Source organism: Streptomyces sp. NPDC001410 (assembly GCF_042895235.1).
Lineage (GTDB): Bacteria > Actinomycetota > Actinomycetes > Streptomycetales > Streptomycetaceae > Streptomyces.
Genome location: NZ_JBIAWE010000005.1, coordinates 357,493 through 412,888 on the forward strand (window position 1 = coordinate 357,493; position 55,396 = coordinate 412,888).

Annotated in this window: 55 protein-coding genes and 1 pseudogene (1 of these 56 cut by a window edge); 21 read left to right on the plus strand and 35 right to left on the minus strand. The window is 70.8% G+C overall.

Features of this window, described 5'->3' with window-relative positions; genetic code table 11:
- Positions 1-601: pseudogene (locus ACFY3C_RS13245) on the plus strand (ATP-dependent helicase); the annotation flags it as partial.
- A gap of 231 nt (positions 602-832) precedes the next feature.
- Positions 833-1,708 (plus strand): alpha/beta fold hydrolase, encoded by an 876-nt coding sequence (locus ACFY3C_RS13250; RefSeq protein WP_390770790.1) that lies wholly within the window; start codon positions 833-835, stop codon positions 1,706-1,708.
- A gap of 27 nt (positions 1,709-1,735) precedes the next feature.
- Here ACFY3C_RS13250 and ACFY3C_RS13255 read toward each other — a convergent pair whose 3' ends face one another.
- Positions 1,736-2,632: an NYN domain-containing protein gene (locus ACFY3C_RS13255; protein ID WP_386578198.1), complete on the minus strand. Its 897-nt coding sequence runs from the start codon at positions 2,630-2,632 to the stop codon at positions 1,736-1,738.
- Between the two features lie 205 nt (positions 2,633-2,837).
- Between ACFY3C_RS13255 and ACFY3C_RS13260 the strand changes: the two genes are divergently transcribed.
- Positions 2,838-2,990, plus strand: coding sequence for a hypothetical protein (locus tag ACFY3C_RS13260; RefSeq protein WP_186581692.1), 153 nt, complete (start codon positions 2,838-2,840; stop codon positions 2,988-2,990).
- Positions 2,991-3,034: 44 nt separating this feature from the next.
- Here the strand turns inward: ACFY3C_RS13260 and ACFY3C_RS13265 are convergent, their stop codons facing one another.
- From ACFY3C_RS13265 to ACFY3C_RS13280, 4 genes are all read right to left on the minus strand, one after another.
- Positions 3,035-3,640 carry a MarC family protein gene (locus ACFY3C_RS13265; protein WP_386578197.1) on the minus strand — a complete coding sequence of 202 codons (606 nt, stop codon included), beginning with the start codon at positions 3,638-3,640 and terminating at the stop codon, positions 3,035-3,037.
- A gap of 72 nt (positions 3,641-3,712) precedes the next feature.
- Complete coding sequence (locus ACFY3C_RS13270; RefSeq protein ID WP_390770791.1) at positions 3,713-4,570, minus strand: PHP domain-containing protein; 858 nt, start codon at positions 4,568-4,570, stop codon at positions 3,713-3,715.
- Positions 4,571-4,786: 216 nt separating this feature from the next.
- Entirely contained in the window at positions 4,787-5,428 is a 642-nt protein-coding gene (locus tag ACFY3C_RS13275) for a DUF6758 family protein (RefSeq protein WP_386578195.1), read from the minus strand.
- Between the two features lie 219 nt (positions 5,429-5,647).
- On the minus strand, positions 5,648-6,232 hold the full coding sequence (locus ACFY3C_RS13280; protein WP_386578194.1) for a suppressor of fused domain protein: 585 nt from the start codon (positions 6,230-6,232) through the stop codon (positions 5,648-5,650).
- 458 nt (positions 6,233-6,690) lie between these two features.
- Between ACFY3C_RS13280 and ACFY3C_RS13285 the strand changes: the two genes are divergently transcribed.
- Together ACFY3C_RS13285 and ACFY3C_RS13290 are read left to right on the plus strand one after the other, a co-directional pair.
- Positions 6,691-7,821, plus strand: a complete 1,131-nt coding sequence (locus ACFY3C_RS13285) for a magnesium and cobalt transport protein CorA (RefSeq protein ID WP_386578193.1) — start codon at positions 6,691-6,693, stop codon at positions 7,819-7,821.
- A gap of 23 nt (positions 7,822-7,844) precedes the next feature.
- The gene (locus tag ACFY3C_RS13290) at positions 7,845-8,357 is read left to right on the plus strand and encodes a hypothetical protein (RefSeq protein WP_390770792.1); all 513 of its coding nucleotides are present in this window, start codon (positions 7,845-7,847) and stop codon (positions 8,355-8,357) included.
- A 77-nt stretch (positions 8,358-8,434) separates the two neighbouring features.
- Here ACFY3C_RS13290 and ACFY3C_RS13295 read toward each other — a convergent pair whose 3' ends face one another.
- Complete coding sequence (locus ACFY3C_RS13295) at positions 8,435-9,175, minus strand: hypothetical protein (RefSeq protein ID WP_390770793.1); 741 nt, start codon at positions 9,173-9,175, stop codon at positions 8,435-8,437.
- Between the two features lie 190 nt (positions 9,176-9,365).
- Between ACFY3C_RS13295 and ACFY3C_RS13300 the strand changes: the two genes are divergently transcribed.
- From ACFY3C_RS13300 to ACFY3C_RS13310, 3 genes are read left to right on the plus strand one after another with little or no spacing between them, the layout of a single operon-like run.
- Entirely contained in the window at positions 9,366-10,670 is a 1,305-nt protein-coding gene (locus ACFY3C_RS13300; RefSeq protein WP_386578190.1) for a magnesium transporter MgtE N-terminal domain-containing protein, read from the plus strand.
- Entirely contained in the window at positions 10,660-11,262 is a 603-nt protein-coding gene (locus tag ACFY3C_RS13305; protein WP_386578189.1) for a DUF1003 domain-containing protein, read from the plus strand. Before ACFY3C_RS13300 ends, ACFY3C_RS13305 begins: the two co-directional genes overlap by 11 nt.
- A 43-nt stretch (positions 11,263-11,305) precedes the next feature.
- On the plus strand, positions 11,306-12,439 hold the full coding sequence (locus ACFY3C_RS13310) for an Mrp/NBP35 family ATP-binding protein (RefSeq protein ID WP_390770794.1): 1,134 nt from the start codon (positions 11,306-11,308) through the stop codon (positions 12,437-12,439).
- A 62-nt stretch (positions 12,440-12,501) separates the two neighbouring features.
- On the opposite strand, the gene ACFY3C_RS13315 is transcribed toward ACFY3C_RS13310, so the two are convergent.
- A complete protein-coding gene (locus ACFY3C_RS13315; protein ID WP_390770795.1) occupies positions 12,502-12,903 on the minus strand; it encodes a hypothetical protein in 402 nt (133 codons plus the stop codon).
- 248 nt (positions 12,904-13,151) lie between these two features.
- Between ACFY3C_RS13315 and ACFY3C_RS13320 the strand changes: the two genes are divergently transcribed.
- Positions 13,152-15,758: a DUF6185 family protein gene (locus ACFY3C_RS13320; protein WP_390770892.1), complete on the plus strand. Its 2,607-nt coding sequence runs from the start codon at positions 13,152-13,154 to the stop codon at positions 15,756-15,758.
- A gap of 57 nt (positions 15,759-15,815) precedes the next feature.
- Here ACFY3C_RS13320 and ACFY3C_RS13325 read toward each other — a convergent pair whose 3' ends face one another.
- The 5 genes from ACFY3C_RS13325 to sigE form a co-directional block, all read right to left on the minus strand.
- Positions 15,816-16,487 carry a hypothetical protein gene (locus ACFY3C_RS13325; protein ID WP_390770796.1) on the minus strand — a complete coding sequence of 224 codons (672 nt, stop codon included), beginning with the start codon at positions 16,485-16,487 and terminating at the stop codon, positions 15,816-15,818.
- A 222-nt stretch (positions 16,488-16,709) separates the two neighbouring features.
- The gene (locus ACFY3C_RS13330) at positions 16,710-17,159 is read right to left on the minus strand and encodes a sec-independent translocase (protein ID WP_390770797.1); all 450 of its coding nucleotides are present in this window, start codon (positions 17,157-17,159) and stop codon (positions 16,710-16,712) included.
- An 86-nt stretch (positions 17,160-17,245) separates the two neighbouring features.
- Positions 17,246-19,039 (minus strand): S1C family serine protease, encoded by a 1,794-nt coding sequence (locus tag ACFY3C_RS13335; protein ID WP_390770798.1) that lies wholly within the window; start codon positions 19,037-19,039, stop codon positions 17,246-17,248.
- A gap of 793 nt (positions 19,040-19,832) precedes the next feature.
- Positions 19,833-20,789 (minus strand): anti-sigma factor family protein, encoded by a 957-nt coding sequence (locus ACFY3C_RS13340; protein ID WP_390770799.1) that lies wholly within the window; start codon positions 20,787-20,789, stop codon positions 19,833-19,835.
- A complete protein-coding gene (gene sigE / locus ACFY3C_RS13345; RefSeq protein ID WP_390770800.1) occupies positions 20,786-21,502 on the minus strand; it encodes an RNA polymerase sigma factor SigE in 717 nt (238 codons plus the stop codon). Before sigE ends, ACFY3C_RS13340 begins: the two co-directional genes overlap by 4 nt.
- 234 nt (positions 21,503-21,736) lie before the next feature.
- Between sigE and ACFY3C_RS13350 the strand changes: the two genes are divergently transcribed.
- On the plus strand, positions 21,737-22,435 hold the full coding sequence (locus ACFY3C_RS13350; RefSeq protein ID WP_386578307.1) for an O-methyltransferase: 699 nt from the start codon (positions 21,737-21,739) through the stop codon (positions 22,433-22,435).
- Between the two features lie 87 nt (positions 22,436-22,522).
- Here the strand turns inward: ACFY3C_RS13350 and ACFY3C_RS13355 are convergent, their stop codons facing one another.
- Positions 22,523-22,690 carry a DUF3117 domain-containing protein gene (locus tag ACFY3C_RS13355; RefSeq protein ID WP_018544333.1) on the minus strand — a complete coding sequence of 56 codons (168 nt, stop codon included), beginning with the start codon at positions 22,688-22,690 and terminating at the stop codon, positions 22,523-22,525.
- A 372-nt stretch (positions 22,691-23,062) separates the two neighbouring features.
- Here ACFY3C_RS13355 and ACFY3C_RS13360 point away from each other — a divergent pair, with 372 nt between their 5' ends.
- Positions 23,063-23,866: an enoyl-CoA hydratase/isomerase family protein gene (locus ACFY3C_RS13360; protein WP_386578183.1), complete on the plus strand. Its 804-nt coding sequence runs from the start codon at positions 23,063-23,065 to the stop codon at positions 23,864-23,866.
- 13 nt (positions 23,867-23,879) lie between these two features.
- On the opposite strand, the gene ACFY3C_RS13365 is transcribed toward ACFY3C_RS13360, so the two are convergent.
- Positions 23,880-24,476, minus strand: coding sequence for a DNA-3-methyladenine glycosylase I (locus ACFY3C_RS13365; protein WP_386578182.1), 597 nt, complete (start codon positions 24,474-24,476; stop codon positions 23,880-23,882).
- On the minus strand, positions 24,473-24,826 hold the full coding sequence (locus ACFY3C_RS13370) for a DivIVA domain-containing protein (protein WP_386578181.1): 354 nt from the start codon (positions 24,824-24,826) through the stop codon (positions 24,473-24,475). Before ACFY3C_RS13370 ends, ACFY3C_RS13365 begins: the two co-directional genes overlap by 4 nt.
- 138 nt (positions 24,827-24,964) lie before the next feature.
- Between ACFY3C_RS13370 and folP the strand changes: the two genes are divergently transcribed.
- Entirely contained in the window at positions 24,965-25,825 is an 861-nt protein-coding gene (gene folP / locus ACFY3C_RS13375; RefSeq protein WP_390770801.1) for a dihydropteroate synthase, read from the plus strand.
- Positions 25,826-25,854: 29 nt separating this feature from the next.
- Here the strand turns inward: folP and ACFY3C_RS13380 are convergent, their stop codons facing one another.
- Both ACFY3C_RS13380 and dapE read right to left on the minus strand, forming a co-directional pair.
- A complete protein-coding gene (locus ACFY3C_RS13380; RefSeq protein WP_386578179.1) occupies positions 25,855-26,613 on the minus strand; it encodes a TIGR00730 family Rossman fold protein in 759 nt (252 codons plus the stop codon).
- Positions 26,614-26,717: 104 nt separating this feature from the next.
- Positions 26,718-27,797: a succinyl-diaminopimelate desuccinylase gene (gene dapE, locus ACFY3C_RS13385; protein ID WP_390770802.1), complete on the minus strand. Its 1,080-nt coding sequence runs from the start codon at positions 27,795-27,797 to the stop codon at positions 26,718-26,720.
- A gap of 98 nt (positions 27,798-27,895) precedes the next feature.
- On the opposite strand from dapE, the gene ACFY3C_RS13390 reads away from it, so the two are divergent.
- A complete protein-coding gene (locus ACFY3C_RS13390; RefSeq protein WP_390770803.1) occupies positions 27,896-28,888 on the plus strand; it encodes a heavy metal transporter in 993 nt (330 codons plus the stop codon).
- A 277-nt stretch (positions 28,889-29,165) separates the two neighbouring features.
- Entirely contained in the window at positions 29,166-29,633 is a 468-nt protein-coding gene (locus ACFY3C_RS13395) for an ATP-binding protein (RefSeq protein ID WP_390770804.1), read from the plus strand.
- A 643-nt stretch (positions 29,634-30,276) separates the two neighbouring features.
- Here ACFY3C_RS13395 and ACFY3C_RS13400 read toward each other — a convergent pair.
- Positions 30,277-31,374, minus strand: a complete 1,098-nt coding sequence (locus ACFY3C_RS13400; RefSeq protein WP_386578175.1) for a bifunctional succinyldiaminopimelate transaminase/glutamate-prephenate aminotransferase — start codon at positions 31,372-31,374, stop codon at positions 30,277-30,279.
- 135 nt (positions 31,375-31,509) lie between these two features.
- Complete coding sequence (fdxA, locus tag ACFY3C_RS13405; protein WP_004926152.1) at positions 31,510-31,827, minus strand: ferredoxin; 318 nt, start codon at positions 31,825-31,827, stop codon at positions 31,510-31,512.
- Between the two features lie 140 nt (positions 31,828-31,967).
- Between fdxA and ACFY3C_RS13410 the strand changes: the two genes are divergently transcribed.
- Together ACFY3C_RS13410 and ACFY3C_RS13415 are read left to right on the plus strand one after the other, a co-directional pair.
- Positions 31,968-33,074 carry a GNAT family N-acetyltransferase gene (locus tag ACFY3C_RS13410; RefSeq protein ID WP_390770805.1) on the plus strand — a complete coding sequence of 369 codons (1,107 nt, stop codon included), beginning with the start codon at positions 31,968-31,970 and terminating at the stop codon, positions 33,072-33,074.
- A 29-nt stretch (positions 33,075-33,103) separates the two neighbouring features.
- Positions 33,104-33,970, plus strand: a complete 867-nt coding sequence (locus ACFY3C_RS13415; protein WP_386578173.1) for a tetratricopeptide repeat protein — start codon at positions 33,104-33,106, stop codon at positions 33,968-33,970.
- Between the two features lie 27 nt (positions 33,971-33,997).
- Here ACFY3C_RS13415 and ACFY3C_RS13420 read toward each other — a convergent pair whose 3' ends face one another.
- From ACFY3C_RS13420 to ACFY3C_RS13460, 9 genes are all read right to left on the minus strand, one after another.
- Entirely contained in the window at positions 33,998-34,612 is a 615-nt protein-coding gene (locus tag ACFY3C_RS13420) for a response regulator (protein WP_386578172.1), read from the minus strand.
- Between the two features lie 24 nt (positions 34,613-34,636).
- Positions 34,637-35,815 (minus strand): sensor histidine kinase, encoded by a 1,179-nt coding sequence (locus ACFY3C_RS13425; RefSeq protein ID WP_390770893.1) that lies wholly within the window; start codon positions 35,813-35,815, stop codon positions 34,637-34,639.
- Between the two features lie 5 nt (positions 35,816-35,820).
- Complete coding sequence (locus ACFY3C_RS13430) at positions 35,821-36,561, minus strand: ABC transporter permease (protein WP_386578171.1); 741 nt, start codon at positions 36,559-36,561, stop codon at positions 35,821-35,823.
- Complete coding sequence (locus tag ACFY3C_RS13435) at positions 36,558-37,487, minus strand: ABC transporter ATP-binding protein (protein ID WP_390770806.1); 930 nt, start codon at positions 37,485-37,487, stop codon at positions 36,558-36,560. The genes ACFY3C_RS13430 and ACFY3C_RS13435 overlap by 4 nt, the downstream gene beginning before the upstream one ends.
- A gap of 131 nt (positions 37,488-37,618) precedes the next feature.
- Entirely contained in the window at positions 37,619-39,955 is a 2,337-nt protein-coding gene (locus ACFY3C_RS13440; protein ID WP_390770807.1) for a hypothetical protein, read from the minus strand.
- A 155-nt stretch (positions 39,956-40,110) separates the two neighbouring features.
- Positions 40,111-40,527: a DUF6113 family protein gene (locus tag ACFY3C_RS13445; RefSeq protein WP_390770808.1), complete on the minus strand. Its 417-nt coding sequence runs from the start codon at positions 40,525-40,527 to the stop codon at positions 40,111-40,113.
- The gene (gene mshB / locus ACFY3C_RS13450) at positions 40,524-41,402 is read right to left on the minus strand and encodes an N-acetyl-1-D-myo-inositol-2-amino-2-deoxy-alpha-D-glucopyranoside deacetylase (protein ID WP_390770809.1); all 879 of its coding nucleotides are present in this window, start codon (positions 41,400-41,402) and stop codon (positions 40,524-40,526) included. The genes ACFY3C_RS13445 and mshB overlap by 4 nt, the downstream gene beginning before the upstream one ends.
- A gap of 9 nt (positions 41,403-41,411) precedes the next feature.
- On the minus strand, positions 41,412-41,966 hold the full coding sequence (locus tag ACFY3C_RS13455; RefSeq protein WP_390770810.1) for a Uma2 family endonuclease: 555 nt from the start codon (positions 41,964-41,966) through the stop codon (positions 41,412-41,414).
- Positions 41,959-42,900, minus strand: a complete 942-nt coding sequence (locus ACFY3C_RS13460) for a helix-turn-helix domain-containing protein (protein ID WP_390770811.1) — start codon at positions 42,898-42,900, stop codon at positions 41,959-41,961. The genes ACFY3C_RS13455 and ACFY3C_RS13460 overlap by 8 nt, the downstream gene beginning before the upstream one ends.
- 376 nt (positions 42,901-43,276) lie before the next feature.
- Between ACFY3C_RS13460 and ACFY3C_RS13465 the strand changes: the two genes are divergently transcribed.
- Positions 43,277-43,576, plus strand: coding sequence for an NIPSNAP family protein (locus tag ACFY3C_RS13465; protein WP_390770812.1), 300 nt, complete (start codon positions 43,277-43,279; stop codon positions 43,574-43,576).
- A gap of 8 nt (positions 43,577-43,584) precedes the next feature.
- Here the strand turns inward: ACFY3C_RS13465 and ACFY3C_RS13470 are convergent, their stop codons facing one another.
- Together ACFY3C_RS13470 and ACFY3C_RS13475 are read right to left on the minus strand one after the other, a co-directional pair.
- Positions 43,585-47,127 (minus strand): AAA family ATPase, encoded by a 3,543-nt coding sequence (locus tag ACFY3C_RS13470; RefSeq protein WP_390770813.1) that lies wholly within the window; start codon positions 47,125-47,127, stop codon positions 43,585-43,587.
- 296 nt (positions 47,128-47,423) lie between these two features.
- Positions 47,424-47,891, minus strand: coding sequence for an ATP-binding protein (locus ACFY3C_RS13475; protein WP_390770814.1), 468 nt, complete (start codon positions 47,889-47,891; stop codon positions 47,424-47,426).
- 158 nt (positions 47,892-48,049) lie between these two features.
- Here ACFY3C_RS13475 and ACFY3C_RS13480 point away from each other — a divergent pair, with 158 nt between their 5' ends.
- Positions 48,050-48,925, plus strand: a complete 876-nt coding sequence (locus ACFY3C_RS13480; RefSeq protein WP_390770815.1) for a helix-turn-helix domain-containing protein — start codon at positions 48,050-48,052, stop codon at positions 48,923-48,925.
- On the plus strand, positions 48,922-49,131 hold the full coding sequence (locus ACFY3C_RS13485) for a DUF397 domain-containing protein (RefSeq protein WP_390770816.1): 210 nt from the start codon (positions 48,922-48,924) through the stop codon (positions 49,129-49,131). The genes ACFY3C_RS13480 and ACFY3C_RS13485 overlap by 4 nt, the downstream gene beginning before the upstream one ends.
- 39 nt (positions 49,132-49,170) lie before the next feature.
- Here the strand turns inward: ACFY3C_RS13485 and ACFY3C_RS13490 are convergent, their stop codons facing one another.
- Both ACFY3C_RS13490 and ACFY3C_RS13495 read right to left on the minus strand, forming a co-directional pair.
- Positions 49,171-49,461, minus strand: a complete 291-nt coding sequence (locus tag ACFY3C_RS13490) for a hypothetical protein (protein ID WP_390770817.1) — start codon at positions 49,459-49,461, stop codon at positions 49,171-49,173.
- Entirely contained in the window at positions 49,458-49,823 is a 366-nt protein-coding gene (locus ACFY3C_RS13495) for a DUF6247 family protein (RefSeq protein WP_390770818.1), read from the minus strand. Before ACFY3C_RS13495 ends, ACFY3C_RS13490 begins: the two co-directional genes overlap by 4 nt.
- A 129-nt stretch (positions 49,824-49,952) precedes the next feature.
- Here ACFY3C_RS13495 and ACFY3C_RS13500 point away from each other — a divergent pair, with 129 nt between their 5' ends.
- On the plus strand, positions 49,953-50,108 hold the full coding sequence (locus ACFY3C_RS13500; protein ID WP_390770819.1) for a DUF397 domain-containing protein: 156 nt from the start codon (positions 49,953-49,955) through the stop codon (positions 50,106-50,108).
- On the opposite strand, the gene ACFY3C_RS13505 is transcribed toward ACFY3C_RS13500, so the two are convergent.
- Positions 50,059-52,578 (minus strand): MDR family MFS transporter, encoded by a 2,520-nt coding sequence (locus tag ACFY3C_RS13505; protein WP_390770820.1) that lies wholly within the window; start codon positions 52,576-52,578, stop codon positions 50,059-50,061. The two genes, ACFY3C_RS13500 and ACFY3C_RS13505, sit on opposite strands and share 50 nt — an antisense overlap.
- Positions 52,579-52,621: 43 nt before the next feature.
- Positions 52,622-52,816 (minus strand): hypothetical protein, encoded by a 195-nt coding sequence (locus ACFY3C_RS13510; RefSeq protein WP_067128709.1) that lies wholly within the window; start codon positions 52,814-52,816, stop codon positions 52,622-52,624.
- Between the two features lie 202 nt (positions 52,817-53,018).
- On the opposite strand from ACFY3C_RS13510, the gene ACFY3C_RS13515 reads away from it, so the two are divergent.
- Positions 53,019-55,148 carry an alpha/beta fold hydrolase gene (locus tag ACFY3C_RS13515; RefSeq protein ID WP_390770821.1) on the plus strand — a complete coding sequence of 710 codons (2,130 nt, stop codon included), beginning with the start codon at positions 53,019-53,021 and terminating at the stop codon, positions 55,146-55,148.
- A 111-nt stretch (positions 55,149-55,259) separates the two neighbouring features.
- On the opposite strand, the gene ACFY3C_RS13520 is transcribed toward ACFY3C_RS13515, so the two are convergent.
- Positions 55,260-55,396, minus strand: partial view of an ABC transporter ATP-binding protein gene (locus tag ACFY3C_RS13520; RefSeq protein ID WP_390770822.1) — the 3' portion only. 922 nt of this gene lie beyond the right edge of the window; 137 of the gene's 1,059 nt are visible here — the last part of the coding sequence; its start codon lies off the right edge, out of view; its stop codon occupies positions 55,260-55,262.

Genomic DNA, 55,396 nt, shown 5'->3' on the forward strand with positions numbered 1-55,396 from the left:
CCGAACCCGCAAGACCGCCGCTGCCACCGCCGAGACCGCCGTGGACACGGCCGAGGCCACCGAGGCCAAGCCCCGCCGCACCCGCAAGACCGCCGCCGCCGCCCCGGAAACGGTGGAGGCCGAGGTCGAGGCCAAGCCGCGCCGAACCCGCAAGACCGCCGCTGCCACCGCCGAGACCGCCGTGGACACGGCCGAGGCCACCGAGGCCAAGCCCCGCCGCACCCGCAAGACCGCCGCCACCGCCCCGGAGGCGACGGAGGCTGAGGCCAAGCCCCGCCGCACCCGCAAGACCGCCGCCGCCCCGGAAACGGTGGAGGCTGAGGTCAAGCCCCGTCGCACCCGCAAGACGGCCGCTGCCACCGCCGAAGCCACGGTGGACGGTGTAGAGGTCGCCGCCGCGCCCAAGGCACGGCGGACCCGCAAGGCCGTCGCCGCGGCGGCTGCTCCGGAGATTCCGGCGCAGGCCACCGAGGAGCCGGATACCAAGCCGCGCCGCCGGACCCGCAAGGCCGCGGAGCCCGTGGCCGAGGCCACGGAGACGGCGCCGAAGCCGCGCCGGACGCGGAAGGCGACGGCGGCCGTGGAGGCCACCGAGGCCTGACCGGCCCCACCGCAGGACAAGCACAACCGCCTCACCCGACGGCCCGGCCCACCACTGTGGGACCGGGCCGTCGGTCTTCTCCCCCATCGCCTCCATCGACCCGATCCCCCCATCGCCCCGATCCCCCATCTCCCTCCCCCCTGCCTCACCCTCCCTCCCTGCCTCACCCTCCCTCCCCCTGCCTCACCCTCCCTCCACCCCGCCCGCGCGGCGCCCGATAGCCTCTCCCTCATGAGTAGGCCTGCCACCTTCGTCCCGCCCCCCGGTGCCCGTGCGTACTCCCTGCGGACCGCGCGCGGTGAGTTCGCCGTCGTCGACGCGCCCGTGGCCGACGGGGTCGAGCCGAAGGGCGTCGCGCTGCTGCTGCCGGGGTTCACCGGGAGCAAGGAGGACTTCAATCCGCTGCATGTGCCGCTGGCCGAGCGCGGGTACCGGACCGTGGCCGTGGACGGCCGCGGGCAGTACGAGTCGGACGGGCCCGAGCACGACGAATCCGCCTACGCGCAGGAGGAGTTGGCACGGGACGTGCTGGCGCAGGCGGCGGCGATCGGAACGCCGGTGCATCTGCTGGGACACTCGCTCGGCGGGCAGATCTCGCGTGCGGCCGTGCTGCTCGACCACGCGCCGTTTCTCTCCCTCACACTGATGTCCTCGGGCCCGGCGCAGATCTCGGCCTCCCAGCAGGAGCGCGTGAAGCTGCTGCGGGACGCGCTCGGCGTGATGACGATGGCGGAGGTGTGGGACGCGATGCAGGCGATGGAGGCGCCCGAGGAGACCGACACGGGCAAGCTCGACGGCGGCCTGGTCGGCCGGGACGATCTGCGGCGCCGCTGGCTGGGCAACAAGCCCGCCCAACTCCTCGCCACCGGACGCCAGTTGTGCACCGAGCCGGACCGTATCGCCGAACTGGCCGCCGTACCGCTGCCGTTCCACGTGCTGTCGGGCTCGCAGGACGACACCTGGCCGCCGACGCTGCTGGACGAGACGGCGGTGCGGCTTCGGGCGCGGCGGTCCGTCATCGACGGGGCCGAGCACTCGCCCAACACCGACCGCCCGCTCGCCACGGCCCGGGCGATCGCCGACTTCTGGGACGAGCGCCTGGGCTGAGGCGGGTGGCGGGCACCCGAGGCGGGGCTAGTACTGCGTCTGCAGATGCTCCCAGAAGCCGTCCCTGAGGGCGCGGCGCAGGTCCGCCTGGCCGCGCAGGGAGTACTGGAGCAGCCCTTCGGCCTCGACCAGCAGGTCCTGGTCGACGGAGCCGGGCAGGTAGGGGTGGCCGGGGAGCAGCTCGACGAGGGCTTCGCGGCCGCGCGCGGACAGCCACTTCGCGGCGATCTGGGCGCCGACGAAGCGGACGTCCTCGCGGGTGGGCCGGGTGCCGGCGGGGGCCTCGTAGGCGGCGGCCGTGCGGCGGGAGACGTACGGCTTGAAGAACTCCAGGTCGAGGGTGCGCTGGCTGTCGACCTCCCAGAGCAGCGGCTCGGCCTGGTTGCGGCCTTCGGGTGCCTCGATGCCCCACAGGTGGACGCGGGCGCCGTAGCCCTGGGCCGCCTCCACCGCCGAGACCAGGTCCTCGTCGCCGCCGAGCAGGGCCGCGTCGCTGATCGCGCGGTGGCGGGCGAGGGACTCCAGGTCGGAGCGGATGAGGGAGTCGACGCCCTTTTGCTGGTTATTGGCGTTGAGGTTGCCGAGGCGGACCTTGACGTCGGGCAGTTCGGCGATGGACTGCTGCTCGGCGGTGTGGATGCGGCGCCGGGCGCCGTCGTACCAGTAGACGCGCAGCAGCCGGCTGTCCGCGAAGATCGTGCGGGCCTTGTCGATCAGTGCCTCGATGAGGCCCTCGGCGTCCAGGTCGAAGGCCCGCCGGTCCTCCGTTCCGGCGACCAGCCGGCCGGCGGCCGCGTAGAGGTATCCCGCGTCGACGAAGATCGCGTGGGTCGAGGGCGTCTTCGCCACCTCGGCGAGCATGCGCTGCAGCAGCTCGTTGGTGTGGTCGATACGGGCGGCGAGGGCCGCCAGGTCGTCGTTCATCGCTTCCATTGTCCCGGCGGTCACGCTACGAACACAACCGGTCCCGGTCGGTCCCACGCGTCTCACCTACCGGTCGGTAATTAGGCGTTCGAAAAATTTCTTTAGCGTAGGGAATGTTTGTAACACGCATGCCGTTGACTACCTACGACAGCAGGACACACCAGTAGTTCTCCTCTGGAGGATGACCAGACGAAGGGAGAAGCCAATGCGCTTCGAAATCATGCGACTCGACGAGGTCAACGGCACCACCGTGGACAGCACCGTCGTGGACGCCGCCTCCGTCAACCGGATCGTTCAGCAGGCCGCCGCCATCGGACAGCGCCTGTGGATCCGCCCGGCCGAGACCCCGGCCTCGTAACGCGGACCGCCGCTCAAGCTTTCCGGGGGAGCCGAGCCCACGTCTCAGCTCCCCCGGATCACCTGAGTGACACCGTTGATGATCTGCTGCACCGCGATCGCGGAGAGCATCATGCCCGCGAGCCGCGTCACGAGGACCACGCCGCCGTCCTTGATGACCCGGATGATCAGCAGCGAGTAACGCATCACCAGCCACAGCACGACGTGGATCGCGAGGATCGCGGACCACACCGAGACCTGCGTGGCCACACTGTCGGCCTTCTGCACGGCCAGGATCACGGACACGATGGCACCGGGCCCCGCCAGCAGCGGCATGCCCAGCGGTACGAGGGCGACGTTCACGTCCTTGGTCTGCTTCGGCTCGTCGGTCTTGCCGGTGAGCAGGTCCAGCGCGATCAGCAGAAGCAGCAGACCGCCCGCGATCATCAGCGCGGGGACGGAGACGTGCAGGTAGTTCAGGATCTGGTGGCCCAGGACGCCGAACGTGGCGATGACCCCGAAGGCCACACAGACGGCCTGGAAGGCCATCCGCTTCTGCACCTTGGCGGGGCGCCCCGCGGTCAGCGCGAGGAAGATCGGGGTGATCCCGGGGGGATCCATGATGACAAAAAGGGTCAGGAACAGAGAGCCGAATACGGCGACGTCGAACATGGCGGAAGTACAGGCCTTGCAGGAGAGAGGGAAACGGGCGTGAGGTGGAGCGGGGTCGACCCCTGAGGGGTCTCAGGCCCCGCCGGTGCCCGGCACCGGGAAGGCGCCGGTGGCCCGCCGGATGATCTCCCCGTACACCTCGGGGTCCGTCGTGTACTCGCCCAGCGACACGGTCTTGCGGCTGCCGTGGTAGTCCGAGGACCCCGTGACCAGCAGCCCCAGCTCCTTCGCGAGGCCCCGCAGGCGCTCCCGGGCGTCGAGGTCGTGGTCCATGTGGTCGACCTCGACGCCGTCCAGGCCGGCCGCGGCCATCTCGGCGATCGCGGACTCCGGCACCGTGCGGCCGCGCTTGGCGGCGGCCGGGTGCGCGAAGACGGCCACGCCGCCCGCGCCCTTGATCAGCCGGATCGCCTCGAAGGGGTCGGTCTCGTGCTTCTCCACGTAGGCCCGGCCGCCGTCGGCCAGCCACTCCTCGGTGAACGCGTCGCTCACCGTGGGCACGACGCCCAGCTCGACGAGCGCGGTCGCGACATGCGGACGCCCCACGGAACCGCCGGCGGCGATCCGCTCGACCTGCTCCCAGGTGACCGGCACGCCCAGCGCGTTCAGCTTGGCGACCATGCCCTGCGCCCGCGGCACCCGGTCGTCCCGGACCAGCTCCCGCTCGGCGAGCAGGGCGGGCTCCTCGGGGTCGAAGAGGTAGGCAAGCATGTGCATGGAGATGCCGTCGATACGGCAGGACAGCTCGGCGCCGGTCACCAGAGTGAGACCCTCGGGCACCGCGGCGATCGCCTCGGCGTACCCACGAGTGGTGTCATGGTCGGTCAGCGCGACGACGTCCAGCCCGGCGGCAGCGGCATTGCGCATCAGCTCGGCCGGGGTGTCCGTACCGTCGGAAGCCGTGGAGTGGCAGTGCAGATCGATACGCACGACACGGACTCCAGGCGGTGACGGGACGGAAGGGGACACCTAAGGATAGCGGTCGCGAAGGGATGCCCTGTCACACCCGCACCCGGGATGCACCCCCTACATGGCGGCGCAGCCGCCAAAGGGGCGCGGGGCTGTATCGAGATGCGGCTCCGCCGCGTGGGCGCGACCAGCCACGACGGACCCGCAGGCACCCACGAACCTCAGCCCCTGAGGTCCCTACGGCTGAAGCAAGCGCGGCGAAAGCGCCCCGCACGGCACCAGATCCAGCTCCGCCCCCGCCTGCCGCAGATCCGTCAGCACCAGCTCGTCATACATGAGCAGGCCGGCCTGCTCGGGCCACATCACCGCCCACAGCCACATTCCGAGCGCCTCACCGGCGAAGACGGCCCGGTCGTCGGGGGTGCGGTAGACGTGCCACAGCGGGGTCGGACGGCCGGCAGCCAGGACCTTGGCCTGGGGCGGTTTCTCGACGTTCATGTACGCCCCCGGGTCGGGGCCGTCGATGCCGGCGTACCGCGCACCGAGGCCGACGCCGAGCTCCTCGGCGACCAGGATCAGCTCACCCATGCCGCCGAGCGGGCCGGGACCGGAGCAGGCCACGGCGGTGGCACGGCCGCCGCTGCGGTCGTCCCCCGCATAGGCCACACCGGTGAACAGCCACCCGACCGGCAGTGGCCACGGCATCCACACCGGAACCTGTGTGCGGTGCACCACGACGTTGAGCGCCTCGACGCTGGGCGGGACCACGGGCTGCACCGGGTGCACCGTCCCGTGCGCATCACACTGCCAGGAATCGGCGAAGAGACCGGGAGCCCTGACCCGGCCACCACACTTCGGGCAACTGGGTTCGCCCCTCATAGGGCTCCACGGTCCTACCCCTGTCCCGTTACGTCAAGGACGATCACCCGACCGGCGCACGCACCTCGCGGAGGACAGGCAAATATCGTTCTGGTGATCACTCAGGCCATGCCCGCGCGGCCGAGGAGCCGGAGACGGCGCACGCCGCCGAGGACGGTGTCACCGCCTTTGCCAACTGACCGATTCCAGCCTTGTGTTGGTGAGATCGGTCACTCCGGGTCAGTCGAGCGGGACGGACCTGCGGGCGGGGTCCCTCAGGTCCGTGCCGTTCGCGAGCCAGCGCTCCTGGAGGGCCTGGGCGCCGTGCACCCGCTTCCAGGCGGCCTCGTTCGCAGTCATCGGCAGCAGCGGCAGGAACTGCACGGGATCCATCGGATCGTCCAGCTCCAGATCCTCGACGAGCCCGCCGGGTTCGCCGACCAGGACCGAGGTGAAGGGGGCGCCGGGCCACAGCGGATCCCCGACGTCCAGGGAGGCGCCGGGGGTCACCACCAGGCCCTCCACCTGCGGGGACGCGGCGAGTACGGCGAGCGGACGGAGCACCTTGTCGGTCTCCGCGAGGCCCGCGCGGACCGACAGGACCAGCTCGGCGCGGGGACCCTTGACGGGGTCGGCGAGCATCGCCGTGGGATCCGTCATGGGGTGCACGGACATACCGAGCGTGGCGTAGCGGACCACGTCCCCCTCCTGGAAACGGAGCACCTCGATGCGGTCCGTACCGAGGAAGGTGACCGCGGCGCGCGCGTCCGGTGCGCCCAGCGCGGTGGTCAACCGGGCCTCGACGAGAGGAAGAACATCAACCATGCGGCGAGCATAGAACTCGTCAGCAGCGGGCAAAGCGGCGCCTTGACACTATGGGCTGCTGCTACGCTGAGCCGGTGGTTCGGGGCAGCACGCAGAAGCGTCGCTATCAAGTCCCGACGCCGATGAGACTCCCTTACGAGGGACCGGCCGGAGGAGGTGGGGCTGTCATGGATCGAAGTCGACCTGGTAGTACCACTCGCTCTTCCGGCTGCTGATCTAGTTCCTGGCTGGCTGCCGCCTTCCCGTTTACGTCTTCGTTCGGAAGAGCACTTCGTTTCGCTTTGCCTGATCTGTCTGACCTGAATCAGTTCTGCATCAGTAGCGAAGCCGCCACCGCGACGGTGCGGTGCTCCCCGCTTTGTGGACGTGCCAAACATCCGCAGTCAGGACGTCCCCATTCCGGGTAGTTCCACCCGTTGCCGTGCGCTTTCGCTGCCCGCCTGCGAAGGAGCCTGCCCATGTCGATGATCCGCGACCTGCGTGCCGTGGTCCGTCCGTCGTCCCGTGAATCGCTGCGCAAGACGACGAGCACGAGCGCCTCGTACGACACCACGCGTGACCCGGCCACGCCCTCGGCCGTCGTCGACTGCGCGGTCTACCGCGACGGCGCCCGGGTGCAGAGCGCGGGGCCGCTGACCCCGCAGGAGGCGATGCGGCAGGTGCGCCGCGACGGCGGGTTCGTGTGGATCGGTCTGCACGAACCGACCGAGGCGGAATTCGCCGGTATCGCCAGCGAGTTCGGGCTGCACCCGCTGGCCGTCGAGGACGCGGTCCAGGCCCACCAGCGGCCCAAGCTGGAGCGGTACGACGACTCGCTCTTCACTGTCTTCAAGACCATCCACTACGTCGAGCACGACCGGCTCACCGCCACCAGCGAGGTCGTCGAGACCGGCGAGGTCATGTGCTTCACCGGCCGGGACTTCTTCATCACCGTCCGGCACGGCGGCCAGGGTTCCCTGCGGGCGCTGCGCCACCGGCTGCAGGACGACCCCGAGCTGCTCGCGAAGGGCCCCTCGGCCGTGCTGCACTCCATCGCCGACCATGTCGTGGACGGCTACATCGCGGTCGCCGACGCGGTGCAGGACGACATCGACGAGGTGGAGACCGAGGTCTTCTCGCCGGGCCGCCGGGGCGGGGTCTCGCGTGGTGTGGACTCGGCGCGGATCTACCAACTCAAGCGTGAGGTGCTGGAGTTCAAGCGGGCGGTGGCTCCGCTGCTGCGGCCGATGCAGCTGCTGAGCGAGCGGCCGATGCGGCTGGTCGACCCGGACATCCAGAAGTACTTCCGGGACGTCGCCGACCACCTCGCCCGGGTCCAGGAGCAGGTCGTGGGCTTCGACGAGCTGCTCAACTCCATCCTCCAGGCCAACCTGGCGCAGGCGTCCGTCGCACAGAACGAGGACATGCGCAAGATCACCGCCTGGGCCGCGATCATCGCCGTACCGACGATGGTGTGCGGGGTGTACGGCATGAACTTCAAGTACATGCCCGAGCTGCACTGGAAGTACGGCTACCCGGTGATCATGGGGATCACGGTCGCGCTGTGTCTGGGCATCCACCGCACGCTGAAGCGCAACGGCTGGCTGTGAGCGGGCCTGGATAGGCTGGGCGCATGACAAGCGAGCTGCTCGACCTGGCCCTCATCGAGGAGGCCAGCAAGAAGTCCGGCCTCATCTGGGTCAGGGGTGCCGACGCCCCGGCCGCGCGTGCACTGTGGCACGTGTGGCACGAGGGTGCGGTGTGCCTGGTCGGCGACGGGCCCGGAGAGCAGCCGCTGCCCGGCCTCACCGACGGCGGCTCGGCCGAGGTGACCGTGCGCAGCAAGGACAAGGGGGGCCGGCTGGTGAGCTGGCAGGCGACCGTGTCCGAGCTGGCCTCCGGCTCACCGGAGTGGGAGGCGGCGGTGGCCGAGCTGAAGGGGAAGCGGCTCAACGCCCCCGACGGCGAGGAGATGCCGGGGCGCTGGGCGCGCGAGTGCCGGGTGCTCCGCCTGGTGCCGACGGGGGCTTCGGCGCCGTTGCCTGCCGGCAGCTTGGCGGAACGACCGTTGCCGACTCCGGCCACCACCCGTCAGCCGATCCCGGCGGGACTGCCTCGGCTGCTGGCCAGGCGCCGGAAGAAGTAGCGCCGGGGCCGAGCAGGGTTCGGCCCCGCCGGAAACGTACGTCGTGACTGATCGCCGTTGCGGCGGGGTCGGGTGATCTACGACGTCGGCAGCTGCTTGCCGTAGTCCACCGTCTCCGACTTCGCGGGCTCGGTCACGGTGAAGTCCTTGCCCCAGTCCGAGAAGCTGAGCGTTCCTGCGCTGCCGGCGCGGACCAGGCGCAGGGGATACGGCTTGCCCTGGAGGGAGACGTCGAGGGTGCCGCCGGAGCCGGCGTCGCCGGTGATGCGGATGGTGCGGGTGCCGGACTGGTCGTGGTGGCCGTCCGTCGCCAGCTTGCCGTGCAGGGTCAGCAGACCGTCGAGGAGGACAGCCTTGTCCGTGAAGCCGCTGAACTTCTTGTACGCGGGATCGCCCTGCGGCACCTTGACGTACTTGCCGTTGAGCTTGCCGGCCGCCCCGGTGTCCCCGCCATGGCTCCAGAAGTCCGCGTCGGCCTTCAGATACAGCTGCTTGCCGACCCGCAGCAGGCCGAACGTCGCCCCCTGGGACGTGACCGAGCCGGTGCCGCCGTCGGCCTTCAGCCGCATGTCCAGCTTGTACGTACGGCCGCTGGTGACCACGGTCCCGGACAGCCGTACCGCGGGCGCCGCGTCCGCCGCCGCCCGGGTCTTCGTCTGGATCTGGTCCGGGGACAGCTTGCCGACCCCGTTGGTCCCCGCGTCCGGGTCCTCGCTGCTGCTGCACCCCGTCAGCACCATCGCTCCCGTCACGGCCAGTGCGCATGCCGCGCTCACCAGCGTGGCCCGACGGGTACGGCCCTGGGGAATCGCAGTCACAGGTGACGCTGCCTTTCTGACGAGTCCTGAGCGGCGTACCGCAGCGTACCGGGGCCCCACCCGCCCGGCGGAGCCAGTCCGTCCGGACCGCCCACCAGGGCGTATCCGATCGGTACGGGCTAGCCTGAAGCGCACGCGAGCGGGCAGAAAACAGCAATTCCCACGCAATGCGAGCAAAGGAAGCACAGCCATGGCAGCCGGCGCCCCCCGGATCTTCGTCTCGCACCTCGCCGGGGTCCCCGTCTTCGATCCGACCGGCGACCAGGTCGGTCGCGTACGCGAACTGGTCGTCATGCTGCGCGTCGGGCGACGGCCCCCGCGCGTCCTCGGGCTGGTCGTCGAACTGTCCACCCGGCGCCGTATCTTCCTGCCCATGACCCGGGTCACCGGCATCGAGTCCGGGCAGGTCATCACCACCGGTGTGCTCAACGTCCGCCGCTTCGAGCAGCGGCCCACCGAGCGGCTGGTCTTCGGGGAGCTGCTGGACCGGCGGGTGACGCTGGTGGAGACCGGCGAGGAGGTCACCGTCCTCGACGTGTCCGTGCAGCAGCTGCCCGCCCGCCGGGACTGGGAGGTCGACCGGGTCTTCGTCCGGAAGGGGAAGAAGGGCGGCGCCTTCCGGCGGGCCAAGGGCGAGACGCTGACCGTGGAGTGGTCGGCCGTCACCGGCTTCTCCCTGGAGGAGCACGGGCAGGGCGCGGAGAGCCTGCTCGCCACCTTCGAGCAGCTGCGCCCCGCCGACCTCGCCAACGTCCTGCACCACCTCTCCGCCAAGCGACGCGCCGAGGTCGCCGCCGCCCTGGACGACGACCGCCTCGCCGACGTCCTGGAGGAGCTGCCGGAGGACGACCAGATCGAGATCCTCGGCAAGCTGAAGGAGGAGCGCGCGGCCGACGTCCTGGAGGCCATGGACCCCGACGACGCCGCCGACCTGCTCTCCGAACTGCCGGAGGAGGACAAGGAGCGGCTGCTGAGCCTGATGCAGCCCGCCGACGCGGCCGAGATGCGGCGCCTGATGTCGTACGAGGAGCACACCGCGGGCGGTCTGATGACCACCGAGCCGATCGTGCTGCGCCCGGACGCCACCGTCGCCGACGCGCTCGCCCGGGTCCGCAACCCCGACCTCTCCCCCGCCCTTGCCGCCCAGGTCTACGTCTGCCGGCCCCCCGACGAGACCCCGACCGGCAAGTACCTGGGCACCGTGCACTTCCAGCGGCTGCTGCGCGACCCCCCGTACACCCTGGTCAGCTCGCTGGTCGACGACGATCTGCAGCCCCTGGACCCCGACGCCACGCTGCCCGTCATCGCCGGGTTCTTCGCGACGTACGACATGGTCGCCGCGCCCGTGGTGGACGAGTCCGGTGCGCTGCTCGGGGCGGTGACCGTGGACGACGTACTCGACCACATGCTGCCCGAGGACTGGCGGGAGACGGAGTTCCATCTGAACGAGGAGAACGGGGCGACGAGCGAGGGGGCGAGTACGCATGGCTCCTGAGCGTGAGAGCACCCGCGAGCGCACCCCGGTGGGCGCCACGGCCGCCACCCGGCACCGCACGCCCCGCCTGGACCAGCCGCGCCCGCCCCGGCGCCGGATCCTGCCCGAGTGGGACCCGGAGGCCTTCGGGCGGCTGTCGGAGAAGATCGCCCGCTTCCTGGGCACGGGCCGCTTCATCGTCTGGATGACGGTCGTCATCATCCTGTGGGTGGTGTGGAACATCTTCGCGCCGGCCGTCCTGCGCTTCGACAACTACCCGTTCATCTTCCTGACCCTGATGCTGTCCCTGCAGGCCTCCTACGCGGCCCCGCTGATCCTGCTCGCGCAGAACAGGCAGGACGACCGAGACCGGGTCAACCTCGAACAGGACCGCAAGCAGAACGAGCGGTCCATCGCCGACACCGAGTACCTGACCCGGGAGATCGCCACGCTGCGGATGGGTCTGGGCGAGGTGGCCACCCGCGACTGGATCCGCTCCGAGCTGCAGGACCTGATCAAGGAGCTGGAGGAGCGACGACGCCACGACGGCCATGTCGTATTCCCGGCGGAACGGACAGAGCGGTCGCCGGGACGTGACGCAGACGACCGCTGAGGGACTACCCGGAGGCCCCTCGGCGCGCCGTACCATCGTCCTTATGGCTACGGAAGACGCGGTGCGCGAGGCACTGGCGACGGTGAACGACCCCGAGATCAACCGACCCATCACCGAACTGGGGATGGTCAAATCGGTGGAGATCGGCGCGGACGGGGCGGTCGCGGTGACCGTCTACCTGACCGTCTCCGGCTGCCCCATGCGCGACACGATCACCCAGCGGGTGACCGAGGCGGTCTCCCGGGTCGAGGGCGTCACCCGGGTCGACGTCACGCTGGACGTGATGAGCGACGAGCAGCGCAAGGAGCTGGCGTCGGCCCTGCGCGGCGGCCAGGCCGAGCGCGAGGTCCCGTTCGCCAAGCCGGGCAACCTCACCCGGGTCTACGCGGTCGCCTCCGGCAAGGGCGGCGTCGGCAAGTCCTCGGTGACGGTCAACCTGGCGGCGGCGATGGCCGCCGACGGCCTCAAGGTGGGCGTGGTCGACGCCGACATCTACGGCCACTCGGTGCCGCGCATGCTGGGCGCGGACGGCCGTCCGACCCAGGTCGAGAACATGATCATGCCGCCGTCCGCGAACGGCGTGAAGGTCATCTCCATCGGCATGTTCACCCCGGGCAACGCCCCCGTCGTCTGGCGCGGCCCGATGCTCCACCGCGCGCTGCAGCAGTTCCTCGCGGACGTCTACTGGGGCGACCTCGACGTCCTGCTCCTGGACCTCCCGCCCGGCACCGGTGACATCGCGATCTCCGTCGCCCAGCTCGTCCCGAACGCCGAGATCCTGGTCGTCACGACGCCTCAGCAGGCCGCGGCCGAGGTGGCCGAGCGGGCCGGCGCCATCGCCGTCCAGACCCACCAGAAGATCGTCGGTGTGGTCGAGAACATGTCCGGCCTGCCCTGCCCGCACTGCGGCGAGATGGTCGATGTCTTCGGCACGGGCGGCGGCCAGGTGGTGGCGGACGGTCTGACCCGCACCACGGGCGCGACGGTCCCCGTCCTCGGCAACATCCCCATCGACGTCCGCCTCCGCGAGGGCGGCGACGAGGGCAAGCCGGTCGTCCTGACGGACCCGGAGTCCCCGGCGGGCTCGGCCCTGCGAGCGATCGCGGGCAAGCTGGGCGGCCGCCAGCGGGGGCTGTCGGGCCTGTCGCTGGGGATCACTCCGAAGAACAAGTTCTAGGGCTGCCACCAAGGGGGCGCCGTCTTCGCAAACAGCGCCCCCGTCGTTTTCCATGGTTGCGGTCAAACGTCGCGGTCCTGGTGCTCACGCAACGGACACAGGTCCAGCGTGGTGCACAGCTGGAGCACCTGGTAGGTGCCGGCGTCGCGTTCCACACCCTGCCCACCCTCGGCATGTGGCAAGAACCGCCATTGCGAGGCCTTGGTGTGCTGCGTGCCGTCCATCTTCTCCACGTGAGCGTGGAGCGTGCGGGCTCTGGAGTCGTTCGTCTCCACCAGCACCTCGTCGGCGGCGAGCGGGAAATGATCGTGGAGCAGGCACAGGCCGAAGCGGTTGAGATTCCCGTGTTTGGCCAGCACCGCCACCAGGTCCCGGACGAACTCCGCGTCCTGGGGGCCCAGGCCTTCAGCTTCCTCGAAGCGAGGAAGTGACGCCCGCCGGGCGGAAACGTTTATTTCGGTCATGACCCCTCCGTCAAATAGTTGACGGTCACAAATAGTTGACGGTCATCGGATTCCATTATCAGCCACTGACTGTTTTCCTGCAATTCCGCAGACTAGGGCGATGGGGTGGGGTGTTCGGAGTTCTGCCGCGTGTCCGGGGGGTGACGCTTAGAACGCCTGTCTAACTTCACTGGACAGGAGGTGTCGGCACAATGACGGGGATCCGGTGGTGGCGACTAACGTCACTGGTGGCTGTGGCTGTAGCGGTGATGTGGTGGGGGTGCCCTCCGGCGGAGGCGCAGCAAAACATCGCATGCCGGACGGATCAACTCAATACCAGCCACGTGGACGCCACGATCAAATTCAACCCGCATGACGAAGACGACCAATTCGTCAAAGTAATTTCAAACATGACGGTCTACGTGCCCCTGAAGTCATGGGAACCGGCACGGCAACTGGCCTTCAGTGCGAAATCTCCTGAATATCAGTCGGCGATGGGTTGCCTGTTGCGCGGACAGGGCGATCAGTCACACGGCAAGAAACAGAAAGATCGGTCACACAGCCAGGAATGGCGTACACATGAACCGAAGGTAACCATCACGGGCGACACGGTCACGGTGGAGTACGAATCCTTCGCCTGGATCAAGGACCACAAGCCTATCCGGCTCGGCCCTTGGGAGATCGAGGGGTCCGGGGGAGATAAATGGAATGTCTACCTGCGGCCGCCGACGTTGGACAAAATTCGCTGGACGAGCGTCACCGCCAAGCTCAACGACCTCAAGTTCGATGATCAATCCAAAAAATCCTCATTCATTGAAAACCATAGCCTGACATGGATTAATAGGCCACCGAGTGACATCAAGTTCGACGTCGAACTACCGTGGCAACGCTCCTGGGTCCTCAACTACGACGGGTCGTCTTGGAGTTCGGCAGGTGTCGCCGTATGGTGGGTCTGCGCCTCGATTGTGATCGCGCTGACTGCGGTCCCCGCCCAACGAGCTTATACACCGCCAGCGTTGGGTATGCGGGGACCGACGTGGTGGGTCGCACTCATCGGCGCTTGGCAGGGTGAAAGCCCTGTGCGGACAGTTCTGCGGTGGGCCGCGTTCAGCGTGGCAGTAGCCCTGACGCTGATTGCGCTCATCAAGCCGCAATTCTTCGAACCAAGATGGCAGGCACTCATCTGTATCCCCGCCGGTCTGACCTTGGTCCTCCTCGCCCGCCCGTGGTCTCGCGGCATGGCATCACAAGCTTCTGACGCCGGGGTGGACGAGGCCACCGCCCCCGATCGCGCCAAGCGTCGCCAGGCTCAGGCCGTCACCGTCACCGCATCGGCGGTGGCAGCGATCGGATTGCTTGTAGTCCTGTCCCCTGGCCTGTTCGGTCTGTCGCGGCACCTGGAACGAGAACCACAGGAATCGATCACCTTGGGCCGAATCGGACTCGAGCTGATGGGCCTGGCGACAGTGTGGTTGTGGCTGGCCGCGATGGTCGCGTGGGCATGGCGCTTCGCGCGGGAGGGAGGGCTGGTCAGTGAGCGGTGGGCCCTCAAGTACGACAAGGCGCCGGTCCGCTGGACCGCAGCTGTCGGGGTGTTGCTGGGGGGAGCTTCTGTAGCCTTGCTCTGGTGTATCCGGACGTCGACCGAACTCCAGTGGAAACGCAACAACTGGCTCATCGACCAGAGCTCTGCCTCGGTGAAAAAGGATCACATCAAGTACATCAATGACCAGCTGGGCAGATTCGCCTTCACCGACCTCCTCTGGATTTTCTCCTGCAGCTGGCTTCTGGCAGGTATCGCGCTCATCTCCCTGCTGCATTTTCGTGTCCAAGCTGCCCAACGTACCCGGGCCGGCCATAAACGGGAATGGTTCCCGTTGGGACCGAACAGGCCGGAGCTGGTGCTGACAGTCGTGATCTTCGCCTTCACCGTGGGGCTCAGGGGCGCCTCGTTCGTGGGCGTCAACGCACAGTACGGGGTCTGGTTCCTGCTCAACATCTGCTCGCTGGTCATGGTTCTTGCCGTGGGAAGGAAACGGTCAACGCTGAAACAGTTGGGACAGCACTTCTACAATCAGAAGCTGGACACCGCTGAGCATCGGCAAGAGCTGAGAGACAAAGCCCATGAGTACCGGAACCTGAATCACCAGACCTACCTGCTGGACCACGGTCGCGCCACGGACATCACGAACGAGGAATTGGAGGATCGCCTCCATAAACTGCGCCTGTGGCTGGTTGCCGGATGCGACCCCAGGAAGAACCCACCCAACCAGATTTCGGTACTGGATGCCGCCCTGGCCTGGGGACCAGAAGACCACTGGTGGTCCAACGCGTTGCGTGCCGCGCGCCTGGCATTCGCCTTCGGAGTCCCGGCCAGCGCCGCCCTGGTATATCTGAATGTGCAGGGCTCCTGGAATTGGATTAGAATTCTCTATGAGCCGGTCAGGATTCCAGAGGTCGTCGTGAGTGCGATCTCCTATCAGGTGGCCTGGGCAGGCGCCGGCTTCGTCCTCGGCGCGCTGTGGCGTCTGCTGCCCGGCCACCGAGGTCCCCGGCGCGCATGGTGTCTGACTATTGCCTACGCCCTGCCCGCAGGCGTGGTTCTTCTGTTCATCCACCTCACCGATTTCATCCGTCTCAAAAATGTGGGCGCCGAGAAGCTGCTCCTCTTTTCCCTGCTCATGCTCACCATCCTGACGCTCACCAGCATCTGGATGGATACGGCTACATTCAGTGAGGAGCGGCAGTTCTGGCCCAGTCGGTTCACCTTGCTCCTGTCGATCTACCAGGTGCAAGGCTTCTCCGGGCAGGTCGTGTTGCTTATTACTCAGGTCGGGGCCGTTGTCACTACCTATCGCGCCTTGGTTCCCAAATAGGGAGACAAGTGGAGCGCCGCCGCGTTGTCGCGGCGGCGCTCCTCACAGAACCGTGCCCTAGGCGTAGACGGCGATGTCCTTGACTACGGCGAACCCGAGACCATACGCACTCATCCCCCGCCCGTAGGCCCCCAGATGCACCCCCGCCTCGGTGGACCCGGCCAGCACCCACCCGAACTCCGACTCCTGGTAGTGGAAGGGCATGGGCACCCCGTCCACCGGAAGGGACAGGGTGGACCACTCGGGGCCGTCTAGGTCATCGGCCAGGGCCCACGCGGTCTCCGTCTGCTGCTCCAGCCAGTCGTCCCGCAGGCTGTGGTCCATCTGGCCGGGCCAGGTGAACGACAGCAGCCCCACCCCCGCCAGCCACGCCGCCGAGGAGACCGAGGTCGCCTCCAGCAGGCCCGTGCCGTCGGCGCTGCGCCGGGACGGGTTCGCCGCCACGGTCACCACGACCGCGAACTTCTCCCGGGGCTCGTCCGCGGAAGCGGCGACGTGCTCGTTGCGGACGGAGGGCTCGTCACCGTGCCCGATCGAACCGTGTTCGACGGCACCGTCGGCCGCCGTGCCGACCTGCATCAGCCAGCGGGGCCCCGTGAACGCCTCGTCGAGGCCGTACCACGGGAAGGGCGCCTGCAGATAGCCGCTGACCGTACGCCGGGCGGAGGGGAACTGCTGTCCGCCCTCCGCGGCCGACGCCTGCGCGCCCACCCGACTCGTCGTCTCCATCTCCCGGACGCCTCCTCGCTCTCGTCGGACCGGGGTGGCCCGCCCCCCTTCGGGCGTAGTGTCCGGTCCGCACAACAACTCGGCAGCATATCCACACCGATGAGAGCAGCAGGGAAAGCGCCCGGCGCGTGGGTCGCGCAGAAGGCCTGTTCGCGCCGTGAGCGGCGGGTGCGCGCTATGAAACGCGTCACGTCCGCCGCTCGGTGCGCGTGTCGGGTTCGGTCAGGTGGCGTCCGCGTCGAACGGCGGACGGTCGTCCTTGCCGGTGTCCTCGGGCTTCTTGGTCATGTCGATACGACCGCCGGAGGAGGACGAAGAAGAGGAGGAGGACGAGGACGAGGCCTCGCTCTCGTGGCCGTGGACGGCGTCCGTGACCTCGGCCATCTCCTTCTTCAGGTCGAAGCCGTTGCGGATCTCCTTCAGCCCCAGTTCGTCGTTGTCCAGCTGCTTGCGGATGAACGTCTTGGGGTTGAGGTCCTCGAACTCGAAGTCCTTGAACTCCGGGCCGAGTTCGCTGCGGATGTCGTGCTTCGCGCTCTCCGAGAACTCGCGGATCTTCCGAATCGTGCGCGTCACGTCCTGGATGACCTTCGGGAGCTTGTCGGGACCGAAGACGAGCACAGCGAGCACGATGATCGTCACCAGCTCGAGTGGTCCTATGTCATTGAACACCTGACGCTCCCATTGCGATGTTCTCGGTCGCTCAACGGTACCCGGCGTAGCTGTCGGACCGGTACCGTCCCGAGGTGAGACTTCTGTCAGTTCTGGCCTGAAGCGCCCAGCACGAGTGAGACCTCCCTTGTGCCGCCGTGTTCGACCGTCAGACGCAGCCCGTCGCCCGGCCGGTGGGCCCGGATCTTGATGATCAGCTCCTCGCCCGAATGGACGCGCTGTCCGTCGACCTCGGTGATGACGTCGCCCGCGCGCAGGCCGGCCCGGTCGCCGGGACCGCCCTTGGCGACGGCAGGGCCGCCGTCCCGGGCCTTGGTGTCGATACGGGCGCCGTCGCCGGTGTAGCCCATGTCGAGGGTGACGCCGATGACGGGGTGGGTGGCGTGGCCGTCGTTGATCAGTTCCTCGGCGACCCGCCGGGCCTGGTTGATCGGGATGGCGAAGCCGAGGCCGATCGAGCCGGCCTGTCCGGTCCCGGAGTCGGTGCCGTCGTCGGCGGAGCGGATGGCGGAGTTGATGCCGATGACCCGGGCCTGGGCGTCGAGGAGGGGGCCGCCGGAGTTGCCCGGGTTGATGGGGGCGTCGGTCTGCAGCGCGTCGACGTACGACACGTCGCTGCCGTCGCCCTTCTCCCCGCCGGCCGTGATGGGCCGTTCCTTGGCACTGATGATGCCGGAGGTGACGGTGTTGGCCAGGTCGAAGGGGGCGCCGATGGCGACGACCGGGTCGCCGACCTGGACGTTGTCCGAGTTGCCGAGGGGCATGGGGGTGAGCCCGTGGACGCCGCTGACCTGGACGACGGCCAGGTCGTATCCGCTGTCGCGGCCCACGACCTTCCCCTTGGCGGTGGCGCCGCTGCTGAACGTCACCGATATCTCGCCCCCGGACGCGGCGGGCTGGACGACATGGTTGTTGGTGAGGATGTGGCCGCGGGCGTCGAGCACGAAGCCGGTGCCGGTGCCCGCCTCGTCGGCCCCGCGTACGTGCAGGGTGACGACACTGGGCAGCGCCCTGGCGGCGATCCCGGCGACGCTGTCCGGCGCGCGTCCGGCGGGCACCTTTCCGGCCTGCGGCAGCTGTACGTCACCCACGCCCTGGCGCTCGACGTAGGCGCCGGCGATCCCGCCGATGCCGCTGGAGACGACGGCGACCAGCAGCGTCCACCCGAGGAGGATCCGCTTGCCCCGCTTGCTCCGCTGCTCCTTGGTGAGCACCGCCGCACCGGTCTGCTGCAGCGGTCCGTGCACGAGGGGCTGCTGCCCGGCGGCGGACGCCGCCCAGGGGTCGTAGCGCTGCCAGGGGCCTGCGTCGGCCGACTCCGGCGGGACGGAAGCACCGGCCTCCGGCGAGGCCGCGGCCACGGCGCCGGGGCCGGGGCCGGGCAGCTCCCCCGGCGCACACACCGACGGCGCGCCCGGCGCGGACACCGAGGCATCCACCGACGGGGGCGCACCCGGGTCTGCGGGGGCGGGCGAGACCGGAGCCATGTAACCCGGCGCGGGCGGCACAGCCTGCGCCGGTAGCTGTGAAGGGTGGGGTGCCTGAGGGGCGGCTTGGGCTTGGGCAGCGGCGGGGACCTGCGGGGCGGCGTGTGCCTGGGCAGTGACAGGCGCCTGAGGGACTGCGGGTGCTTGTGCAGCGGCGGGTGCTTGTGGGGCGGCCTGAGCTTGGGCAGCGGCAGGTGCCTGCGAGGCGGCGGGTGCTTGTGGAGATGCCTGTGCCTGTGGAACGGCGGGGACCTGCGCGGCGGCCTGGGCTTGGGCAGTGGCAGGTGCCTGCGGGGCGGCGGGTGCCTGTGGAGCCGCGGGGACCTGCGGGGCAGCCAGGGGCTGCGGGATCGTCGGCACCTGCGAAGGGGCAGTTGGCTGCGGTGCGGCCATAGCTTGTGCGGCCGCCGGTGCCTGCGGATTCCCCGGCTCCTGCGAAGCGGCCGGGGCTTGTGCGGCCAGCTGTGGCTGTGTAACCGCCGCTGTCGGCATTCCCTGGGCCGCTGTCGCCCCCGGGTGCTGGACCGGTGGTGCGGGTGCCCAGGGGCCCGGCTCGCCGTAGGGCGGGGTGCTGTAGGGGTCGGGGTCGTGCAGGGGCTTGGGGCGCTCTGCAGGCGGTACGACGACGGAGCCCGCCTCGACTGGCTCTGCCGTGGCCGACGCTCCCCCGGCCGACGCTGCCGTGGCCGACGCTCCCCCGGTCGGCTCTGCTGTCGCCAGCTCGCCCCCGGCCGACTCTGCCGTTACCGACTCTGCCGTTACCGACTCTGCCGTTACCGACTCTGCCGCAGTCGGCTCTGCCGCGTCCGCCGCCGAATCCGCAGTCGCCTGCTCAGCCACCACCGGTCCAGCCGCAGCAGGCTGAGCACCATCAGGCTCAGCCACTCCGCTCACGGCCCCGCCCGTCCCCGTGTCGCCCGGTGCAACCGCCGCAGGCTTCGCCAGTTCGAAGTCGCCGTCTGCGGGACTCGCCGGTGATTCCCCGGCCGACGTCTGTTCCCCGTGACCCACGCGCTCCCCGGGTGGGACGGACGTCGGGTTCCCCTCGTTCATGCTCTCCCCACGGCTGGCCGCGGCCGCGCGCTTCGGCGGTGTCCGCGGAACGTCGACTCCGTGCCCGGGTCAGTGCCGCGGGCACGGCTTCACAGGATTCAACCAGGTTCGACGGCGGCGGCGAAGGGGCAGGTCAGGGCGCCTCGTGGGAGGGAGCGGCGGTGGTGTCGGGGACGGGGGCGGACAGCAGGCCGGGGCCGGTCACCTGGGGCGTCGCGGATCCGGAGGTCAGCGAGAGCGGGGTGATCTCGCTCAGCGGGCGTATCAGCGGGGAGACCGCGGCCGCGCCCGCCATCACCGGGGCGGTGAGGTCGTGCACGGCGTCCTGGACCTGTCCCGTGGCCGGGGCGGGCACTCCGGGCACCAGCGGCGCGGACATGGAGGTCGGCGCCACCGAGGTCTGGCCGAGCAGGCTGCTGCCCTGGGCGAGCAGTGGTCCCACCGCGCGACGGCGCTGGGAGTCGGGCGTCGCCGCGCCCGTGCCCGGCGAACGCGTCGGGGCCACGTTGCCGCTGCCGGAGCCGCTGCGGGCGTCCGCGGCCACGTCGCCGGGGATGGCGGTGGTCACGCCGCCGAGGGCGAGCGCGGCCAGCGACACCGCGCCGGCGGCGGCGAACGCGAACCGCAGCCCGCGCGAGGCGGAGCGGTCGGCGTCCGGGCGGCCGACGGGATGGATGCGGAAGCCGCGGTCCTCGGGGGCGGCGGAGTGGGCGGGTGAGGCGGGGACGTAGCCGAACTCGAAGCGCTCGCCGTGTCCCATGCCGAAGACGCCGGCGTCGGGGCCACGCCCGAAGAGGCCGCCCTCGGGCGCCGACGTGCCGTCGCCGTCGGTGTCACCGCCCCCGGGAAGGCCCTGGAGGCGGGCCAGGAAGCTCTCGGAGGGCGGCGGCGGGGCCGCCTGCGCGAAGACACTCTTCAGGCGTCGCTGGGCGTCCGCCTCCGCCTTGCACCGGGCACAGGTGGCCAGGTGGGCGAGGACGCGATCACGCGACTCATGACCGAGCTCTCCGTCCACCAGGGCGGAGAGTCGGTCTCCCAGGTGCTGCTCGGCGAGGTGCGCCGGAGCAGGTTTCGGTCGAGATCCACTCACGCGGTCGCGCCCCCTCCCCCCAGAGCGGGGACACGGGCCACAAAGGAGCGCCGCTCGGCCTTGCGCGCCTCGGGCGCACGGTGGGCGAGGGCCTTGCGGAGCTGGGAGCGGCCGCGGTGGATACGGGAGCGGACCGTGCCGAGCTTCACGCCGAGGGTCGCGGCGATCTCCTCGTACGACAGTCCTTCGATGTCGCACAGGACGACCGCGGCGCGGAACTCGGGCGCGAGGGTGTCCAGGGCCTGCTGGACGTCCGCGTCGAAGTGGGCGTCGTTGAAGACCTGCTGCGGGGTGGGCTCGCGGCTGGGCAGGCGCTCGGCCGCGTCCTCGCCGAGGGCGTCGAAGCGGATGCGCTGCTTGCGCCGGACCATGTCCAGGAAGAGGTTGGTCGTGATGCGGTGCAGCCAGCCCTCGAAGGTGCCCGGCGAGTACGTCGACAGGGAGCGGAAGACGCGGACGAAGACCTCCTGGGTGAGGTCCTCGGCGTCGTGCTGGTTGCCCGTGAGGCGGTATGCCAGTCGGTAGACCCGGCCGCTGTGCGTGCTGACGATCTCCTCCCACGTGGGCGGAGTCCATGCCTGCCCGTCCGCGTCGGTGGAGAAGGTCGCGGTCTGGGTCTCACCCGCGGCGAAGCCAGCGGTGTGGCTGTGGTCGGCAGCGGTGTCGGTCACGGATTTCGGCCTGCCCGCCGACCCGAGAAAGCGCCGCAGCACTCCTCCCCGGTCCCCGGGCGTGGCCGCACCTCCCCTGTCGGCTCTGGTGGTGTCCAGTGGAGCCCCTACCATAGCCACCTCGCCCGTTAGCTCCGGATAAGCGGTTTTACGAGAATTTGATACGCGCTGATACGGCTCATACGGCTGCGTCAGCATGTGCTCGGCGTCCTGATCCACCTCTTACCCCCCGTCGCGTCCCGGGCCACCGGCTCAACCCTTTAAACGCACAGTCCCATCTGCGGGTTCCCGGCACCAACGGATACAGTCACGCCGAGGCAACCACGGGGACAGGAGAGGGTCATTACCGGCAACCGGCAGACGAGCTGGGCGTTCGCCGACGCCTTTGTCGCCGAGGACGAAGCGCTGCGCTGGGCCCGGGACCGGGCCCGGGAGGCAGGGCTGCGCTCGGTGTCGCCCGGCACGGGCGCCGCGCTGGGCATGCTCGCCGCCTCCGTGGACGCGAAGGCGGTCGCGGAGATCGGCACCGGCTGCGGGGTGTCCGGAATCCATCTGCTGCACGGCATGCGCCCTGACGGGGTGCTCACCACGGTCGACCCGGAGCCGGAGCACCAGCAGTTCGCCCGGCAGGCCTTCCGCGCCTGCGGCTTCGCCAGCAACCGGGCCCGGTTCATCCCCGGCCGGGCCCTGGACGTGCTGCCCCGGCTCGCGGACGCCGGCTACGACCTCGTGTTCTGCGACGGTGACCGGCTGGAGTACTCGGACTACCTCGCTGAATCGTTGCGCCTGCTGCGGCCGGGCGGCCTGGTCGTGTTCGAGGGCATATTCGCCAACGGCCGTACGGTCGACTCGGGACCGCAGCCCACGGAGGTGCTGCGGCTGCGTGAGCTGCTGCGCACGGTGCGGGAGAGCCAGGAGCTGGTGACGTCACTGCTGCCGGTGGGCGACGGCCTGCTGTGCGCCGTCAAGCGGTGACGGGCGGGACGCGGGGGCCCGGGAACGCGGCTGCCCCGGCACCGCATGCGATGCCGGGGCAGCCGGTAGGACTGGGTCGCGGGCGCGTCAGACGACGACCTTCTTGAGGGCGTCGCCGAGCGCCTCGGCCTCGTCAGGGGTCAGCTCGACGACGAGTCGACCGCCGCCTTCGAGCGGAACGCGCATGACGATGCCCCGCCCCTCCTTGGTCACCTCGAGCGGACCATCGCCCGTCCGCGGCTTCATGGCCGCCATGCTCGTTCCCCTTCCTGAAACCAGCTCATCGTCTGCCGACGGCCCCGGGAGGGCACGCGCGGTCCCGAGCGGACGCGCGACACCGGCATCGAACACATTGCTTCCAAGCCATTATCCCGCATCTCAGGACCCGATGACCAACATCAGTCGGCATCGCTTGGGCAACGCGCGCGAGCAAAACCACTCAATTCGGGGATGTGGCTGCGATACTGCGCCACCCCGCGGACGCTCTCTGAGCGACTCCACTCCGGTTTTCTTTGACGCAGGTCACACGTCCGGTCCGGCCCTTGGACGGCGATCTCCGCCATGCTGTCCTTCGGACAGGGACGTACTGAGCGGTACGTCACCAGCGACGACCGGAGGGGATGTGCCATGGCCGACACCGTGCTCTACGAGGTGAGCGACGGACTCGCGACGATCACGCTGAACCGCCCCGAGGCGATGAACGCGCTGAACATCGCGACGAAGGTCGCCCTCCGGGAGGCGGCGGAATCCGCGGCCGGGGACACCGCCGTACGGGCGATCCTGCTGACCGCGGCCGGCGACCGGGCGTTCTGCGTGGGCCAGGACCTGAAGGAACACATCGGGCTGCTGGCGGCGGACCGTGAGACGGGGTCCAGGCAGACGATGAACACGGTCAAGGAGCACTACAACCCGATCGTGAAGGCGCTGACCGGGGCACCGAAGCCGGTCGTCGCCGCGGTGAACGGGGTCGCGGCAGGGGCGGGCTTCGGCTTCGCGCTCGCCGCGGACTACCGGGTGGTGGCCGAGACGGCGGCGTTCAACACCTCCTTCGCGGGTGTCGCGCTGACCGCGGACTCCGGCATCTCCTGGACGCTGCCGCGGGTCGTCGGCCCGGGCCGCGCCGCCGACCTGCTGCTCTTCCCGCGCAGCATCAGCGCCCAGGACGCACTGGAGCTGGGCATCGCCAACCGCCTGGTGCCCGCCGCCGAGCTGCGGGCCGAGGGCGAGAAGGTGGCCCGGGCCCTGGCCGAGGGCCCGACCGTGGCCTACGCGGCGATCAAGGAGGCGGTGGCCTACGGCATGACGCACTCCCTCGCCGAGACCTTGGAGAAGGAGGACGAGCTGCAGACGCGGGCGGGGCAGTCCGAGGACCACACGATCGCCGTGCAGGCCTTCGTGAACAAGGAGAAGCCGAAGTACCTGGGCCGCTGAGGCCGGCCGGCAGTCAGTGGGCGGGTTGGTCGGCGCGGCTCACGCACGCTTCCAGGTGGTCGTTCACCAGCCCGCACGCCTGCATCAGGGCGTACGCCGTCGTCGGGCCGACGAATCTGAGGCCGCGTTTCTTCAGCGCCTTCGACAGGGCCGTGGACTCCGGGGTGACCGCGGGGACGTCGGCGAGGGTCTTCGGGGCCGGGCGGGCGGCCGGGTCGGGGGCGTGGGACCAGATGAACTCGTCCAGCTCGCCCTCCGCCCAGTCGGCGAGCACGCGCGCGTTGGCGAGTGTCGCGTCGATCTTGGCGCGGTTGCGGATGATGCCCGGGTCGGCCAGCAGCCGCTCGCGGTCCTCGTCCGTGAACGTGGCGACCTTCTCGATCCGGAAGCCCGCGAAGGCCGTACGGAAGCCCGGGCGGCGGCGCAGGATCGTGATCCAGGACAGGCCCGACTGGAAGGCCTCCAGGCTGATCCGCTCGAAGAGGGCGTCGTCGCCGTGGACCGGGCGGCCCCACTCCTCGTCGTGGTACGACACGTAGTCCTCGGTGGACAGGGCCCACGGGCAGCGCAGCGCGCCGTCGGGCCCGACGAGGGCGGCCCCGTCGCTCACCGCTGCTCCCCCTGGCCCGGCCGCTCCGGGCGGGCGTGCGCGGCGGCCGCTCTGGCGCCGGCCAGCGCGGACTCCAGGTCGGCGATACGGGCGTCCCGCTCGGCGAGTTCGGCGGCGAGGCGGGCGAGGACGTCGTCGACGTCCGCCATGCGGTAGCCGCGCGGGACGAGCGGGAAGCGCACGCTCTCGATGTCCGCGCTGCCGACCGGCCGGTCCGGGGGCAGCGGGTCCTGCAGCCGCTCCGGGGCGGCCTCCGGCAGCGGTGCGCTCTCACCGCCGCTCACCACGGCGAGTGTCACCGCGGCCACCACGACGGCGAGGGCGATGACCAGGAACAAGAACATAACCATCGCTGAGGTCCCCACGCTCCTTGCGCCCGACGCTGTGCCGGAAGCTGAATCTGTCAGGCTCCGATCGTGCCATGCGAGTCTGACAGTTAGGGTCGCAGGCGGCCGTACTGCGGGACGCACTAGGAGAGGTCACAGCGGATGCTCAGGCTGGGCAGGCGGGAATTCGGGCCCCACGAGCCGGTGATCATGGCGATCGTGAACCGGACGCCGGACTCCTTCTACGACCAGGGGGCGACGTTCCGTGACGAGCCGGCGCTCGCCCGGGTGGAGCAGGCGGTGGCCGAGGGGGCCGCGATCATCGACATCGGCGGGGTGAAGGCCGGGCCGGGCGAGGAGGTCACGGCCGAGGAGGAGGCGCGGCGCACGGTCGGCTTCGTCGCGGAGGTACGGCGCCGCTTCCCGGACGTGATCATCAGTGTGGACACCTGGCGGGCCGAGGTCGGCGAGGCGGTGTGCGAGGCGGGGGCGGACCTGCTGAACGACGCGTGGGGCGGGGTCGATCCGGGGCTCGCGGAGGTTGCCGCGCGGTACGGGGTCGGGCTGGTGTGCACGCACGCGGGAGGGGTGCAGCCGCGGACCCGGCCGCATCGGGTGACGTACGACGACGTCATGGACGACATCCTGGAGGTGACCGTGGGGCTGGCCGAGCGGGCCGTTTCGCTGGGGGTGCGCCGGGAGTCGGTGCTGATCGATCCGGGGCACGACTTCGGGAAGAACACGCGGCACAGCCTTGAGGCGACGCGGCGGCTGGACGAGATGGTCGCCACGGGGTGGCCGGTGCTGGTGTCTCTGTCCAACAAGGACTTCGTGGGCGAGGCGTTGGACCGCCCGGTGAAGGAGCGGTTGATCGGGACGCTGGCGACCACGGCGGTGTCGGCGTGGCTCGGGGCGCAGGTGTACCGGGTCCACGAGGTGGCCGAGACCCGCCAGGTGCTCGACATGGTGGCGTCGATCGCCGGCCACCGGGCCCCCGCGGTCGCCAGACGAGGCCTGGCCTGACCCCGGGGGCGGGCGCCCCGGGGGTGGGCTCAGCGGGCTGCTTCCTTCGAGACCAGAGCCACCGCTTCTTCGACCTCGTCGGTCACGTGGAACAGGAGCAGGTCCTTCTCGGCCGCCTTGCCCTGGGCCACCAGGGTGTTGTGCAGCCAGTCCACCAGGCCGCCCCAGTACTCGCTGCCGAAGAGGACGATCGGGAAGCGGGTGACCTTCTGGGTCTGGACGAGGGTGAGGGCCTCGAAGAGTTCGTCGAGCGTGCCGAGGCCGCCCGGGAGGACGACGAAGCCCTGCGCGTACTTGACGAACATCATCTTGCGGACGAAGAAGTAGCGGAAGTTGAGGCCGATGTCGACGTAGGGGTTGAGCCCCTGCTCGAAGGGCAGCTCGATGCCGAGCCCCACCGAGATGCCACCCGCCTCCAGCGCCCCCTTGTTGGCCGCCTCCATCGCCCCGGGGCCACCGCCCGTGATCACGGCCCAGCCGGCCTCGACCAGCCCCCGGCCCAGCCGCACCCCGGCGTCGTACTCGGACGAGTCCACCGTCGTCCGAGAGGAGCCGAACACGCTGATGGCGGGGGGAAGTTCGGCCAGCGTGCCGAAGCCCTCGATGAACTCCGACTGGATCCGCAGGACCCGCCACGGGTCGGTGTGGACCCAGTCGGAGGGCCCGCCCGCGTCCAGCAGCCGCTGGTCGGTCGTACTGGCGGTGACCTGACTGCGCCGTCGGAGGACCGGGCCGAGCCGTTGCTCGTCCGGCGGCTGCTTCTTCCCCTCGGGGTTTCCGGTAGCCATGTGCGCTCCCTCCGCTTGCCGGTAGTTCGATCTCAGACTAGATCTACGCGGGTTACGGAGGGGGGACGTATGCGTGTCCGCCATGAAGCGGCGTACGGGAACCTTTACGCCGTGAGCCAGGTGCGCAGCCGTTCCTCGCCCGCCAGGATCTTGGCCACCTCGACCCGCTCGTCGCGCTTGTGCGCCAAGTGCGGGTTGCCGGGGCCGTAGTTGACGGCCGGAACGCCGAGCGCGGAGAAACGGGAGACGTCCGTCCAGCCGTACTTGGGCTGCGGGGTGCCGCCCACCGCCTCGATGAAGGCGGCCGCGGCCGGGTGGGAGAGGCCGGGCAGCGCGCCGGAGCTGTGGTCGTCGACGACGAACTCCGCCACACCGCAGTCCGCGAACACCTCGCGGACGTGCGCGATCGCCTCCTCCTCGGTGCGGTCGGGGGCGTAACGGAAGTTGACGCTCACCACGCACTCGTCCGGGATGACGTTCCCGGCGACTCCGCCGGTGACACGGACCGCGTTCAGGCCCTCGCGGTACTCCAGGCCGTCGATGACCGGGTAGCGGGGCTGATAGGAGGCCAGCCTGGCCAGGATGGGGGCCGCCGCGTGGATGGCGTTGGAGCCCATCCAGCTGCGCGCCGAGTGGGCCCGCTCGCCGGTGGTCTTCAGCAGGACCCGCAGCGTGCCCTGACAGCCGCCCTCGACCTGGCCGTCGGAGGGCTCCAGGAGGACCGCGAAGTCGCCCTGCAGCCAGTCCGGGTGGGCCTCGGCGACGTGCTTGAGGCCGTTGCGCTCGGCGGCGACCTCCTCGTTGTCGTAGAACACGAAGGTCAGGTCGCGGTTGGGCGCGGGGACCGTGGCCGCGATGCGCAGCTGCACGGCCACGCCGGACTTCATGTCGCAGGTGCCGCAGCCCCAGAGCACGCCGTCCTCGTCCAGCCGGGACGGCACGTTGTCCGCGATCGGCACGGTGTCGATGTGGCCGGCCAGGATGACCCGCTCCGCGCGGCCCAGGTTCGTCCGGGCGATCACGTTGTTGCCGTACCGGTCGACGGTGAGGTGCGGCAGGGCGCGCAGGGCGGTCTCGATCGCGTCCGCGAGGGGCTTCTCGGCGCCGCTCTCGGAGGGGAAGTCCACGAGTTGCGCGGTGAGCGCGGCGGCGTCCAGCGTGAGGTCAAGCGAGGTGTCGGCCATGGCCTTGACCCTAGCGCGCACGCACGCCGGGTTTCGGTGTGCGCTGCACCCGGTGGACCCGGCGTGAGGGGCGGGGAGGCCTCCAGTACCTTGTACGCGTGCCAGAGCCGTCCCCCACTCGCCCCAAGCGCCGCGGCCGCCTCGTCCGTATCGGTGCGGCCCTGTTGGTCCTGTCCGGCGTCGCCGCCTATCTCGTGGTGCAGTACGTCACCGGAGGCCCGGGCGCGAGAGGCTGCAGGGTGGTCTCCGGCGCCGGTGACGGGGCGTCGTACGAGTTCACGCCCGAGCAGGCGGTGAACGCGGCGACGATCGCCGCCGTCGGCACCGGGCGGGGCATGCCCGAGCGGGCGGTGACCATCGCGCTGGCGACCGCCATCCAGGAGTCGGGGCTGCGCAACATCGAGCACGGCGACCGGGATTCCCTGGGCCTGTTCCAGCAGCGGCCCTCGCAGGGCTGGGGCACCGAGCAGCAGGTCATGGACCCGGCGTACGCGGCGGGCATCTTCTACGCGCACCTGGCCAGGGTGCCCGACTACACCGACCTGCCGCTGACGGTGGCCGCGCAGCGGGTGCAGCGCAGCGGCTATCCGGAGGCGTACGCCAAGCACGAGCCGGACGCCACGCTGCTGGCGGCCGCGCTGACCGGGCACGCGGCAGCCACCCTGACCTGCGACGGGCGCCCGGAGGGTACCGCCGAGGCGACCGGGCCCGACGCGGTACGGGCCGCGCTGGTGCGGGACTTCGGGCGGGACGCGCTGCAGGAGACCGGAGCGGAGGTGGGCGGTACGGAGGTTCCGTCGCCGTCGCCCTCCCCGAGCGTGACCGCGACGGCGCACGGGCGGACCGTGACCGTGCCGGTGCCCGAGGGCCGCAGGACGGACGCCGGCGGGCGCGACGAGCGGGAGCGGGGCTGGCAGCTGGCGCAATGGGCCGTGGCCAACTCCTCGTCCCTGCACATCCAGCGGGTGGCGTACGCGGGGCGGGAGTGGGCCGCCGGGAGCAACGGCGGTCAGTGGCGCACGGCCGGCGCGCAGGGGACCGCGGGGGCGGAGAAGTCCGCGGGGGCGGTCCGGATCATCACCGGACAGTAGTGCGGGGGCTCACTCGGCAGGGTTGTACGGCTTCGGGGTGGGCGTGTTTTCCCGCGGGTTTCGGCGTGGATTCGGGATGCCTTGGAAATCAAGGGCTGTAAGGATTCTGCGGGATCGCACAGTGGCGCTCTTTGCCCGTTTTTATCCACAAACGATAATGCGATGCGTTATCCATTCTTTACCTTTGGCCTCCGCAACCTTCGTCGGCTTCGAGTCGGTAGTCACGGCGTCCGAGTCCGGACACATTCACCGTTCTCCACCCGTCGAATGGAGCATCATGTCCCTCCCTCTGACCCGCCGGATCGCCCGTGCCGCGCTGCTCGTCGCAGCGGGAGCGGCCGCCGGGGTCGGTGCGGCCGGCTCTGCCGGCGCGGCCACGAACCTGCCGACCGCGCCCGCGAACCTCGGCGGTGTGTCCGCCCTGGACGGGGCGCACGTCGGTGACACCGTCGACGGTGCGGCGCAGAACGTCACCGATCTGGCGGGTAACGCGGGCAGCAAGGCGGTCAAGCAGGCGGTGCCGGCCGCGGGCAAGACCGGCGGTGCTGCCGTGAAGAAGGCGACGCCTGCGGTGCAGAAGGCCGCGGGGGACGCGACCGGGACTGCGGGGGGTGCCCTCGGGGACACCGCGTCCGGTGTGACGAAGGGTGGGCTGCCGACGGAGTCTCTCACCAAGGGTGGGCTGCCGACGTCGTCCCTGCCCACGTCGTCTCTGCCGACGAAGGGTCTGCCGCTGGGCGGCTGAGCGCCTGGCTTCGACGGCCGACGGGGTCCAGGAGTTCCTGGGCCCCGTCGGCTTTTGCGTGCCTACGTCGGCAAGGGCCGGGCGGTACTCAAGCCGTGCCCGGCACTGCAGGCCGCGCCCACCCGTTCCGCCCTGCGGAACGACTGCCCACGGCGGGGGCGGCGCCAGCGGCCGGGAGGGCGGTGGCGGCGCCAGCAGGGGCGGGAACGACTGCCCGCGGCGGCGGTGGCGGCAGCAGCAGCGGCTGGGAGGGCGGTGGCCACGGCAGCCAGTGGCGTGGCGGGAGCGACGGCAGCGGCTGCAGGGCGGGAGCGACCGCAGCGGCCGGGAGAGTGGGGACGGCGGCAGCCACTGTCGGGGCGGGAGCGACCGCAGCGGCTGCAGGGCGGGAGCGACCGCAGCGGCTGGAAAGGCGGTGGCCGCGGCAGCCACCGCCATGGCGGAAGCGACGGCAGCGGCTGCCGAGGCGGAAGCGACCGCAGCGGCCGGGAGGGTGGCGGAAGCCGCGGTCGGGGCAGGAGCGACCGCAGCGGCCGGGAGGGTGTGGTGGTGGCAGCAGCAGCCGCTGCGGTGGCGGCAGCGGTGGCGGCGCCAGCGGCAGCGGCAGCGGCAGCGGCAGCGGCAGCGGCAGCGGCAGGGGTGGTTACCTCGTCAGGCGGGCTGCTGCTGTGCGGACGCGTTCGTCCGTTGCTGTGAAGGCCACTCGTACGAAGTTCTTGCCTGCCTCGCCGTAGAAGTCGCCCGGGGCCACGAGGATGCCGAGGTCGGCCAGGTGGGACACCGTGGTCCAGCAGGACTCGTCGCGGGTTGCCCAGAGGTAGAGGCTGGCCTCGCTGTGCTCGATGCGGAAGCCGTGGTGCAGGAGGGCTTCGCGGAGCAGGGCGCGGCGGGCCGCGTAGCGCTCGCGCTGGACGTGGACGTGCTCGTCGTCGCCCAGGGCCGCGACCGCCGCCGCCTGCGTCGGCGCCGAGGTCATCATGCCGCCGTGCTTGCGGATCTCCAGGAGGGGCCCGAGGACCGCCGGGTCGCCGGCCACGAAGGCGGCGCGGTAGCCGGCCAGGTTGGACCGCTTGGAGAGGGAGTGGACGGCGAGGATGCCGTCGTAGGAGCCGCCGTTGACGTCGGGGTGCAGGACCGAGACCGGGTCGGCCTCCCAGCCCAGCTCCAGGTAGCACTCGTCGGAGACGAGCAGGACGCCGTGCTCGCGGGCCCAGGCGACGATGCCGGTCAGCTCGTCCTTGGAGAGGACCTTGCCGGTGGGGTTGGAGGGCGAGTTCAGCCAGAGGAGCTTCAGGTTCGCCGGGTCCAGCTCGCGCGGGTCGTCGTAGACCTCGTAGTCCGCGCGGGCCAGGCGGGCGCCGACCTCGTACGTCGGGTATGCCAGGCGCGGGTAGGCCACCTTGTCGCCGGGGCCGAGGCCCAGCTGGGTCGGCAGCCAGGCGACCAGTTCCTTGGAGCCGACGATCGGCAGGACGTGGCGGTGGGTGACCGCGCGGGCGCCCAGGCGGCGCTCCAGCCAGCCGGTGATGGCGTCACGCAGCGCGGGGGTGCCCCAGACCGTCGGGTAGCCGGGCGAGTCGGCCGCGTCGACCAGAGCCTTCTGGATCAGTTCGGGGACCGGGTCGACCGGGGTGCCGACGGACAGGTCGACGATGCCGTCCGGGTGCGCGGCGGCCGTCTTCTTGTACGGCTCAAGCTTGTCCCAGGGGAACGTCGGAAGACGGTCGGAGACTGCGGACACGGATCTTGCTCGCTTTCGTCGGTACGGCAAACGCCTCGGTCCCGCACGGCGCGATCAGGGCGATCAGGGCGTACGGGACCGAGGCGGCGCGGTTGGCGGGCCGCTGACCGCTGACCGCGGCCGCTCAAACGGTCACTAGGCCTGCGGCGGCAGCGCGGCGATGAAGGGGTGGTCGCGCTCGATCAGACCCAGCTTGCTGGCGCCACCGGGAGAGCCCAGCTCGTCGAAGAACTCGACGTTCGCCTTGTAGTAGTCCTTCCACTCCTCCGGAGTGTCGTCCTCGTAGAAGATCGCCTCGACCGGGCAGACCGGCTCACAGGCACCACAGTCGACGCATTCGTCCGGGTGGATGTACAAGGACCGCTGGCCCTCGTAGATGCAGTCGACCGGGCACTCCTCGATGCACGCCTTGTCCTTCACGTCGACACAAGGCTGCGCGATGACGTAGGTCACGCTGTCGTTCCTCCTCGATAGGGCGCTGGCGGGCCTCCATAGGCTCCGCCGCCTGGCGCGCGGGAGCGCGGCGTCGTCGATGCCCGCCCCTAGTATCTCCGTTCCGGGGCGTGATCCATACAGGAGGGGTGAACTGACCAGTGGAAATCTCGGCGAAAGGGCGCCTCGAGGTCCGTATCACCGCTGCTGACGTGGGAAAACGGGTCTCGGTACGGCGCTTGAGCGAACCTGGGGTGACGGAGGAGAAGTTCACCGACACGGTGGGTGTTCTCACATCATGGGACGACGGAGTGCTCATGATCACACGGCGGGACGGTCGGAGTGTCCGGATCCCGGAGTCCGTGCTGGTCGCGGGCAAGGTGGTGCCGGCTGCGCCGGCCCGCCGCCGGGGTCCGGCCGCGAGCTACCCGGAGCTGGCGCGGATCACCGCGCGCGGGTGGCGGCCGGTGGAGAGCGAGTCGCTCGGCGAGTGGGAGCTGCGGGCCGCAGTCCAGGAGGTGCCGCCTGCAGGGCGTCCGTGGGGGGTGGTGGCCGGGCGACGGGCGGGCTTCACGCGGCGGGCCAACAGTGTGCTGCCGCTCGGTGATCCGGGGCTTCCGCTCGATGCGGCGCTGGCGGCCGTACGACGCTGGTACGGCGAGCGCGGCCTGCCCGCCTATGTGCAGACCGCCACCGGCGCCGAGGGCACGCAGGAGCTGCTGTGCGCGGAGCTGGAGCGGCGCGGCTGGGTGCGGGAGGTGACCGCCGAGCTGTGGATCGGGGAGCTGGCGCCGGTCGCGGACCGGGCCGAGGGCGCCGGGGTGGAGCTGTCCCGGGAGGCGGACGAGGCGTGGCTCGCGCGGTACCAGCGCAAGGGGGTGAGCGAGGTGGCCCTGCGGGTGCTGGGCAGCGGGCCTTCGGTGTGGTTCGCGACCGCGCCCGGTGCGGCCGGGGAGCCGCCGGCGGCGATCGGGCGGTGTGTGGTGGACGGACGCTGGGCCGGTTTCGCCGCCGTCGAGGTCGATCCCGCCCGGCGACGGCAGGGGCTGGCCACCGAGGTAATGGCCGCGCTGGCCCGCCGCGCCCTGGACGAAGGCGCCTCGGCGGCCTGGCTCCAGGTGGAGGACGACAACGAGGCGGCCCGCGCCCTGTACGCCGACCTCGGCTTCGCCCCGCACCACGCGTACCACCACTACCGGTCGCCGGAGGAGAGCGGCGACGAGCGCCCTCACCTGGCTCCGGAGAACATTCGCGTCGAACGGTCGTAGGGATCGCTGTGGACGGGCATGAGCCAGGCATGCGGCACCGTTTCCTTCCGCCTCCGTATCCGCCCCCGCCGGAGCGGTCCGCCGAGGTGCGGCGGCGGTTCGGGGAGGAGGCGCGGTCGGAGCGGCCGGATCTGTCGGCGCTGTGTCTGCTGATCGGTGCCGAGGCGGACGGGACGCTGGACGAGGCCGGGATGGACGCGGCCCAGCTGGAGCTGGACCGGCTGGCCGGGCTGCTGCCGTACCGGCCGGGCGGGCCGTCGGCCTGGGCGCAGGCGCTGTGCCGGCTGCTGGGTGAGCGCTACGAGTTCCACGGGACCCCGTCCGACTACCAGCGGCTGGAGTGCTCGCTGCTGCACGAGGTGCTGCGGCGGCGGCGCGGGCTGCCGATCCTGCTGTCGGTGGTGTGGATGGAGGTGGCGAGACGGGCGGGCGCTCCGGTGTACGGGGTCGCGCTGCCGGGGCACTTCGTGGTCGGGTTCGGGGCGGCGCAGGAGCAGGTGCTGGCCGATCCGTTCGACGGCGGGAAGGTGCTGACCGGGGCGGATGCCGAGCTGCTCGTGGTGGGGGCCACGGGGGCGCCGCTGCAGCCGTCGATGCTGGTGCCCGCGACGCCTCTGGAGGTCGTACAGCGGATCCTGAACAACATCCGGGCGTGGGCCTCGGCCCGGCCCGAGCGGTCGGACGTCGCGCTGCGGGCCGTGGAATTGAGCCTGCTGATGCCCGCGCATCCGGCTCGGTTGCGCTACGAGCGGGGTCAGCTGCTGGTGCAGCGCGGTGAGTTCGCGGCGGGAGCCGAGGAGCTGGACACGTACGCCCACCTGATCGAGGTCGTCGACGAGTCGGCTGCCCGGAAGGTGCGGCAGCAGGCCCACACGGCCCGGTCGATGCTCAACTAGTGCCCAGGCAGGGGCAGGCACTGGCCCTCAGAGCCAGCCCTTCTCCCGGGCGATCCGCACCGCCTCCGCCCGGTTTCGTACCGCGAGCTTCTGGATGGCCGTGGAGAGGTAGTTGCGGACCGTGCCCTGGGAGAGGTGGAGGGCCTGGGCCAGCTCCGCGTTGGTGGAGCCGTCGGCCGCCGCGCGGAGCACCTCGCGCTCCCGGTCGGTGAGGGGGTTGGCGCCCTCGGCCAGCGCGGCCGCGGCCAGGGTGGGATCGATGACCCGTTCCCCGGACAGCACCTTGCGGACCGCGTCGGCGAGTTGGGCGGCCGGCGCGTCCTTGACGAGGAACGCGTCGGCGCCCGCCTCCATGGCGCTGCGCAGATAGCCGGGGCGGCCGAAGGTGGTGAGGACGACGAGCTTGACCGCGGGGTACTCGCGGTGCACCCGGGCCGCCGCCTCGATGCCGGTGCAGCCGGGCATCTCGATGTCGAGCAGCGCCACGTCGACGCCGTGCGCGCCGACGGCCGCCAGCACCTCGTCCCCGCGCGCGACCTGGGCGACGACCTCGATGTCGTCCTCCAGGCCGAGAAGTGCGGCCAGCGCCTCGCGGACCATCGACTGGTCCTCGGCCAGCAGGACCTTGATCGTGCTCGTCATGCCCCGGATCCTAGTGCCCCGGTACTAGTCCGCCGAGGCGGCCACCGGCACCCGGGCGACCAGCCGGAACCCGTGCTTGACCCGGCCCGCCTCCAGCGTGCCGCCGGCCTTCTCCAGGCGTTCGGTCAGGCCGGTCAGGCCGTTGCCCGGGCCGTTGCCGGGACCGCCGGATCCGTTGTCCTCGACGCAGAGTTCGAGGGCCGGGCCGTCCAGGGTCTGGCGGCGCAGGACCTGTACGACGCAGCGGTCGGCGCCGCTGTGCCGGACCACGTTGGTGACCGCCTCGCGCAGCGCCCAGGCGAGGGCGGACTCGGCCTCCCCCGCGATGCCGTCGAGGTCGGGTTCCCCGGGCACCTCAACCACCACCCCGGCGGCGGTCAGCGCGACCTGGGTGCCGGCGAGTTCGTCGGCGAGGCGGGGTCGGCGGTAGCCGGTGACGGCCTCGCGGACGTCGACCAGAGCCTGCCGGCTGACCCGTTCGATGTCGGCGACCTGCTGGGCGGCCTTGTCGGGGTGGCCGGGCAGCATCCGGCCCGCCAGCTCGCTCTTCAGCGTGATCAGCGAGAGCGAGTGGCCCAGCAGGTCGTGCAGGTCGCGGGCGAGGCGCAGCCGCTCCTCGTTGGCGGCGAGCTGGGCGACGGTGGCCCGGGCCTTGCGCAACTCGATGGTCGTCCGCACCAGTTGACCGACGCCGGTCATCGCGAACCCGATGAGGATCACCAGGAGGACCAGGCCGCGGGCCTCCTTCTCGTTGGAGTGCAGGCCGACGAGGTACAGCACGGCGCCGGACGCCGGGATGGCCCAGTAGGCCGCCCTCAGCGGCAGGGTGGCCCCGCAGGCGACCGACAGGTAGATGAAGAGGCCGAGCCAGGCGCTGCCGAGGGTGTAGGCCAGCAGCGGGGCGAGGACGCCGAGGATCGCGATCAGGGTGCCGACGACCCGCCCGGGGAACGGCCGCCCCATGTTGCGGAAGACCAGCGACAGATAGACCCCGACGAAGGCGGCGAGACCGATCGAGCCGGCCACGGTGGCTCCGGTGGTGTGGTGGCCGCCGACCAGGTCGTCGATCGGCTCGGCGAGGAACACCAGCCAGACGCCGATCCACAGCACCTTGACCACCAGCTCACGCCGGTTGCGGGGCGGCCAGCCGATCCGCACCGCGCGCTCCTGCCGCGCCTCGTCAGCCCATGGGTCTTCCGTCATGGTGCTCACGCCTTCAGCGTGTCCTTCCGGTACAGCCAGGCCGCGCCGCCCGCGAAGAGGACGAAGGAGACGACGAGGATGGCGATGTCCTGGGCTTGTGGGGCCTGGCTCTGCTCGATCGCCCGCCCCAATGCAGCGTACGCGTGCGTGGGGAGCCACTTGGCGATGTCCTGGAGCCACTGCGGGAAGGTGGTGGTCGGCATCCACAGGCCGCCCAGCATCGACAGGCCGAAGTAGGTGATCATCGTGATCGGGCGGACCGCGTCCCCGGTCGCGAGGTAGCCGATGGCGACGCCGAGCGCGGCGAAGACGAGGCTGCCGGCCCAGATGGCGCCGGTGAGGGCGAGCCACTGCCAGGCGTCGAGTCGTACGTCCTTCACGGCCGCGGCGACGACGAAGACGATGACGATCGACGGAAGGCTGACGACGGCCGCGCCGGCGGTCTTCGCGAGAACGTAGCCGCGCCCCGGGAGGGTGGTCAGCCGGAGCTGGCGTACCCAGCCGCTCTCGCGCTCCTTGGCGATGCGCTCGCTGTTGCCCATCAGGACGGCGGTCAGCGCGCCGAAGGAGGCCATGGAGACCATCATGTAGGTCGGCAGGGTGAGGCCGGAGCCGTCGATCTTCGTCTTGGAGTCGGCGTTGCCCGCGATGAGCAGGAACAGGGCCGAGGGGTAGATCACCGAGAAGAACAGGAACTTGCGGTTGCGCAGGGCGCGGGCGAGTTCGAGCTTGATCAGGCTGCTCATGACTGCTTGGCCTCCTCGGCCTCCGTGATGGCGACGAAGGCCTGCTCCAGGCCGAGGCCGGCGACTTCGAGGTTGCGGGGGTAGACGCCTAGGCCGTACAGGGCGTGGACGGTCGCGTCGGCGTCGGAGGACTGGATGCGGACGGTCTGGCCGGATACGTCGAGGGAGGTGAGGAAGGGCAGGCCGCGCAGGGCCGCCTCGTGGATGGTCCCCTCCAGGTCGAAGGAGACCCGGCGGGCGCCCGCCTTGGCCTTGATCTCGGCGGCGGTGCCGTCGGCGAGGAGGCGGCCGCGGTGCAGCACGAGCACGCGGTCGGCGATGGCGTCGGCCTCTTCGAGGTAGTGGGTGGCGAAGAGGACCGTACGGCCCTGGTCGGCCTGTTCCCGCATGGTGGCCCAGAAGGCCTGGCGGGCGGAGACGTCCATGCCGGTGGTCGGCTCGTCCAGGACGATCAGATCGCTGTCGCCCGCGGTGGCGAGGGCGAAGCGGACGCGCTGGGCCTGGCCGCCGGAGAGCTTGTTGACCTTGCGGTCGGCGATCTGCGTGAGGCTCGCGCGGGCGAGGACGTCGGCTGCCTTGTACGGCTTCGGGTGCAGCGAGCAGGCCAGCTTGACCAGCTCGGCGACGGTGACCTCGTCCATCAGCCCGCCGCTCTGCAGCATGGCCCCGACCCGCCCGGCGACGATCGCCTCGCGCGGGCTGGTCCCGAACACGCTCACCGTGCCGCCGTCGGCGTGCTTGAGGCCGAGGAGCAGGTCGAGGGTGGTGGACTTGCCGGCCCCGTTCGGGCCGAGGAGGGCGACGGTCTCGCCCGGGTACAGCCGGAGCGAGAGCCCGTCGACGGCTCGTACGCTCCCGTATGTCTTGGTCACCTGGTCGAACCCGACCACCGGGGTGGTGGTGGCCGGTGCCGCTGTCGTTGTCATGCCCACCATGCTGGCCGTGGGGGCCCTGGACGCGGCAGTGTCGGCGGTCCCGAGTGCCGGATGACAGATGTCATGCGGTTCGGGTGACACGCGCGCAGGGGGCGCCCGGTGGACGCCCCCTGCGGGGCGCGCTAACTCGGGTTCGTGTCGATGACGGCGACCCGGTTGGTCTTGCTCATCAGCGCCTGGCGCAGGGCGACGTAGACGTCCTGCGGCGTGACGGCCGTCTTCTTGCCGTTGGCCCGGGTGATCAGCACGCCGTCGAAGGCCTGGCCGTACAGCTGCTTCAGGGCCGCCAGGTCGGGCTTGTCGGTGAGCTTGCCGTCGGGCGTGGCCTCCACCCTGAGGAACTTCCACAGCGAGTTCTGCGGGCTCAGCGGGACCGAGTGCGCCGCGTCCGTCTGGACCGTGACGCGGGCCGACATCGCCGGTTCGGCGAAGGCCTTCATCTCGCGGTCGACCTCGGCGTTCGAGACCGTCGGCTGCTTGGTGGTCGTCGGCACGGCAACCGGGGTCGCCCTGTCCGTCTCCACCAGCGTGCGGTACGCCTGTTCGACCGCCTGGGTCGACCGGGCCGCGTCGATGGCCTTGCCCGCCTTGCCGTAGACGGCCACGGCCTTGCCGGCCTTGAACGTGATGCCGCCGTCGGCGACCGCGCCGGAGCCCGAGCCGCCGCCGGCCTGCTCGAGCGCGGCCTGGAGCTTCTCGTCGTCGACCGGCATGACCGGCTCGACCTCCCGCTTCTGGCCGAAGAGGGAGCCGATCACGGAGACCGGGTTGTAGTCGCTCTTCGCGGCCTCGCTCACGGTGCTCTGGAAGTCGAACTGCAGGCCCGCGTTCTGAGGCGTCAGGGACACCGTCCGGCCGCCCACGGAGAGCTGCAGCGGCTTGTTGACGCGGCTGCCGAAGGCGTCGTCGAGCTTCTTGACGGCCTCGTCGCGGGTGCCGCCGCCGATGTCGACGCCGAGCACGGTGGTGCCCTTGGGCACGTCGGTGTGGTTCATCAGCAGGCCGGCGCCGTAGGCACCGCCCGCGAGGACGAACACGCCGACGCCGAGCAGCACGACCTTGCTGCGGCCCTTCTTCTTCGGCTTGGCCTGGGCCTTGGGCTGCGGGGCCGGGTCGGGCAGCTTGGGCGCCGTGTGCGGCACCGGGCCGCCGGGGTTCGCGCCGGTGCCGAACGGGGCGTTCCCGGCGGACGGGACGACCGGGATGCCGCTGGTGACGGTGTGTCCGGAGACGTTGTCCGGGGCGCGGTAGCCGGGCGTGCCCGGTCCGGGGGCCGGCTTTTGCGGGGTGAGGATCGCGGTGTCGTCGCTGAGGCCGGCGCCGGGTGCCGTGCCGGGGCCGGGGAAGGCGCCGGTGGCGAGCGGACCGCCCTGGCCGGTCGGGCCGTTCGCGCCGCCGGGCAGCTGGTGACTGCCGGTGTCATAGCCGCCGGGCAGCTGGTGGCTGCCGGTGTCGTAGCCGCCCGGAGAGTCGAAGGACTCGCCGAGGTCCCGGTCCAGGTCGCTGAGCGAGCTGCGCGGAGCGGCCGGCGGGACGAACGGTCCGTCGCCGGTGACCGGTCCGCCGGTGGGGCCCGCGGGGCCCTGCGGGCCGCGGCCGCCCTGGCCGTTCGGCCCGTTGAAGCCGCTGGGACCGCCGGGGCCGCCGGACGCGCTCGCGCCGGGGGTGCCGGCGCCGATTCCGCTCGCGCCGCCGCTCTCCGCGAAGTACGGCAGGTCGTCGCGGCTCGGTTCGCCGCCGCCGGTCGCGCCGGGGCGGGAGCCGCCGCGCGGGCCCGCGGCCAGCGCCTCGGTCACGTCGAAGGAGCCGGTTCCGCCGCCGTGCCCCGGGGCCACGGGGCCGCCGGTGGCGCTGGGCAGGCCCGAGCCGTTCGTACCGCCGGGGCGGGAGCCGCCGGGCACGCTCATGGAGCCGACCACACCACCCGGGCGGCCGCCGCCGGGGCGGGTGCCGGCGGCACCCGAGCCGTTCGGACCGCTCGGCTGGGCACTCGGCTTGCTCGGCGCGGCGGCGGAACCGCCGGGCGTCCCGGCGCCGTTCGTGGCGCCGGCACCCGGACCGCCCTTGGGCGCGCCGGACTTGCGGGGCGCGAACCAGTCGCTGCGCTTCTCCTCGGCCTGCGAGGCGGGCTCGGCGGGGGGTTCGACGGCGCCGGTGGACTTCGCGGCGGCGGGGGCCGGCCGCGTGTCGACGCCGGAGTCGTCCGCGGCGGCCTCGCCGTCACCGACGGGCTTGCGCACGACGACCGGCGGGATGGGCCGGGATCCGGGGATGTTGATCCGGATCCGCGTCGTCAGCGTGGTCTCGGTCTTGCGCTCCTCGGGCGGGTTGGCCGAACGGCCCGCGTCCGCACCGGCGTCGGCAGCCATGGGGGTTCCGTACGGCGGCGTCCCCGAGGGGTATGCGGCTCCGCCGGACCCGTTGGGCCCGGAGGACGGAGTGTCAGTTTCACGACTCAAGGCAGGTTCTCCCGGTTGGCTCCGCCGCCCGTTACGACCTCAGCGGGCACCTCGGCGGCGCGCACCACCATACTGGCCACGTCTGGCGCGTATCCCATGACCGCTGCGGAAACCCACACCGGACTCGCACGCGCGCCGCACGGCGAAGTGGTACGTCACTTGCCAAGTCGGGCGGGACCGTCGGCGGGTTGCCGTCCGGGGGCAATGGTGGCGCAGATCACAGCGAGGGCCATGCCGCCGAGCAGGAAGAGGTAGGAGCCGACTCCCGCGCCGAACAGGAAGTCGCCCTCGCGGCGAGTGGAGGTGAGCAGGACTACGGTGACGATCCAGCCGGCCACCGGCGCGACCGCCCCGGCCCGCCCGCCGAGCGCGTACGCCCCGCCGAGGAACAGCCCGCCGGCGCCCGCGAGGGCGAGCAGCAGCCCGCCCGGGAACCAGGCGGCCTGGACCAGGGCTCCGGCGAGCCCGACGATCGCTCCGAGCAGGAACAGCCCGAGGTAGGCGGCCATCCGCCCGACCGGGGGCCGCTGCATCGGCTGGGCCAGCATCGAGCCGCGTCCGTCGGTGCTCATGACGCCTCCCCGGTGGCGATACCGTCGAAAAGGTCGGTCTCCCCCATTTCCCCCATCTCCCCGGGCTGCACCGGGCCGCGCACCAACTCGTAGTACTCAGTGGTGAACAGCGGCTGGGCGAGTTCGTTGGAGAGCGCGAAGTACGGCTCGGCCACCTCGATCTGGGTGACGTGGGCACGCATCGCGGCGGCCTTGGCGGCGGCGTGGGCGCTGCCGTCGATCGCGGTGGTGATCCGCTCGTCGTCGACCACACCGGGTACGTCGGCCAGCGAGGCGCTCTTCGCGAACGGGAGGCTCGGCAGCTCGTCCTGGAGGCGGGCGAAGGCGGCCTCGGCGACCGAGCGCGGGACGCGGTTCCAGTAGACCTTCTCGATCCGGTGCCCCTGCTCGGCCGCCAGCTCGACGGCCCGCATGGCTACGCGGTGGGCCTGGATGTGGTCCGGGTGGCCGTACCCGCCGTTGTCGTCGTACGCGACGAGGACCTGCGGGCGGACCTCCAGGATCACCTCGACGAGCGAGCCGGCGGCCTCGTCCAGGTCGGCCTGCCAGAAGCAGGCGGGGTCCTCGTTGTCGGGAATGCCCATCATGCCGGAGTCGCCGTAGCGGCCCGCGCCGCCGAGCAGCCGCAGGTCCGCGACGCCCAGCTCGCGCAGGGCGGCGCTCAGCTCGCCGCGCCGGTGTGCGCCCAGCGCGACACCGCTCAGATGCCGCAGCTCGGGCGGGATGACCTCACCACGTTCCCCCAGGGTGCAGGTGACCAGGGTCACATGGACACCCTCGGCCGCGTACCTGGCCATGGTCGCGCCGTTGTTGATCGACTCGTCGTCCGGGTGCGCGTGCACCAGCAGCAGACGCCGCTCGGGCAATTCCGTCATGGGGCCACCCTACGAGGCACTCGTCTCGTCCTTGTAGCGCGGCAGACCGTCCGTCGAGATCGTCCACTCGGCGATGGTGACGTCCTCGCCGTAGACGAAGTCCTTGCGGGTGGCGTAGCGGGGGCCGTCCGGGGTGGGGTGGATGTCGGTGAGGACGGCGCCGGTGGCGGTGCGGGGGTCGAAGATCGCGTAGACGGGGATGCCCATCAGGGGGTAGTCGCGCATCTTGGTGACCCAGTCGTTGTCCGGGTTGGAGCGGGACACGACCTCGATGGCGGCGATGAGAGTACGGGGATCGAAGGAACCCGCTCCTCCCATGTCCGCCTCAGCGATCACCATCACATCGGGGCGGCGCATGATGCCTTCGGCCGCGTTCTCCACGTCGGGCTTCCCGGTATGGGCCACGATCGCTTCCGGTAGCACCCTCTCCAGGAGCTTGCGGAGCCGCAGCGCCGTCAGCTCGTGCCGCCCGTTGGGCGACAGCATGTCGTGGACGATCCCTTCCTTGGTGATCTCGAACTTGCCGGGGAGGGTGTCGTCCATGTTCTGAACGAAGTCACGCATGGCCCGGTACCGATAGGCAGGGAGCGTCGCTTTCATGCTGGGCAGCCTCCAGGAGATCGGTTCGGCAGTCGCGGCAGCGGCCGGGGTGGGGTGCGCGGAAGGCTCGGTCGCACCCGTCGCAGGTCTGGAGCGGGTGCCGTACCGGCGGCGGGGCGGTGGGTGCGCGGAACGGCGGTGGGGGCGGCAGCTGGGCCGTGAGGCGGTGGGCCAACAGGGCTGCGGGGCGTCGCAGGCCCTCGGGGGGCAGGTCTGCGGTCAGCGCCTGCCTCACGGCGGTGGCGCTGACGTCGCGCTCCAGCCAGGCGGCGACGCCGGCGGCCAGGTGGGCCGTGTCGGCGGCCGAGAGGAGCAAGCATGGGTCATGGCGGCGCAGGTCCGCGAGGAGGTCGGAGGCGGTCTGCAGCAGGGCCGGGGCGGCGCAGGCGGACTGGGGTACGGCGGGGAGGGGTTTGCGGCCGGTGCGGGACGGGCGCTTGGCCGGTGCCGCCGCCGGGCGTACGGGGCGGCGGGCGGGGCAGCTGGACCTGTCGGGGTGACGCCGGGCCGCCGGCTGGTTGCAGGAGATCGTCCGGGTGACGATACGGCCGCTGGGGATGCGTTCGCGGTCGCGGCGGAGGTAGCCGTGGGTCTCCAGCTCGCGCAGCGCTGCGGCGATGCGGGTCGCTCCCTCGGGGAAGCGGGCCGCGAGGGTCTTGATGTCGACGCGGGCGCCCTTCGGCAGCGACTGGATGTGGCAGGCCAGGCCGATCGCGAGGAGGGAGAGGTCCGGGTGCTGGGTGAGGTGGTTGCCGATCACCGTGAAGCGGGTGGTGTGGCGGATGTTGTCGTGGATGAGCCCGCCGGAGTGCGCGGCCTGGTTGCCCCGGTTCGGGTGCTTGTTGCCCGCGATACGGGCCTGGGCGTGCGGCGGCACGCTAGGGTGCTCGGTACCCATCGGGAAGTCCTTACCTTCCTCGGTGGTCAGGCCCTCGCACTGGGATGCCAGTCCCGGCGGGGGCCGTCGCATGTCTGCGGTTGTGTTGCGCTGAGCGTAGAGCCGCCCGGGGCTGCGAAATCCAGCTGAATCAGGCATGTTCACCCGCCCGAGTGAGCGTGGGCCATGGGCGGGAGGGGTGGGCTTGGTGAGGTCCTTTCACCGTCCTGGTTCTTGGGAAAGAGCGCCCCTTGCGCCGGAGCACGGGCGATCGGGTTCCGGTGGCAGACGGACTTCGCTCGCGGTCGGCGTGCGTAGTCGGTAGGTGACAGGAACCATGTCGGCCCCTACGCCGGTTCATGGCATCCCAACCCTCCGCTCGGAGAGGATGTCTGCCATGCCGAAGACCACACAGTTGCGTACGTACACCGTCCGGGACGGCCTGCTCGACGAGTGGGTGGAGCGGTGGCAGGGGGAAATCGTGCCGCTGCGCCTGGAGTTGGGGTTCACGATCGGAGGAGCCTGGGTGGACCGGGAGCACAACCAGTTCGTCTGGCTGATCTCGTACGAGGGCCCAGAGACCTTCGCTGAGCGCAATGCGCTGTACTGGTCGTCGCCTGAGCGTGAGGCCATGGGCCTGAACCCGGACGACTACCTTGTCCGCACCGAAGAGCAAACGGTCGAGTTGGCCTACTGATCACACGGTCAGGCGGGGTCGAGCGGCAGCAGGTGCTGCCGCCGTTCCTCGTGCGTAAGGGCACGGAAAACCCTTCCTCGGGCGGTCGCCTCCAGCCGGTCGTAGTCCGGCTCGGCCCGCCACACGCGGGCAGTCCCGTCTGCTGATGCCGTGAGCAGCCGTGTGCCGTCCGAGGACCAGGTCACGGAGGTCACCCTGTCCTGGTGCACACCGACGACGGCGATTTCCTCAAGGCTGGCGGCGGACCAGACCCGTACGGTGCGGTCGTCGGCGCCCGTGGCGATGTGCCGGCCGTCGGGTGACCAGGCGACGGCGCGAAGCCGTCCCTCGTGGCCCTTCAGCACCTCGATGCGCCGTCCGGTGACGACGTCCCACACGGCGGCCGTCCAGTCGCCGGAAGCGGTGGCGATCCTCGTCTCGTCCGGAGACCAGGCCGCATCCTCCACGTAGTTGTCGTGGCCGCGCAGCACCGTGAACTGCCGCCCCTCCCCGATGTCCCACAGTCGGCACGTACGGTCGTCGGAACAGCTGGCGAGCAGCCGTCCGCTCGGCGACCATGCCACGCGACCCACCCAGTCCTGATGTTCTGTCAGTTTCAACAGCTCGGTCCCGTCCGGCGCGGACAGGACACGCACGGCGCCGTCGTGGCCGCCGGTGGCGATCCGGCCGCCGTTCGGAGACCACGCGCACCCCTCGACGACCTCGCCGCGTCGCTCGAACAGCGTGCCGCCGCGCCCGTCGACGATCCGGAACAGGCCGTCGTTGGTGCTGAACGCGAGCCGCTCCCCCTGCGGAGCCCAGGCGACGGCCCAGACCCGGTCCTCCGACTCGGTCACCGGTCCGGCCGGAACGCCGGTGACCGCGTCCCACACCCGTACGGTGCCGTCGTCCGAGGCAGTGGCGAACCGGTCGCCACTGCCGGACCACGTGGCCTGGTTCACCTGGCCTCGGTGTCCGTCGGCCAGTACGACCTCGGCACCACGCGGGCGCAGGTCCCACACCATGCCAGTGCTGTCGGTGGAGCTGGTGGCGAGCATGGTCCCGCAGGGCGACCAGCTGACGCCCCACACGGTGTCCGTGTGACCACGCAGCACAGCCAGGACCTTGGCGTCCTCGGTGCCGACGATGCGCACGGTGCGGTCGGAGGATGCGCTGGCCAGCATCCGTCCGTCCGGCGACCAGGCCAGGTTCCACACGTAGTCGGTGTGCCCTCGCAGCAACAAGCGCAGGTCGCCGGTCCCGGCGTCCCAGATGCGGGCGGTGTGGTCCCCCGAGCCGGTGGCGATGTGCCGTCCGTCCGGTGACCAGGCGATGCCCTCGACGAAGTCCGAGTGCCCGGTGAGCGTGATGGCCGCCGTCCCGGTCGTCAGGTCCCACACGATCGCCGTCTGATCGTGGGAGGCGGAGGCAAGGCGATTGCCGTCCGGAGACCAGGCCACGCCCCACACATCCTCGCCGTGCCCGTGAAGTTCGTGCACGATCCGCCCGGTGTCGGCCTCCCAGACCCGCACGATCCGGTCCTTGGAGCTTGCCGCGACATGCCGGCCATCCGGCGACCAGGCCACCTGCCTGGTGAGATCTCCGGCACCGGTGAGCAGCCGGACCGGCTCCCCCGAGGCTGCATCCCAGATCCGTACGACACGGTCACGGCCCGCGGTTGCCACCCTCGTCGAGTCCGGTGACCAGGCAACGGACTCGACCATGACGCCGTCGCACGGCAGCACCAGCAGTGTGCGTCCGGACCTCGCGTCGTGAACGCGGGCCGTGCCGTCCCTGGAGGCCGTAGCCAGCATGTGCCCGTCGGGGGACCAGGCGATGTGTCGGACGGTGTCGGTGTGTCCGTCGAGACGGAAGCGAAGGTGACTCGCCGCCAGCGCCGCCATCAGCCCGCGCCTGGCCGAGGGCGTGGGCGTGCACTCGCCGAGCGCGGCGAGCGAGAGCAGCAGAGAGCGCTCCGGTTCGCTCTCCGCGCTCAGCAGAACCTGACGGCCGATACTGTCGGAGACCCTGCTCAGGAAGGTCAGGTCGCGGCGCTGCGAGGATTCGACGAGCGCGCGGGCGGGGGCGGACGCCTGACCGGATTCCTCCAGTGCTTCGAGCCAGCGCCGGGCCGCCGTGAGGCGTTCCCCGGTGAGGAGGTAGTCGTCGCTGCGTCCGGCCCGCTCCCAGTCGGCCGCCCAGCGCTCCAGTTCGGCGCGCTCGCGGAGTCGTTCAGCCCACGCCTCGACCTCCTGCCGCAGCGGGGCCCACTGGCGGAACAAGGCCTCGTGCGTCACCTGTGCACAGGGCTCGCTGGTGGTCACAGAGCCGCCAACCGTGACGTCGGTGCGCAGCAGCCGTGCCTCGACGAAGGCATCGACGACATGGCGATCACGTTCGTCGAGTTCGGACAGCGGCACATGGCGGCGGGCCACGTCCTGCCCCTCGACGGTGACGAACCTGAGCAGGACACGCAGGACGGAGTCGATGCCCACACCCGCACCGAGCCCGGTCACGGTGTTGTCTGCCTGGCGCGCCAGCGCGCCGGGTACTCCGCCGAGCCGTCGGTACAGCTCTTCGGTCACCGTCCCGCCAGGGCCGGAGGCGTAGTACAGCTCCTGGAGGAGGTAGGCGAGCAGGGGTAGTGCGTCATCCGTCCCGGTCTCGCTCACGATGGAGTCGACGACTCCTGGCTCGAAGCTGAGGCCGACGAGGGCCCCGGGTCGCTCCACGACTTCGACGAGCTGTGCCCTGCCCAATGTGCCGATGGCGACTGGGTGTTGAAGGAGTTCCGCCTGTCCGGTGCCGAGGAGCCTACCGAGCAGGTCCACCCGGAGGGTGGCCAGTACGCGGACCGCCGGGTCCTGTTCCACACAGGTACGCAGCGCTTCGAGGAACTGGGCGCGTTCACGCTCACCCGCCAGGGTGACGATCTCCTCGAACTGGTCGACCACGAGGAGTATCCGCCGGAACCGGCCACCACGCAGCCGGGACAGCTCGGCTCGCAGCGCGTCCGGCCCCTGGCGCAGCCTGCGCAGTACGGCGCTCGCCGGCTCCTGCCCATCGGCGGCGGCCGCCAGCGCAGCCGCGAAGGCGCCGAGCGGGTTGGGGCCGGGGACGAAGGCCGGTACAACGGTCCAGCGGCGTTCCCGAAGCCGAGGCATCACGCCAGCCCTGACCAACGAGGACTTTCCGCTTCCGGACGCCCCGACCAGCAGCAGGAACCGCTCTGCGGGGCGGGTCGCGGTGGCGTGCAGCCTGCGCGTCAGTTCAGCGGCCTGTGCCTCCCGGCCGAAGTAGACGGGCGCCTCGTCCTCGTCGAACGCATCGAGGCCCGGGTACGGAACCCGCTCACGCGGCCACTCGATCCGGGGCGGCGCGGGATTCTCCAGCCGGTAGACGACGACCTGCCCGACCACAAGTGCCACGATCAGCACGCCGATGGCGGGAACGGAGAACCGCTGAATCGCCTCCAGCACCCAAGGTGCCTTGTCCGTGCTGGTCGCGTAGTTGGTGGCGATCCCGAGTAAGCAGGCGACCAGCGCCAGCATGATTTGGAGCACGACCTGCATGCGGTTCCTCATCGGACACCACTCACGACCGTGTCGCCGCCCACCGGCACCGCTCAGCCCCCGTTCCACCGGCCTCGAAGCGCCGGCACCGCGTCATTCGCCCCGGGCCCTCTGCACCGGTGGGGTGGGGCGCTCATGACCATCTTCTGGGGCTTCGCAGGCGTGTTCAACGGTGCGCACGGGTTTCAGCCATGCTGGGTCAGGGCTCTCCCGCCCCGGCGTGAACCGGTGAGGGCAGGCCGCAGGCGGGAGGGATGGGGTTTGGTGGGGTTCCTTTCCCCCGTCGTTCTTTGCTTTCAGTCGCTGGCGTCACCGGAACTCGTGGGGGAGGGTTCCGGTGACGGAAGACGCAGTTCGGCCCAGATGGTCTTGCGGGGGAAGCGCCCTTCGGCGACACCCCAGCGCTCGGTGAGCACGTCCACGAGCATCAGGCCACGGCCGGATTCTGCGTCGGAGCATGGCTCTTGGAGCTTGGGGAGACGGTCACCGCGCGTATCGGTGACTTCGACCCGAAGCGTACGGCCGACCACGTAGAGCGTTAGGCGGAAGCTGCGGCCGGGGAGGCGACCATGGGTGGCCGCGTTGGCCGCCAGCTCCGCCACGACGTGAGTCGCCGCCTCGCACGGAAGTCCCCAGTTGCGGAGCTGGTCGGCCGCGAGCAGGCGGGCGAGGCGGGCGCCGCGTGGGGTGGACGACAGCAGGGCGCTGAAGTTCCGAATGCAACCGTCGAGTTGGGGTTCGGTCTCGGCAATTTCCTGATTCACGTCACTTAGCGTGGCTGCTGACATTTACCGTGATGAGTGACTATGCCGTTGCGTACAGTGACTGTCCGCTGGTTGTCCGGTGGTGTCCGGGCTTGTCGGGAGAGGGCGTACGGGTACGGGCGTTGCGGCACGGCGGTACGACGGAGGGGCACGCGCTGATGACGGTCGACGGGGATACGGGACGACTCAAGGGTGAGACCGATGAGCCGGGTTGGGAGGTGGATCCGGACGACGAATGGGGTGTCGCGGTCATTGCCACTGTCGGGCGGCAACTGAAACTGCGGCGGGAGGCCGTGGGGATGAAGGCCAGCGAGTTCGGCATCGCCGTCGGCTATGGCGAGGACATGGTCTACAAGATCGAAAGCGGCAAGCGGATTCCCCGGCCCGAGTACCTGGACAAGGCCGACAAGGTGTTGGGGGCGGGTGGGCTGCTCTCGGCGATGAAGGAGGACGTGGAGAAGGTCCGGTACCCGAAGAGGGTGCGGGAACTGGCCGAGCTGGAAGCCAAGGCCGTGGAAATGGGGGTGTACGTCGGGCTCAGCGTCCACGGCCTGTTGCAGACGCCGGACCATGCTCGGGCCTTGTTCGAGGCATCCCAGTCCGCCTACTCGGAGGCCGAGTTGGAACGCCTGATGGCCGCGCGCATGGGCCGTAAATCGATCTTCGAGCGGGATCCGGCGCCGATGCTCAGCTTCGTCCAGGAAGAGGTGTCACTGCGCCGAAGGGTTGGGGGCACAATGGTGTGGCATCAGCAGCTCGAACACCTGCTGGAAGTGGCAGGGTTGCGCAATGTCACCCTCCAGGTGATGCCGACGGACTCCGGGGCGCACCCTGGGCTGAGCGGCAAGATCGAGGTGATGAAGTTCGAGGACGGGACGGCGGTGGGCCGCTCCGACGGAGCGTTCAATGGCCGCCCGACTTCCGATCTGAAGCAGCTCCGCATCCTGGAGCTGCGGTACAGCACCATCCGGGCGCAGGCTCTCTCCCCACGGGAGTCGCTGGCCTTCATCGAGCAACTGCTGGGAGAAGCATGATCCGCGAGACCGCTGTCGGCGACACCTGCGAACTGACGTGGTTCAAGAGCAGCTACAGCGACGGCCCCGAGGGCGACTCCTGCGTGGAGATCGCGATAGCACCCCGCACCGTCCACGTCCGCGACTCCAAGAACGTCGAGGGCCCCCGGCTCGTGCTGACGCCAGGGGCCTGGGCTCAGTTCGTGCCGTACGCCTCCGAAGGCTGACGGGCCCGCCGCGTGGACGCGGCGAGTTCTGGCTCTGGATCACAGGTTGACGCGCTTGACGTAAACACGCTTGCGGTACGGAACGACCTGGTACCAGACGAGGATCGTTCCGGTGCTGTAGGTGCGCAGCCGCATGGGGTTCGGGTCTTCGTCCAGGCGCCCGTCCGGGTCGAGGCCGTATGCAGCCAGGTCGGCCAGCGCGGACGCAATGACGACGACCGCCTCCCGGTCCGCGGCTTTCATGCCGCCGACCACCCACTCGGCGTTCGGGTCGTATTCCCAGGCCCACCCTGTGGCGTCGTCCTGCTGGCCTTCTTCTCGTTCGTTCACCGCAGGGCGACTCCGGCCTCCGCGGACGCCGTGTCGAGTATGCGGGTGACCGTCGCCTGGGCCTGCCGGAAGGCGTCCTCCGTGGCGTTGGGATCGGCGATGGTCTGCTCGGCCTCACGCATCATCCGGGCCTGCTCAGGGTGGCGCGCGATAGCGACGAGCGTTGCCCACTTCTCCAGGAACAGTCGCATGGGTGTGATGGACGAGAGCTGGATGGCCTGGTCGAAGGCTTCGCCGAGGTCGCGGTCGAACTCGGGGAGCCTGGCGAGCGCGACCTGCTTGACTGCTTCGCGCAGGGCATCGCGGGTGGTCGGCGGTTGCGGGATGATCGGTGGCGGTGACTCGGCGTGCTGTGCACTCATGGGTGTACCCCTTCGGCGCTCCGTGGTCATGACCCTAGCTGCCCTCACATTGGAGGGTGAGCCGTTCTGGGGCCGGGCGTCCAATTGGCGCCCGACACGCCCGACCCCTGAATCGCACACCATGCTTCAGTGACGCCCGTCACTAACGCGCGAGATACCGCTCGTCGAGATCGCCACCACACCGCCACGATCGACGTCCGCGACTCCAAGCACACCTCCGGCCCCCGGCTCGCCCTCACGCCGGACGCCTGGACCCACTTCGTGGCGTACGCGTCCGAGGGCTGACCAGCAGGCCGGCCAGCAGGGCCGCGAGGAGGACGCCGCCGATCGCCCACCAGAAGGTGGCGGTGTAGGCGCCCAGAATCCATGCGTCGCCTGACTCGGAGGGCCCCGGCTGTTGGCGCAGACGGGAGCCGAGGGCACCGATGAACAACGCCGAGCCGATCGCTGCGCCCAAGTGCTGGGCCGTGGCGATGGCGGCCGACGCTCCGCCAGAGTGCTGCGGGGCGTCCGCTGCGGTCGCGACGGTGAAGACCAGCGTGAAGGCGAGGCCTGCGCCGAAACCGACGAGGAGCATGCCGGGCAGCGCCTGCGTCGCGTAGCCGCCGCCGGGCGTCAGGCCGCTCAGGAGCAGCAGTCCGAGTGCCATCATCACCAGGCCCGCCACGATCAGGGCGCGCGGCGCGGCGCGGTACAGCAGGCGTACGGAGACCTGGGCGCCGATGACGCTCGCGGCGGCCAGGGGCAGGAGGGCCGCTCCGGCCATCGCCGGGTGGTAGGCGCGGCTGCTCCACAGGTAGAAGTTCAGGACTGAGACGAGCGCGAGGACGGCAACGCCGGAAAAGATCACGGTGAGGTAGCAGCCGACGCGGCTTCGGTCCTTCACGATGTACGGCGCGACGAGCGGGCTCGATGCCCTGGTCTGCCACCACACGAATGCCACGAGCAGAAGGGCGCCGCCCGTGAGCAGGACCACGATCAGGGGATCGGTCCAGCCTGGCCGGACGCCCTCGCTGCCGTAGGTTTTCTCGTGGAGGCCATACGTCAGGGTGGCGACCCCGCCGGAGCCGAGCAGCACGCCGAGCAGGTCGAAGCGGGCGCCGGTGCGCCCTGGGCGGTCGTGCACCAGGGTGACAGCGCCGACCAGGGCGATCGCAGCCAGAGGGACGGTGGCGTACAGGCACATGCGCCAACTCAGGCCCTCCAGCAGCGATCTGGCCATGGGCATCGCGAGTGCCGGACCGCTGACGCTGATCGCGGCGTAAACCCCGAAGGCCCTGCGGCGTTCCCTTGGGTCGGTGAAGCCGGTACTCACCAGGGCGAGCGCGGACGGTACGACCATTGCGGCGCCCGCGCCCTGCACGGCGCGGGCGCAGATCAGCATGCCGTAACCGCTGGCCGAGCCACCGAGCGCGGAGGCCGCCGCGCATCCGACGAGGCCGATGATCAGGGTCCGTCTGCGTCCGATGAGGTCCGCAAGGTGCCCGCCGAGCAGCAGCAGCCCGCCGAAGGCGAGCGCATAGGCGTTGACCATCGAGCTCCTGCCGTCGGGGGGCAGGTGCAGGTCGGTCTCGACGACCGGTGACACCACGTCGAAGACGCTCGCTTCGGACAGCACCATCAACTGCGCCAGGGCGATCACCACCAGGCCCCACCAGCGCCCGGGGTACGGGCCCGGGGTTGACCCGAACTGCGAGGCGGGGACCGTCGGGGCATACGCGGGCGGTGAGGACGGCGGAGCCGGCGGCTGAGGCAGGGGTTGGGGTTGGAGCTCGGCCTTCGCGAGCTCGACGCGCGGGTCCGGTCGCGAGGGAGGGGCGTCCGCGGGGGCCTCCGCAAGGTCTTCGGCGCGTGGCGCGGGTGCGAAGTCCAACAACCGGGCCGCATGGCGCCCGAGTTGTGCCAGCACCGCGCCCGGCAGCCATTCCTCGGCCTCGTCCGTCACCGTGCGCTCGGCGACCTGCTCGGGAGTCGGCCGCTGGGCGGGGTCCTTCTCCAGGCAGGCGCGGACGAGATCGACCAACGGCTCCGGTACGCCGGTCAGGTCCGCCTCCTCCTCGGCGACCCGGAAGAGGTGGGCGTTCAGGCCGGTCTCCGTGGCGCCGAACAGGAGGCGCCCGGTGGCGGCGTAGACGAGGACGGCGCCCAGGCAGAACACATCGCTGGCGGGGGTGAGTTCGAGGCCGCGGACCTGTTCCGGCGACATGAAGCCGGGAGAGCCGATGAGCATGCCGGTGCGCGTGTGCAGGCTGTCCCCGGCCAGGCTGTCCATCGCCCGGGCGATGCCGAAGTCGATGACGCGGGGGCCGTCGACGGTGACGAGGACGTTGGACGGCTTGAGGTCGCGATGGATCAGGCCCGCCTCGTGCACGGCCCGCAGGGCGAGGGCGAGACGGTTGGCCAGCGCGTGGACCGAGTGCTCGGGCAACGGGCCGAAGTCCTTCGCGACCACGCTGTGCAGGTCGGGTCCCGGAATGTACTGGGTGGCCACCCAGGGGACGGCGGCCTCGGGGTCGGCGTCGAGCACATCGGCCGTCCAACTGCCGCCCACCCGCCGGGCGGAGGCCACCTCACGGGCGAAGCGCCTGCGGAACTCGGGATGCCCTGCGTACTCGGCCTGCACGACCTTCACGGCCACCGTGCGTCCGGCCTCGGAACGCCCCAGGTAGACCAGACCCATGCCGCCCTCGCCCAGCCGGGCGATCAGTCGGTACGGACCTATACGGCTCGGGTCACCCGCGATCAACTGGTCCACGGCTGGAAGGTAGTGCAACTATCCAACCGGGCGCGAGACCGCCTCAGAACTTGATGCTGCCGATCATGCTGGCGACGTTCGTCGTCAGCTCGCTGATCGTGGGCGCGATGGTCGAGGAGGCGAGGTAGAAGCCGAGCAGTATGCAGACGACCGCATGGCCGCCTTTCAGTCCTGACTTCTTGATCAGCAGGAAGACGATGATCGCCAGCAGCACCACCGCCGAAATCGAGAGTGCCACGGCGGCTCACCTCCAAAGATCCCAGGGACGCGGGGGGGGTCGGACTATGGGGGTTGTCACTCGGTTGTAGATCAGTACAGCAATTTCATGCACACGCCAGGGGGTTCATACCCACTCAGCGGTAGTGATCATAACTTTCCGTGCTCGCGCATCGCTCGGCGCACGGCCGCACAAGGGGGCGCATGGCCAATATGGTCGGGGTATGACGACCGAGGCTGACTCCTTCCCCCGTCGGCACGCCCGTACGCAGCGGTTCACGCTCGGCGCGCCGCGTGCGTTCACCGTGGCACCCGACGGTTCGCGTGTCGCGTTCCTGCGTTCCGGCTCCGGCACGGACCGGGCCAACTCCCTGTGGATCCTCGATCCCACGGACGGCACCGAGCGCCTGGCGGCCGATCCGCACGCTCTTCTGGAGGGCGCGTCGGAACAGCTCTCGCCCGAGGAACGGGCGCGCCGGGAGCGCAGTCGGGAGGGCGGGGCCGGCATCGTCGGCTATGCCACCGACGCGGCTGTGGAGTTGGCGGCTTTCGCCTTGTCAGGGCGGCTTTTCACGGCCGAGCTGCGGGCGGGTACGGCGCGCGAACTGCGGGTCCCCGCACCGGTGATCGACCCTCGTCCGGCGCCGGACGGGCGGCACATCGCGTACGTGGCGCAGGGCGCGCTGCGGGTGACGGGCGCCGAGGGCGCGGACGACCGGGCGCTGGCCGAACCGGAGGCCGATCAGGTCACCTACGGACTCGCCGAGTTCATCGCGGCCGAGGAAATGGCGCGTTCGCGCGGATTCTGGTGGGCGCCGGAGTCGGACCGGCTGCTGGTGGCGCGCGTGGACGACACGCCGGTGCGGCGGTGGTGGATCGCCGACCCGGCCCACCCGGAGCGTGAGCCACAACACGTCGCGTACCCTGCGGCCGGGACGGAGAACGCGAACGTACGTCTGTTCGTGATCGACCTCGACGGCAGCCGCACGGAGATCGTCTGGGATCGTGCGCGTTATCCGTATCTGGCCCGTGTGCACTGGTCAGAGGCGGGTGCGCCACTGCTCCTGGTGCAGGCCCGGGACCAGCGCAGCCAGGTGTTCCTCGCGGTGGATCCGGACTCGGGTTCGACCCGGATGGTGCACGCGGATGAAGATCCAACATGGCTGGAACTTTTCGCCGGAGTGCCCTGCTGGAGCCCGTCCGGACAGCTTGTCCGCATCGCGGACGAGGGCGGCGCGCGGGTGCTGGCAGTGGGCGAACGGCCGTTGACCGGACCACAGTTGCACATCCGTGCGGTACTCGACGTGACGGCCGACGACGTGCTGGTTTCGGCGTCGGCGGGCGAGGAGGCGGAGTCCCCGGAGACCGGCGAGGTTCATGTCTACCGGGTGAACGAACTCGGCGTGGAGCGCGTGTCGCAGGAGCCCGGGGTGCACTCGGCGGTGCGTGCCGGCGGCGTGACGGTCCTGGCCTCCGCGACGCTCGACAGCCCGGGCACCCATGTCCAGGTGCTGCGTGACGGAAAACGAACGGCGACTGTCCGGTCCTGCGCCGAAGTTCCCGGTTTGTCGCCGCGAGTGACCCTCACCGAGGGGGGCGCACACAGAATTCCGTGCGCCGTGCTTATGCCTACGGACTACCCCGGCGACACTCCCCTCCCCGTGCTCCTCGACCCCTACGGTGGCCCGCACGGCCCACGGGTGGTGGCCGCGCACAACGCGCATCTGACCTCGCAGTGGTTTGCCGACCAGGGCTTCGCGGTGATCGTCGCCGACGGCCGGGGCACCCCGGGCCGCTCGCCGGCCTGGGAGAAGGCGGTCCACCGCGACTTCACCCTCACCCTGGACGACCAGATCGAGGCCCTCCAGGACCTGGCCGGGCGCTACCCCCTCGACCTCTCCCGGGTGGCCGTCCGCGGCTGGTCCTACGGCGGCTACCTGGCCGCCCTCGCCGTCCTGCGCCGCCCCGACGTCATCCACGCGGGCATCGCGGGCGCCCCGGTCACGGACTGGCGCCTCTACGACACCCACTACACCGAGCGCTACCTCGGCAACCCGGTCGCGGACCCGGCGACGTACACGCACAACTCCCTGGTCACCGACGCGGGCCTCTCCTCCCCCGCCGAGCCGCACCGCCCCCTGATGATCATCCACGGCCTGGCCGACGACAACGTGGTGGCCGCCCACACCCTGCGCCTCTCCTCGGCCCTCCTCGCCGCGGGCCGCCCCCACGAGGTGCTCCCGCTGTCCGGCGTCACACACATGACCCCCCAGGAACAGGTCGCGGAGAACCTGCTCCTGCTCCAGGTGGACTTCCTCAGGCGGTCGCTCGCACAACCGTGCAAACAGGCATGAACTGCGTTTACACGCAGGCAACTTCACGGAAGCGGTACCGATATACGGACGCGCGAGTCTGAACAGCGTACGGCCGTGCGGGTGCCGTAAGCGGGCCGGGGATGCGCCATGTCACCCCGGCCCGTTGCCGTTCACTCCGGTCTCTTCCGGCGGGACCACCAATTTCTCCTCTGCGAAGTGACACGCCGAGTCGTGGGCGGCGGGGCCGGTCGTGCCGCGGAACGCCTCGGGGACCGCCAGGAGCGGGA

Bases quoted from the DNA above. Each gene is read 5' to 3' on its own strand.
- ACFY3C_RS13380 (WP_386578179.1), bottom strand. From the start codon at position 26,613: ATGGCTACCGGAAACCCCGAGGGGAAGAAGCAGCCGCCGGACGAGCAA.
- ACFY3C_RS13320 (WP_390770892.1), top strand. From the start codon at position 13,152: ATGTGGTGGGGGTGCCCTCCGGCGGAGGCGCAGCAAAACATCGCATGC.
- ACFY3C_RS13425 (WP_390770893.1), bottom strand. From the start codon at position 35,815: ATGACGGAAGACCCATGGGCTGACGAGGCGCGGCAGGAGCGCGCGGTG.
- ACFY3C_RS13420 (WP_386578172.1), bottom strand. From the start codon at position 34,612: ATGACGAGCACGATCAAGGTCCTGCTGGCCGAGGACCAGTCGATGGTC.
- ACFY3C_RS13355 (WP_018544333.1), bottom strand. From the start codon at position 22,690: ATGGCGGCCATGAAGCCGCGGACGGGCGATGGTCCGCTCGAGGTGACC.
- ACFY3C_RS13465 (WP_390770812.1), top strand. From the start codon at position 43,277: ATGCCGAAGACCACACAGTTGCGTACGTACACCGTCCGGGACGGCCTG.
- ACFY3C_RS13430 (WP_386578171.1), bottom strand. From the start codon at position 36,561: ATGAGCAGCCTGATCAAGCTCGAACTCGCCCGCGCCCTGCGCAACCGC.
- ACFY3C_RS13285 (WP_386578193.1), top strand. From the start codon at position 6,691: ATGTCGATGATCCGCGACCTGCGTGCCGTGGTCCGTCCGTCGTCCCGT.
- dapE (WP_390770802.1), bottom strand. From the start codon at position 27,797: ATGGCCGACACCTCGCTTGACCTCACGCTGGACGCCGCCGCGCTCACC.
- ACFY3C_RS13335 (WP_390770798.1), bottom strand. From the start codon at position 19,039: ATGGCCGCACCGCAGCCAACTGCCCCTTCGCAGGTGCCGACGATCCCG.
- ACFY3C_RS13250 (WP_390770790.1), top strand. From the start codon at position 833: ATGAGTAGGCCTGCCACCTTCGTCCCGCCCCCCGGTGCCCGTGCGTAC.
- ACFY3C_RS13480 (WP_390770815.1), top strand. From the start codon at position 48,050: ATGACGGTCGACGGGGATACGGGACGACTCAAGGGTGAGACCGATGAG.
- mshB (WP_390770809.1), bottom strand. From the start codon at position 41,402: ATGACGGAATTGCCCGAGCGGCGTCTGCTGCTGGTGCACGCGCACCCG.
- ACFY3C_RS13325 (WP_390770796.1), bottom strand. From the start codon at position 16,487: ATGGAGACGACGAGTCGGGTGGGCGCGCAGGCGTCGGCCGCGGAGGGC.
- ACFY3C_RS13515 (WP_390770821.1), top strand. From the start codon at position 53,019: ATGACGACCGAGGCTGACTCCTTCCCCCGTCGGCACGCCCGTACGCAG.
- ACFY3C_RS13255 (WP_386578198.1), bottom strand. From the start codon at position 2,632: ATGAACGACGACCTGGCGGCCCTCGCCGCCCGTATCGACCACACCAAC.
- ACFY3C_RS13435 (WP_390770806.1), bottom strand. From the start codon at position 37,487: ATGACAACGACAGCGGCACCGGCCACCACCACCCCGGTGGTCGGGTTC.
- ACFY3C_RS13360 (WP_386578183.1), top strand. From the start codon at position 23,063: ATGGCCGACACCGTGCTCTACGAGGTGAGCGACGGACTCGCGACGATC.
- ACFY3C_RS13290 (WP_390770792.1), top strand. From the start codon at position 7,845: ATGACAAGCGAGCTGCTCGACCTGGCCCTCATCGAGGAGGCCAGCAAG.
- ACFY3C_RS13300 (WP_386578190.1), top strand. From the start codon at position 9,366: ATGGCAGCCGGCGCCCCCCGGATCTTCGTCTCGCACCTCGCCGGGGTC.
- ACFY3C_RS13460 (WP_390770811.1), bottom strand. From the start codon at position 42,900: ATGGGTACCGAGCACCCTAGCGTGCCGCCGCACGCCCAGGCCCGTATC.
- ACFY3C_RS13275 (WP_386578195.1), bottom strand. From the start codon at position 5,428: ATGAGGGGCGAACCCAGTTGCCCGAAGTGTGGTGGCCGGGTCAGGGCT.
- folP (WP_390770801.1), top strand. From the start codon at position 24,965: ATGCTCAGGCTGGGCAGGCGGGAATTCGGGCCCCACGAGCCGGTGATC.
- ACFY3C_RS13395 (WP_390770804.1), top strand. From the start codon at position 29,166: ATGTCCCTCCCTCTGACCCGCCGGATCGCCCGTGCCGCGCTGCTCGTC.
- ACFY3C_RS13315 (WP_390770795.1), bottom strand. From the start codon at position 12,903: ATGACCGAAATAAACGTTTCCGCCCGGCGGGCGTCACTTCCTCGCTTC.
- ACFY3C_RS13445 (WP_390770808.1), bottom strand. From the start codon at position 40,527: ATGAGCACCGACGGACGCGGCTCGATGCTGGCCCAGCCGATGCAGCGG.
- ACFY3C_RS13470 (WP_390770813.1), bottom strand. From the start codon at position 47,127: ATGCAGGTCGTGCTCCAAATCATGCTGGCGCTGGTCGCCTGCTTACTC.
- ACFY3C_RS13265 (WP_386578197.1), bottom strand. From the start codon at position 3,640: ATGTTCGACGTCGCCGTATTCGGCTCTCTGTTCCTGACCCTTTTTGTC.
- ACFY3C_RS13260 (WP_186581692.1), top strand. From the start codon at position 2,838: ATGCGCTTCGAAATCATGCGACTCGACGAGGTCAACGGCACCACCGTG.
- ACFY3C_RS13370 (WP_386578181.1), bottom strand. From the start codon at position 24,826: ATGGTTATGTTCTTGTTCCTGGTCATCGCCCTCGCCGTCGTGGTGGCC.
- ACFY3C_RS13280 (WP_386578194.1), bottom strand. From the start codon at position 6,232: ATGGTTGATGTTCTTCCTCTCGTCGAGGCCCGGTTGACCACCGCGCTG.
- ACFY3C_RS13305 (WP_386578189.1), top strand. From the start codon at position 10,660: ATGGCTCCTGAGCGTGAGAGCACCCGCGAGCGCACCCCGGTGGGCGCC.
- ACFY3C_RS13495 (WP_390770818.1), bottom strand. From the start codon at position 49,823: ATGAGTGCACAGCACGCCGAGTCACCGCCACCGATCATCCCGCAACCG.
- ACFY3C_RS13415 (WP_386578173.1), top strand. From the start codon at position 33,104: ATGCGGCACCGTTTCCTTCCGCCTCCGTATCCGCCCCCGCCGGAGCGG.
- ACFY3C_RS13310 (WP_390770794.1), top strand. From the start codon at position 11,306: ATGGCTACGGAAGACGCGGTGCGCGAGGCACTGGCGACGGTGAACGAC.
- ACFY3C_RS13485 (WP_390770816.1), top strand. From the start codon at position 48,922: ATGATCCGCGAGACCGCTGTCGGCGACACCTGCGAACTGACGTGGTTC.
- ACFY3C_RS13455 (WP_390770810.1), bottom strand. From the start codon at position 41,966: ATGCGTGACTTCGTTCAGAACATGGACGACACCCTCCCCGGCAAGTTC.